This window comes from Delftia sp. CH05 (assembly GCF_009827015.1).
Lineage (GTDB): Bacteria > Pseudomonadota > Gammaproteobacteria > Burkholderiales > Burkholderiaceae_C > Comamonas > Comamonas tsuruhatensis.
Genome location: NZ_WUMG01000031.1, coordinates 1 through 53,206, shown reverse-complemented (window position 1 = coordinate 53,206; position 53,206 = coordinate 1). Strand labels below are relative to the sequence as shown.

Here is a 53,206-nt window from a genome sequence, read left to right as displayed (position 1 = left end):
GGCCACCCGGTTCCAGGGCCTGCTGCCCGGCGTGCACCGCCTCGCCTTCGAGCAGGGGCGCGTGCTGCTGACGCTGTACATCGGCGATGCCCAGGCCATGCTGCGGCGCCAGCAGCTCACGGCCGACAGCATCTACCTGGACGGCTTCACGCCGGAACTCAACCCCGACCTCTGGAGCGCCGATACCCTGCGCGCGCTGGCGCGCCATTGCCGGCGCGGCACGCAGCTGTCCACCTGGTGCGTGGCGCGCACGGTGCGCGATGGCCTGGCACAGCACGGCTTTCAGGTGCGCAAGGTCGATGGCGTCCCACCCAAGCGCCACAACCTGCATGCCGTCTTCGACCCGGCCTGGCAACCGCGCGGGCCGGGAGCACAGCCGCAGGAACCCATCACCCCACGGCGCTGCACGGTGCTGGGTGCAGGCATCGCCGGTGCGGCCGCCGCCGCCAGCCTGTCGCGCCGTGGCTGGCAGGTCACCGTGCTGGATGCTGCCGACGCGCCTGCAGCGGGCGCCTCGGCCCTGCCCGCGGGCCTGTTCTGCCCCCATGTCTCGCCCGATGACAGCCTGCTGTCCCGCCTGAGCCGCGACGGCGCACGCCTGACCCTGGCGCAGCTGCAAGTGCTCTCCGGCCAGGGCCTGCTGCAACCGGGCACGGACTGGTGCGATACCGGCGTGCTGGAGCACGGCGTGGAAGCCGCCCCGCGGCTGCCGCGCGACTGGCAATCCCCCGGCCCGGGCGACCACTGGAGCCGGCCCGCAAGCGCCGATCAACTCTCGGCGGCCGGCCTGCCCGCCGACGCCCCGGCCTGCTGGCATGCGCAAGCTGGCTGGGTACGCCCGGCGCGGCTGGTGCAGGCGCAACTGGCGCTGCCGGGCGTGCGCTGGCAGGGCCGCGCCTGCGTGGCGCGTCTTGCACGCACCGACACAGCCGGTGGCGCGCCCGTCTGGCAGGCCCTGGATGCACAGGGCAATCTGCTGGCCGAGGCTGAACTGGTCGTTCTCGCACTGGGCCCCGCAACCAATGCGCTGCTGGAGCACAGCCTGGGTGCGCAGGCCGCCTGGCCGCTGCAGCCCATTCGCGGCCAGGTCAGCTGGGATGTGCACACCCCGGCCAGCGCACAGGCCATGCCGCCCTTTCCCGTCAACGGCCATGGCAACCTGGTGCCTGCCATGCCGCTGCCCGGCGATGCAGCCGGGCCAGGCTGGGTCATGGGATCGACCTTCGAGCGCGACCAGACCGCGCTGCCGCCCAGCCCCGGAGACCAGGCCGCTGCCCATGCAGCCAATGGCGCCAAGCTGGCGCAGCTGCTGCCACGTGCCTACCAGGGCCTGCAAGGCTTCTTCGACGCGCCACCGCGCGCCACCTGGGGCGCCGTGCGCGTGGCCTCGCCAGACCGGCTGCCCGTGGTCGGACCGGTGTCCGATCAGGCTCCTGGCCTGTGGGCGCTGACGGCCATGGGCTCGCGCGGGCTCACGCTGTCGCTGCTGTGCGGCGAGCTGCTGGCAGCACGCCTGCACGACGAACCGCTGCCCCTGGATGCCAGGCTGGCGGCTGCCCTGGCCAGCGAACGCCTGGGCCGCAGGCGCTGAGCCGCTGAACCGCCCGGCCGCTGAACGGCCCGGCATTCACACAACGGCCTGAAAGAAAACCCGAGTCTTCCCGCAGACGGTTTTTTGTCACTCGTTATGTTTGTTAGTGCATATCGCTAGAATCCGGAACCTGTTTTCAAAAGGAAACAACCAGCCGCTCCGCGTCCACTCACACAACCACCGAAAATCGTGCCCCTCCAGCCCCGCTACAGCGCCCAAGCCTCCTCCCCTGCCTTCCGCCTGCAGTCCACGCTGGCCCACGCCCTGCTGCTTGCGGGCCTGGCCGCCAGCACCCAGGCACAAGCCCAATCGGTCACGTCCGCAGCACAGGCTTCGCAGACCTTCCAGCTGGGCACGGTCGATGTGCACGGTGCGCGTTATGAAGCAGATGCCATATCCGGCGATGAACAGCGACTGGGCGCCGCCGAGATGCGCCGGCGCAATGCAGACACCGTGGCCGACGCCGTGCGCCTGCTGCCGGGCGCCACGCTGTCGCGCAACAATCGCAACGAGGAAATGATCTACCTGCGCGGCTTCGATCCGCGCCAGGTGCCGGTCTTCGTGGACGGCGTGCCCCTGTACGTGCCCTATGACGGCTATGTGGACTTCGGCCGCTTCACCACGTTCGACCTGTCCGAGATCCGCGTGGCCAAGGCCGGCGCCTCGCTGATGTATGGCCCCAATACGCTGGGCGGCGCCATCAACCTGGTCACGCGCAAGCCGGTCAAATCCTTCGAGGGCGATGCACGCATCGGCGCAGGCGCAGGCGGCGAACGCAAGGCCGCCGTGAACCTGGGCGGCAACCTGGGCACCTGGTACTACCAGCTGGGCGCCTCCTACCTGGACGCGGACAGTTTTCCGCTGCCCAAGGGCTTCAAGGACTTCAAGAAGCAGCCCACCGACACGGGCAACTACCGCGACAACGCCTACCGCACGGACAGGCGGCTGTCGTTCAAGCTGGGCCTCACGCCCAATGCCACGGACGAATACGCGCTGGGCTATGTGCGCCAGGAAGGCGAGAAGGGCAACCCCGTGTATACCGGCAGCGCCACGGGCAAGAACGTCATCCGCTACTGGCGCTGGCCCTACTGGGACAAGGACAGCGTGTACTTCCTGAGCACCACGCGCATCAATGCCGACAACCTGCTCAAGACGCGCATCTACCACGACACCTACCAAAACGGCCTGGACATGTACACGGACGCGAGCTACACGCGCCATGACACCACCAGCAGCTACAAGGACGTGAGCCAGGGCGCCAGCATCGAGTGGGCCAACTACAGCTTCAAGGGCCATGCGCTGCGCCTGGGCGCGCACTACAAGATCGACGAGCACACCGATGCCGCCTCGGCCAAGGACCCCAGCAAGCACTACCGCGACGTGACGCGCTCGCTGGTGATCGAGGACACGATCTCCCTGGCCGAGCGCTGGAGCCTGAACCTGGCGCTCAGCCACGACCAGCGCGATGCGCGCGAAGCCTACCAGTGGCCCACGGGCTCCGCCAGCGCCACCAATGGCGTGGCCAAGCTCGGCTATGCGCTGGGCGGTGGCAGCGAGGCGTATTTCATCGCCTCGCACAAGACGCGCTTTCCCACCATCAAGGACCGCTACTCGGCACGCATGGGCACGGCCCTGGCCAACCCCGACCTGCAGCCCGAGACGGCCAACCACCTGGAGCTGGGCGTCAGCGGCTCACCCTGGCAGGGCGGCAAGGGCCAGGCCGCGCTGTTCTACAGCCGCGTGCGCAACCAGGTCCAGACCGTGGTCCTGGCCTCGGCCGAATGCGGCGGCACCACCTGCAACCAGGCGCAGAACGTGGGGCGCACGCGCAACATCGGCATGGAGCTGTCCCTGGCCCAGCAACTGTCGGCGCAATGGGGCGTGAACGCCGGCTACACCTACCTGAACCGCCGCAACACCAGCGACTCCAGCATCACGCTGACCCACACGCCGCGCCACCGCCTGCTGGCCGGTGTCCAGTGGCGTCCGCTGGCGCAGTGGGAATTCAATGCCGAGGTCGAGACCGAGAAGGGCCGCTACGTGCCGCTGTCGGGCAGCGGCCAGCTGCAGACGCTCAAGCTGCCCGGCTACGGCATTGCCAACCTGCGTGCACGCTACAAGCCGCGCAGCGACATCACCGTGGACTTTGGCGTGGCCAATATCGGCGACAAGTGGTACCAGCTCGATGACGGCCTGCCCATGCCGGGCCGCAGCTGGTATGTCAACCTGGGCTATCGCTTCTGAGGAGCGGACCTGGCGCGAAGCGCCCGCCCACGTCTGCCTGCGCTCCGGGTCCAGCCAAGCTGCCCATGGTCAACGACACCGGGGTCGGGCAGGAGTACAACAGCCCCATTGATACGCATCAACCTGCATGCCATGAACCCGCCCTTCACCACCCTGCCCCTGGCCGCCCTGGTCCATCCCGACGACGAGCATGCAATGGAGCTGCTGCTCGAACGCGTGGCACGCCGCCTGCAAGGCGCGGGCTGGCGGGTGGGCGGTCTGGTGCATCGCCAGGACCGCTATGCCAACGGCAACAAGCGTATGCAGCTGTTCGACCTGCGCAGTGACCGCCAATTCGAGCTGTCCCAGGACCTGGGCTGCGCCTCGCGCGCCTGCAGTCTCAACCCCCAGGCCCTGGCCCAGGCCAGCGCCGTGCTGCGCCAGGCGCTGGACGATGGCGTGGATCTGGTGGTGATCAACCGCTTCGGCATCGTCGAGGCCTCGGGCCAGGGCTTTGCCGCCGAATTCGCGGCCTTTGTCGAGGCCGGCACGCCCGTGCTCACGGCCGTCGCGGCCCGCCATCTTGAAGACTGGCGCAGGTACACCGGCAGCCTGCATGCCGAGCTGGCAGCCGATGAGGTGCAGATAGAGCAATGGTGCCAGGCACAGCTTGAGCGCCGTGGCTGCGCCAGCCCCATCCCCTGACTTTCATGACCGATCTTCTGTTCACCCGCCGCCGCTGGCTGGGCCAGGCCATGGCGGCGCTGGCCTCATCGGCTCTTGTTCCCGGCCATGCCCAGACCACGACCATTGCCGCGCGCATAGGCCAGATACCGGACGCGACCAAACTGCGCCGGGTGTTTGCCGCCGGCCCGCCTGCAGGCGTGCTGGTGGCCACGCTGGCACCGCACAAGCTGCTGGGCTGGCCCCAGCAGCTGGACGATGTCTCGCGCGCCTATCTGGGGCCCACACTGCAGGCGCTGCCGCATCTGGGCCGCCTGTCCGGGCGCGGCAGCACCATGCCGCTGGAGTCGCTGCTGAAGCTGCAGCCCGACCTGGTGCTGGACGCCGGCACGGCCGATGCCACCTATATCTCGGCCACCGAGCGGCTGGCGCGCCAGACCGGCCTGCCCTGCGTGCTGATCCAGGGCTCGCTGGCCGACCACGCACGCCAGTTGCGCGAGGTCGGCGCCCTGCTGGGCGAGGCCGCACGTGGCGAAACCCTGGCCCGCCATGCCGATGCCGTGGCGGCGCTGGCGCAGCGTTCCACCCAGGGCATGGCACCGGCCGAGCGCCCGCGCGTGTATTTCGCGCGCAGCGCCAACGGCTTGGAGACAGGGCTGGCGGGCTCCATCAATGTGGAAGCCGTCGAATATGCGGGCGGGTGCAATGTGGCCGCCGATGCAGGGCGTGGCGGGCTCACGCGCGTGTCCATGGAGCAGATCCTGGCCTGGGACCCGCAGGTCATCGTCACGCAGGAACCCGGCCTTGCCGAGCGCATGCGCCAGGACCCGCTGTGGCGCGGCGTAGCCGCCGTGCGCTCGGGCCGCGTGCACTGCGCGCCGGTCTGGCCCTTCGGCTGGCTGGATGGTCCGCCCGGCGTCAACCGGCTGATCGGTGTGCGCTGGCTGCTGGAAAAGCTCCACCCGCAGGCGCCGGCCCTGCAGGGACTGCCGCCGTTGGAACGCGAGGTGCGCGACTTCTACCGCCTGTTCTACGGTGCCGACCTGTCGCCCACAGCGCTGGGCAGGCTGATGGAGACTGCGCGTTGATGCCTGCCACAGGCCGCCGCATGGTGTGGGTGCTCGCACTAGCCTTGCTGGCCGCCGTGCTGCTGTGGGCGCTGGCGGCGGGTCAGTTCTCCATCGCGCCGCAGCAGCTGTGGCAGTCGCTGCTGGCGCGCGCAATGGGCACGGCGTCCCCCTTGTCCGCCAGCGCCGAGACCGTGCTCTGGAACATCCGCCTGCCGCGCATCGCCGCAGGCCTGGCCGTGGGCGCCACGCTGGCGGCGGCAGGCGCGGCCTACCAGGGCATGTTCCGCAACCCGCTGGTCTCGCCCGACATCCTGGGCGTCTCGGCCGGTGCCGGCCTGGGCGCGGTGCTGGGCATCTTCCTGGGCTGGTCCATGGCGGCCGTGCAGGCCCTGGCCTTTGGTGGCGGGCTGGCCGCCGTGGCCGTGGTGGTGGCCATCAGCGCCAGCGTGCGCCGCCATGACCCGGTGCTGGTCCTGGTGCTGGCCGGCATTGCGCTGGGCGCGCTGCTGGGCGCGGGCATCGCCCTGGTCAAGACGCTGGCCGACCCCAATACGCAGCTGCCATCCATCACCTTCTGGCTCATGGGCGGCCTGAGCGCCGTGACCCTGCCCGAGCTGGGTGCCACGGCACCCGTGATGCTGTGCGCCCTGCTGCCCCTGATGCTGCTGCGCTGGCGCATCAACCTGCTGGGCCTGCCTGACGAGGAGGCGCTGGCCCTGGGCGTGCCCGTGGCACGCCTGCGCCTGCTGCTGGTGGCCTGTGCCACGCTGGGCACGGCGGCCGCCGTATCGCTGGCCGGCATCGTCGGCTGGGTGGGGCTGGTGGTGCCTCATGTGGCGCGCCTGCTGGTCGGCCCCAATTTCGTGCGCCTGCTGCCGGCCTCGGCGCTGCTGGGCGCGGGCTTCGTGGTGGCGGCCGACACCCTGGCGCGCAGTGCGGCACGCATCGAGCTGCCGCTGGGCATTCTCACGGCCCTGGTCGGCGCGCCTTTCTTCCTCTACCTGCTGTCGCGCACGGGCCGCAATGACTGAAATGCCGACGGCGCCCGTGCTGCAGACGCTGGCCCTGGCCACGGGCCATGGGCGCCGGCGCGTCAGCCAGGGGCTGGACCTGGCCATCACCGCAGGCGAGGTGCTGTGCCTGCTGGGCCCCAACGGCTGCGGCAAGACCACGCTGTTCCGCACCGTGCTGGGCCTGCTGGCGCCGCTGGCCGGAGAGGTGCGCGTGCAGGGCCAGCCCGTGCTCAGCTGGCCGCGTGCCGAGTTTGCGCGGCGCGTGGGCTATGTGCCCCAGGCGCAGGCCGGTGTCTTCGGCTTCGAGGCGCTGGACATGGTGCTCATGGGCCGTGCCGCGCGCCTGCCTGCGCTGGCCCGGCCTTCAAGTGCCGACCGTGCACTGGCGCTGGGCTGCCTGGAGCAGTTGGGCATCGCCCATCTGGCGCTGCGTCCCTATACCGAGCTGAGCGGCGGCGAGCGCCAGTTGGTGCTGATCGCACGCGCCCTGGCCCAGGAGCCCGCGCTGCTGGTCATGGACGAGCCCACGGCCAGCCTGGACTTCGGCAACCAGATCCGCGTGCTGGACCAGATTGCCGCGCTGCGTGCACGCGGCATGGCCGTGCTGCTGTCCACCCACCAGCCCGAGCATGCGCTGCAGGTGGCGGACCGCATCGCGCTGCTGGGCCGCGGTGGCCTGCAGGCCTGCGGTGCGGCGGCGCAAGTGGCGACACCGGCCGCGCTGGCTGCGCTCTATGGGGTGAGCGAGGCGGCGGTGGCGGCGCGGCTGCCGGCAATCCCTAAGGTCTGGGCGGGCGCCACTTCCAGCACGGCGGAGGCGTCAAGGGCTGGCCTGCATCCTTGAGCAAGCGCTGCAGCAATTGCTGCTCGCTGTGGATGGAAGGATCGGCCAGCAGCCGGGCAAACCGGGTTCCTCCGTCCTGCATGCCGAGCGGGGCGGACGCTTGCATCAGCCACTCCAACTGGCGGCGCCGGGCCCGGGCCGCGGCGCGCTCGGTCGGGGTTTTGGCCAGCCGGCGTTGAATCGCCAGCCCAAAGCCCTCATCCAGCACGGTCGATGAGCGCTCTGTCAGCAGGTGGGCTACATGCAGGCAGTCGGCCTCGCGCGCCGGGGTTTTGCCCATCGCTTCGGGTTTGCAGGCATCCAGCAGCGCCTTGTAGCCCGTCAAGGGAAAGGCTGTCCAGATACCTATTGCAGTGATCACCGCGCCTTCCTCGAGCCGGTAGTTCGGACTGCCACCCAGCGCCTGCAGCTCCTGTGCCGTGGGCGGATGGCGCAGCAAAGCGGACTGCATCCAGCGCACGCCGTCATACATGTGCAGGTCCGCGTAGCGGCTTTCGCGCGCTGCAACCAGCAGTTCCTGCGGTCCCAGCGCCTGCTGCATCAGCGCAGAGAAATTGCTGGGCTCCAGCGCCAGCCAGCGGCGAGCAGCCTCGGAGCGCACTTCGCCTTCGTCCTCAGGGGCCTTGGAGGCCAGCAGTTGATAGGCCAGCGCATCCTGCCCTGCCCGCTCCAGCGCGTCCTGGCGCCAGCCCTCGGCCTGGCTGACAGCGCTTTTGTCGCGGGGCGACAGATTGATCAGGATGGCCGCAAAGGCCAGATCGCGCCCGCTGCCGGAACCGGCCAACTGCGCCGCCACGCGGTGCAGATACGCATCCCAGGCTGATTCCTGTGCGGATTTGTCGGGTTCAGGCATGTCAGCTGTGTGCGCTGCTGACAACGGAGACGGCGGCGGTGCCGGCTTCTGGGCCTGCGCCTGAGCAGCAGTTGCCAATGCCAAGGCCAGCCCGATGGCGGCACAACGGTTTCGCATTCTGAAATCCTCCCTCTGACCGGAAAGCATATCGGCCGCTCATGCGTTTGGCATGCCCAGCCCCGCAAAGTCTGCTGCCATTCACTTATATCCATATCCACATACTTGCAGGACAAAACAATCGTTTGCTTCTATAAGGCCATTGCTTACATTCCCCTCCATGCAGGGTTCTGTGCGCGTGTCCCGCAAGTGCCTCGGTGCCACGCGATGAGCCCCTGCACCGCCGCCACTGGCGGCAGTCGAAGACCCCACATCCGAAGCGCCATGTACCAATACACCGAATTCGACAAACAGTTCATCCGCCTGCGCGCCGAGCAGTTCCGTGACCAGCTCGAACGCTGGCAGGCCGGCAAGCTCTCGGAGGATGAGTTCAAGCCCCTGCGCCTGCAAAACGGCTGGTATGTGCAGCGCTACGCGCCCATGCTGCGCGTGGCCGTTCCCTATGGCGAACTGTCCAGCGCCCAGCTGCGCGTGCTGGCCCGCGTGGCCCGCGAGTACGACCAGCCCGACGCCGCCCTGCTGGCCGAGGCCCGCGCCACCCAGGCCAAGCTGGGCGACATTCCCCTGCACGACGGCCGCCGCATCGGCTCCGACCTGAAGTTCGGCTACGGCCACTTCACCACGCGCACCAACGTGCAGTACAACTGGATTCCGCTGTCCAAGGCCGCCGACGTGATGGACCTGCTGGCCAGCGTGAACCTGCACGGCATCCAGACCAGCGGCAACTGCATCCGCAACATCAACAGCGACGCGCTGGCCGGCATTGCCATCGACGAGATCGCCGACCCCCGCCCCTTCACCGAAATCCTGCGCCAGTGGAGCACGCTGCATCCCGAGTTCAGCTTCCTGCCGCGCAAGTTCAAGGTCTCCATCAGCGGCGCCGAGGAAGACCGCGCCGCGCTGGGCTGGTACGACGTGGGCCTGCAGCTGCTCAAGAACGAGGCTGGCGAGCTGGGCTTCAAGGTGCGCGTGGGCGGCGGCATGGGCCGCACGCCCACCATCAGCCCGGTGCTGCGCGAGTTCCTGCCCTGGAACCAGCTGATGAACTACCTGGAAGCCGTGATCCGCGTCTACAACCGCTACGGCCGCCGCGACAACGCCTGGAAGGCGCGCATCAAGATCCTCGTGAAGTCCGAGGGCCAGAACTACATCGACCAGGTTGATGAGGAGTTCCGCCAGATCGTCGAGGTCGAGGGTGGTCCCCACACCATCACGCAAGCCGAGTACGACCGCGTGGCCGCCAATTTCCGCGAGCCCGAGCTGGACCTGTCGCCCGCCAATGCCGAGGCCGAAACCCTGGCCCTGCTGCGCACCGCCGCCGAGGAAGACAAGGACTTCGGCCGCTGGCTGACCAGCAATGTGCGCCCGCACCGCCACCCGCAGTTGCGCGCCGTGCTGCTGTCGTTCAAGCGCCTGGGCTACGCGCCGGGCGACGCCACGGCCGACCAGATGGATGCCGCCGCCGAGCTGGCCGACCAGTTCTCGGCCGGCGAGATGCGCGTCACCCACGAGCAGAACCTGCTGCTGCCCTGGGTGCGCCGCGACCAGTTGCCCCAGCTGTACAAGGCGGCCAAGGCCCTGGGCCTGGCCAAGCCCAATATCGGCCTGCTGACCGACATGATTGCCTGCCCCGGCGGCGACTTCTGCTCGCTGGCCAATGCGCGCTCCCTGCCCATTGCCGAGGCCATCACCGAGCGCTACCAGGACCTGGACGAGCTGTGGGACCTGGGCGAGATCGACCTGCACATCAGCGGCTGCATCAACAGCTGCGGCCACCACCACAGCGGCCACATCGGCATCCTGGGCGTGGACAAGGACGGCAAGGAGTGGTACCAGATCACGCTGGGCGGCGCCGACGGCTCCCACCTGTCCGGCCCGGCCACGCCCGGCAAGATCATCGGCCCCTCGTTCAGCGCCGCCGAAGTGCCCGGCGTGATCGAGGCCCTGCTGGCCACCTACCGCGAACAGCGCCAAAGCGAAGGCGGCCGTTTCGAGACCTTCATCGCCACCGTGCGCCGCGTGGGCATCGAACCGTTCAAGGCCGCCGGCAATGCCGCCCGCCACCCCGCCAAGCACACCGAGGAAGCGGCCGCCTGACCCCAGGTGAGAGCCGCAGGAGATCCCCATGAAAATCATCGCCGCCCACGAGCACCAAAGCCCGGCCGAAGGCCAGCAGACTGTCATCGCCCCGGCCAATGACGCCGACCCCTTCACGCTGGATCTGACCGGCGTGCAGCGCATCGACCTCAACTTTCCCAAGTTCACCGACGGCCGCGCCTTCAGCCAGGCCCGCCTGCTGCGCAAGCGCCTGGGCTTCCAGGGAGAAATCCGCGCCACGGGCGACGTGCTGATCGACCAGCTGGTGCAGATGCAGCGCTGCGGCTTCGACGTGGCCGTGCTGCGCGAAGGCGTGGACATCTCCGATGCCCAGCGCCAGCTGGACCGCTTCCACGGCTTCTACCAGGGTGATGCCGTCCATCCCGAGCCCCACTTCGTCAAGGCAGCCTGACATGGGTGCGCAAAGCTTTCTGTCGCGACAGGCATCGGCCAAGGCCACCGAGGTCAACGGCCGTGCCAGCAGCGGCTTTGCCGACAAGCTGGCCGCCACCGAGGCCTTGCTGCGCGAGGCAGCGGCGCTGGGCGCCGAGGCCGTGACGCAGGCCTCCAGCCTGGGCGCCGAGGATGTGGTGATCACCGACATCATCCACCGCCTGGGCCTGGACATCCCCGTCTTCGTGCTGGACACCGGCGCGCTGCACACCGAGACCCTGGCCCTGCTGGAGCGCACCCAGTCGCTGCCCGGCCTGAGCGTCAAGGTCTACCGGCCGCAGCTCGAATCGGTGATCCACTTCATCCGCGACAACGGCCAGGACGCCATGTACCGCAGCATCGAGCTGCGCAAGGCCTGCTGCGGCGTGCGCAAGATGGAGCCGCTGGCGCGTGCGCTGGCCGGCAAGAGCGCCTGGATCACGGGTTTGCGCCGCGAGCAGTCCAATGCCCGCGCCGACGTGCCCGCCGTGGACCGCAGCGAGGTCGAGACCAAGGGCCTGACCAAGTTCAACCCGCTGACCGACTGGACCCAGGGCGATGTCTGGCACTACATCGCCAGCCATGGCGTGGACTACAACCCGCTGCACGACCAGTTCTATCCCAGCATCGGCTGCGCACCCTGCACGCGCGCCGTCAGCCTTGGCGAAGACTTCCGCGCCGGCCGCTGGTGGTGGGAGGATGAAGCGGCCAAGGAATGCGGGCTGCACGCCAAGAAGTGAAACGACAGCGTTTGACACCGATTTGATTGGAAACCAAGAAATGAACGCCCGTGTGGACACCTCCGTGCTGAGCCATCTCAGCAACCGCCACCTCGACGCCCTTGAAGAGGAAACCATCTTCGTGCTGCGCGAAGTGGCCGCCGCCTTCGAGCGCCCCGCCCTGCTGTTTTCGGGCGGCAAGGACTCGCTGGTCATGCTGCGCTGCGCCGAAAAGGCCTTCGGCAAGGGTCGCATCCCCTACCCGCTGCTGATGATCGACACCGGCCACAACTTCCCGGAAGTGACCGATTTCCGCGACCTGCGCGCCAAGGAGCTCGGCGCCGAACTCATCGTGCGCAGCGTCGAGGACTCCATGGCACGCGGCACCGTGCGCCTGGCCCATCCGGGCGAAAGCCGCAACGTGCACCAGTCGGTGACGCTGCTGGAGGCCATCGATGAATTCCGCTTCGACGCCCTGATCGGCGGCGCGCGCCGCGACGAGGAAAAGGCCCGCGCCAAGGAACGCATCTTCAGCCACCGCGACAGCTTCGGCCAATGGCAGCCCAAGGCACAGCGCCCCGAACTGTGGACGCTGTTCAACACGCGTCTGGCCCCCGGCGAGCACTTCCGCGTGTTCCCCATCAGCAACTGGACCGAACTCGACGTGTGGCAATACATCGAGCGCGAGCAGATCGCCCTGCCCAGCATCTACTACACGCACAAGCGCGAAGTGGTGGAACGCCGCGGCCTGCTGGTGCCCGTGACCGAACTCACACCGCCGCGCGACGGCGAGGAAGTCGTGGTGCGCGACGTGCGCTTTCGCACCGTGGGCGACATCACCTGCACCTGCCCCGTGGAAAGCGATGCCGCCACGGCGGCCGACATCGTGCTCGAAACCCTGGCCGCCGATGTCAGCGAGCGCGGCGCCACACGCATGGACGACAAGACCAGCGAAGCCTCCATGGAAAAGCGCAAGAAGGACGGATATTTCTGATGACCACCGCAAGCATTGCCGCCGGCGCAGCCGTTGCGGATTCCCCCGCCACCGAGGCCTCCAACGCCTCGGCCCTGCGCTTCATCACCTGCGGCTCCGTCGACGACGGCAAGAGCACGCTGATCGGCCGCCTGCTGGTGGACACGCGTGCCGTGCTCCAGGACCAGCTCGCCGGCGTCACCAAGAGCGGCGAGACCGACCTGGCGCTGCTGACCGACGGCCTGTCGGCCGAGCGCGAGCAGGGCATCACCATCGACGTGGCCTACCGCTACTTCGCCACCGAAAGCCGCAAGTTCATCATCGGCGACGCGCCGGGCCATGAGCAGTACACGCGCAACATGGTCACCGCCGCCAGCAGCGCCGACGCCGCCGTGGTGCTGGTCGATGCCACCAAGCTCGACTGGAAGAACCCGCAGCTCACCCTGCTGCCGCAGACGCGCCGCCACAGCCTGCTGGCCCACCTGCTGCGCGTGCATTCGCTGGTGTTTGCCGTCAACAAGCTCGACGCCGTCGAAGACCCGCAACTGGCCTTCGTCCACATCCGTGGCGCGCTGCAGCGCTTCACGGCCGAGGCCGGCATCGCCTCCGCGGCCACCGTGCCCGTCTCGGCCCTCAAGGGCTTCAATGTGGTCAACGCCGAGCCCGGCTGGGCCGGCTACGACGGTCCGAGCCTGCTGCAACTGCTGGAGCAGTTGCCCAACACGCCGACCGACACCGGCCTGGCGCTGGCCTTCCCCGTGCAGTGGGTGGAGAAATTCTCGTCCTCGGCCGATACCAGCCAGGGCCGCCGCGTGTTCTGGGGCCGCGTGGCCGCAGGCCGCGCACGCGTGGGCGACGCCGTGCAGATCCTGCCCAGCGGCCAGCAGGCCGTGATTGCCCAGGTGCTGGACCATGCCCGCGTTCCCGGCTCCATCGACGCGGGCCTGTCGGCCGGCATCACGCTGGACCGCGAGGTCGATGTCTCGCGCGGCGACTGGATCGTCGCCGCCCCGGTGGCTGCAGCGGTCACTGCCGATGACGACTTCGACGCCCCGCAAGCGGAGCCCGCATGGCCCAGCCAGCGCGAGCTGACCGCCACCGTGGCCTGGATGGACGAGCAGCCGCTGGTCCCCGGCCGCACCTACCTGGCGCTGCACGGCCACCGCTGGATCAAGGCCAAGGCCCGCCGCGTGGTGCACCGCCTGAACATCCACACGCTGGCCCAGGAAGAGGCCACCCAGCTGGAGCCCAACGCCATCGGCCGCGTGGAGCTGCTGCTGCAGGAAAGCATTCCCGCAGCGCCCTTCACCCAGGCCCGCCAGCTGGGTGCGCTGATCCTCGTAGACACGGCCAGCCACGCTACCGCAGGCGCTGCACTGCTGGATTGAGCAACTGGACAGTCCCGCTTCGCGAGCCGGCACATGCCGGCTCGTGGGCTTTCAGAAAACCGCAGCAGTCCGCGCCAGAATCTCTTGCATGTGCAGGACCGTGTTCCGAAAAATTCTAGAATCCCGGGTTGATACCGACATTCACACCGCAAATAAAAGACTCCCATGACTCACGTCGTCACCGAAAACTGCATCAAGTGCAAATACACAGATTGTGTGGATGTCTGCCCCGTGGACTGCTTCCGCGAAGGCCCCAACTTCCTCGTGATCGATCCTGACGAGTGCATCGATTGCGCCGTGTGCATTCCCGAATGCCCGGCCAATGCCATCTTTGCCGAGGAAGACGTCCCCGCCGACCAGCTCGCCTTCATCAAGCTCAATGCCGAGCTGTCGCTGGAAAAGGGCTGGAAGAGCATCACCAAGCGCAAGGCCTCGCTGCCCGACGCCGACGACTGGAACGGCAAGCCCGGCAAGCTGGACCAGCTCGAACGCTGAAGCCGCGCAGCCCATGCAAGACACCTCCGGCGCGCAACCGATCCAGACCGATGCCCTCGTCATAGGCGCAGGCCCGGCGGGCCTGTTCCAGGTGTTCCAGCTGGGGCTGCAAGGCATCCGCTGCCATGTCGTCGATGCCCTGCCCCATGTGGGCGGGCAGTGCGCGCAGCTGTACGGCGACAAGCCCATCTACGACATTCCCGGCATTCCGGTGTGCACGGGCCATGAACTGGTCCAGTTGCTGCAGCGGCAGGTCGCGCCCATGGACGCGCAACTGCACCTTTCCCAGCAGGTCGCCCAGCTGCAGCGCATGGACGATGGCCGCTGGCTGGCGCAGACCTCGCAAGGCCTTGAACTGCATGCGCGCAGCGTCTTCATTGCGGCTGGCGTGGGCGCCTTTGTGCCCAAGGCGCTGAAGGTGCCCGGCGTGGAGCGGCTGGCTGCAGGCCAGCTCCACTACCATCCCGCCGATCTGGACATGGTGCGCGGCCAGACCGCCATCGTCCACGGTGGCGACGAAGAGGCCGTGGCCGCGGCCATTGCCTGCGCCGACAGGGCCCAGACCACTTGCCTGCTCTACCGCCGCGACGCCTTCCAGGCGTCGGCGCCGTTGCTGGAGCGCCTGCAGGAGCTGCGCGACAGCGGCGCCATCCGCGTGGTGATCGGCCAGATCACGCAACTGCATGCCGACTCAGGCCTGCTGCGTGCCGTGCAGTGGATGGATGGCGAAGGGCAGGAGCATGAACTGGCGGCGCAGCAACTGGTCGTCTGCCTGGGCATCTCCCCCCGCCTGGGCCCGGTCGCCGAATGGGGCCTGGCCATGGAGCGCAAGCAGCTGCTGGTGAACCCTGCAACCCAGGCCACCGATGCGTCAGGCATCTATGCGATCGGCGACATCGTCAGCTACCCGGGCAAGCACAAGCTGATCCTGTGCGGCTTCCACGAAGCCACCATGGCGGCCTTTGCCGCCGCCGAGTACCTGCAGGGCGAGAAACCGCTGCTGCAGTACACGACGACCAGCGCACGGCTGCACGCCATCCTCGGCGTTTCCCATCCGGACGCCTGAGCTTGGTGTTCGCCGCCCGGCGACCCTACAGTTCGGCGCGGCAGTGCCGATAAGGTGGGCAGCGTCCACTCATGCACATCAAGCCTATGGTTGCCACTCTAGAAGCCCCTCCCAGCACTGCCGTCGCGCCACCGGCCGATCCGCGCAGCTTCACCTTCCAGATGCCGCTGTTCCGCCCGGGCACGCAGGTCACACAGAACGGGAAGGCCGAGAAGGTCAGCCACGTCATACTGCGCCGCCGTGAACTGATGGTCTATCTGGTCGGCCATGAAGACCCCGTCAGGCCAGAGCGGCTGAGCATCGCACCCTCGATGTTCACCACACAGCGGCGCCCTGAAGCCCTGAGCTGGATTCTTTGACAGAAAACCGGGCCTGGGCCCGGTTTTTCATCGACGACCCTTCGAGACTCAGGCCTCGCCGCGCCCGGCCATCTTCTGGCCCAGGCGCACGGGCGCGGCATGCGTCCACTGCGCGTTGAAGCGCAGCCCCGCCGATGCGGGAAACAGCATGACGACGGTGGAGCCCAGCTGAAAGCGCCCCATTTCCTCGCCCTGGCCCAGGACGATGGACTGGTCGTCGTAGCGCCAGTCCTGGATGCGACCGGGCCGCGGCGGATTGACGATGCCGTGCCACACCGTTCCCATGCTGCCCACGATGGTGGCCCCCACCAGCACCAGCACCATGGGACCGTGGTCCGTATCGAAGACGCAGACCACGCGCTCGTTGCGCGCAAACAGGCCCGGCACGCCGCGCGCCGTGACCGGGTTGACCGAGAACAGTTCGCCGGGCACATAAATCATCCGACGCAACCGGCCGGCACAGGGCATGTGGATGCGGTGGTAGTCGCGCGGGCTCAGGTAAATGGTCGCGAAATGCCCGTTGTCGAACTGCCGCGCCAGCTGTGCATCGCCGCCGACCAGCGCCGTGGCGCTGTAGCTGTGCCCCTTGGCCTGGAAGATCTGCTCGCCCTCGATGGCGCCGATCTGGCTGATGGCGCCATCCACCGGACAGACCCAGTCAGCCGAAGCCAGCGGCCGCACACCGGGCTTGAGCGCCCGCGTGAAGAACTCGTTGAAGCTGGCATAGGCCGCAGGATCGGAATCGGCCGCCTCCGACATGTCCACGCCATAGCGTGCAATGAAGCGACGGATGACTGCCGTGGTCAGGTCACCCGCACGCGCCTGGGCCAGGCGCCCCATGACGGCAGTCAGCGCCTGCTTGGGCAAAAGATACTGGGAGAGAACGGCAAGTCGATCAGACATCGAGGTTTTGCTATAAAAGTAATAGAAGCTGTGGGCGGATTCTAGCCAACCCGCGACCATCGCCCCTCCTCGGCTACCGCGGCCTTCAACCCTGGCCGGACCGCCCCAAAGCCTCGCACACGTTTTTCGAGGCCATCTCATCACACGCGGATGACAAAAGCCTCGCCGTCCCAGCACGAATCCGACCTGTGTTTTGCGTACGATGGCCGCTTTGAACACCGCCCGCACGGCGACGAATACAACACTGTAGAATCAGGAAGTTTAGGTGTTGCCGGGCTTCGTCTTTGCGACACCGTTGTGACCTGGTCCTCTGTCCGGTCTGCGCCTTTTGCGCAGAACATCCACAGCCTTTTCAGCCTGACCACGTACCCCATGTTCTGTGGGCCAGGCAAGGTTTTCGTGGTTCCGACAAATGAGTGCCGCAACCGACCCAGACCTAAGAGATTGAACACATGGCCAAAGAAGAACTGATTGAAATGCAAGGCTCCGTCACGGAAGTCCTGCCTGACTCTCGCTTTCGTGTGACGCTGGAAAATGGACACCAGCTGATCGCCTACACCGGCGGCAAGATGCGCAAGCACCATATCCGCATCCTGGCTGGCGACAAGGTATCGCTGGAGATGTCGCCCTACGACCTCACCAAGGGCCGCATCACCTTCCGCCACCTGGCCAACCGTGGCCCCGGCCCTGGATCGCGTTGAACAGAAAATTCGCACATTGCGAAAATACCCATTTTTTTGACGCTACAATAGCGTTTTAGTCGGAGCGTAGCGCAGCCTGGTAGCGCATCTGCTTTGGGAGCAGAGGGTCGCGAGTTCGAATCCCGCCGCTCCGACCAAATGATTCAAGCCCCTGGTTCGAAAGAGCCAGGGGCTTTTGTCTACATATCTGCAAGGTGTCTACACTTTGCTGTCTCGCGGGCCTACGCTGGCCCCGCATCAAAGACCTCTACCGGCGCCAGCCGCAACAGCTCAGAGGCCTCTTTCACAGTCCCCGCCAACCACTGATCAACGTCCCCAAGCTCGATCGGGATCACGCTGCGCTTGTCCTGACGGTCGGCCGGCAGCTTGGGGTCGGGCTTGTGCATGCGGCTCATCAGCGGGTGCGCGTCGGCATTGATGGTCAGCATCGTGTAGCTCTCGTGCACCTCGCCCGTCGCCGGGTCAGTCCACACGTTCCACAAGCCCGCCAGGCCCCACGGGTCACCATCCGCGCGGGCGAACCTCCACCACACGTTTTTCCCGGTTTCCCAGTTGGGTTCGTCAAAGGTGCTCGCGGGGATGATGCAGCGCTGCCCTCTGGCCCAGGGGTGCTTGTAGCTGGCCTTCTGGCTCAGCTCCTCCGAGCGGGCGTTGTTGGTCGGGAATTTCAAACGCGGCTCTTTCGCAAACCACGGGATCAGGCCCCACTGCCCAGCGACTAGCTCCCGGCTGTACCACGGTAGCGACAAGTACCCGCAGCGCTTCAGGTTGCCGCCTGAGGAGCTTTGGCACCTCGACAACATCATGCACAAGGGCGAGCACCCGGGAATCATGTGGGGCGTGCCGCTCGAAGCTGACCCCACGACCCGGGGCGAGATGGTCGCAATCGATGGCACGGTCGTGTCGATAGCGCCTGCTGACCCAGCGCCTACGGCCTGATCGGCAGCGTGCAAGCCATCAGCGCGGCCTGCAGCCTGATTTCATAGCCTTCGCGGCGGTCGATCTCAGCCAGGGCCGCGCGCAGCAACTGGAATGGATCGGCGTCCTCGGCCAGGGCTTCGGTGGGCATAGCGGGCCGGTCGGGGATCGGCTCGCGGCATTCCACGGGAACGGGCACCTTGACGGTCTGGACCTCGACGCGCGGCACGGAGCCGCAGCCGGCCAGAGCCAGCGCGCCCAGCAGTATGGCGGCGCGCATCATGGCTTGGCCCTCCCCTTGAGCCAGTCCGTGCCCAGCGCCTGCAGGCTCGCGCAGCTGTCGCCAGGCGCAGTCGGCGCCGTGGCCAGGGTGTAGTCGGCGCGGGCGTTGAGCGCCTGGGCCTGGCCAGCAGCAGCAGCACGGGCCGGAGCGGCCTCGGCTGCACGCTGCGCGGCCACGGCGCCCAGCGCCTCGGTGGCATCGCTACATGCCTGTGCACCCTTGAGTGCGCCGTCCCGCTGCTGCTGCATCCCCGCCAGCTCGGTGCGCGCCGTGGCAGCATCGTCCCGGGCGGACAGCCAGGCCCAGCCCAGCAGCAGGTTGCCGGCTGCGAGCGCGGCGATGATGATCTGCTGGGGGCTCATCATCGCGGCCACCAGCCTTTCCGCCGAGCCCAGCCGCGCACGCGCAAGCCAGCCTCCCAGACAACGAAAAGGGCCGTCGCTGCCCACTTCATTAGCGTCGATTTCATGATGCCCCCAGAAGGTTTTTGCCGACGCGCCGAGCCCAGCCCTTGCCGAAACTACCCCAGGTCGGCAGGTCGGCCAGGAAGAGCAGCCGGTGGCCGTTGAAGCGAGCGGACAGCGCCGGGCCTGCGGCTGCAGCAGCCGCCATAGTCTTGGGGCCGAGAATGCCGTCATCAGCCGCGCCGGCCGCGCGCTGCAGCCACTTGATGGACTGCACCGGGCCGCTGTTGACCGCGCCGTCGAACACATCGAAGCGCACGGCCTCGGGCAGCTGACCAGCGCGCACGGCGTCCCAGTACAAGCGCCGATAGATGCTCTTCGCGCGGTCGCGCGGCAGGTCGCGCATCTCGCCTAGGTAGCCGTCGGCGCGCGCGACCCGGGCCGTGACGCCCCACATGGTCTCGCCGCCCGGGTCCGCCGAGTTGTTGGAATAAAGCCCTTCGTGGCCGAGCAGGCGGTCGAATGCCTGGTCAAAGTTCATGGTCCTCTTGCCTCCGCATGGGGTGGCCAGCGCCATGCCAGCGCGCCACGTTGATGAGCAGGCCCGCGAGCACGCAGGCGCTGAAAATGGTGTCGCCCACAGTGGTCCAGGTGCCCCACAGGGCCGGCTGCATGCCCGAGGCCAGCGCGCCGGCCAGGAGCAATGCATACCTGGCCCGGGCCAGCTTGTGCACGCGGGCAACGCGGGAGTTGAGGCGGCAGATGCAGGCCCAGCCGATGGCCAGGCAAATGCCCAGGTTGAGCATCGCGAGCAGCTGATGGGATTGCCATGTCATGGAGTGCCCCCTTCCCCGCCGCCGCCCGCTTTTCGCTCCAGTACGCGGCCGGCGCGCTCGAAGACCCAGCGGCCCAGGCGCGGCCAGTCGTCGCCCACGCCACCCACGACGAGTGCGATGGGAGCGAGCATCCAATTCGTCTCATCCATGCCCATCCAGCGCCCGGCAAGCGTGGCCAGGCCAGCAGTGATGAGCAAGGCCGTGGCGTTGAGCCTGGCGAAGTAGCCCACGGCGCCGAGCCGCGAGCTGGGATCTCGCCGACCCAGTGCCCAGGCAGCTCCCACGGTCGATGCAATGAGGATCACCGCATACGGACCGATGTAGCCGGCCATCGCCGGCCCAAAGAGCACTGACGCGATGGCCACAGCTGCGGCTGTCGGTTCGAGTTGATTCATCGTCGCCCTCCTCCGGGCTGTTTTGGGCATGAAAAAACCCGCCGAAGCGGGTTGGTGTTGGTCGGGGCGGATCAAAGCGTCACAGCGAGCGCGAAGGCCTCATCGAGCGATTGCGGCGTGCCGCCGAGTTGCGCCCAAAGTTGCTGCAGGAAGGGGTTCGCACGCTCCCAGGTATCGGCCTCGTACTCGATCTTGGCCTCGCGCTTTTGCACCGGGTCCGTGATCGCCGCGATGGCGGCTTCGGCATCGTCCAGCACCCCATGGGTGAGCAGTGCGAGCTGCCCTTGGCGCCGCGTGCAGGACTTGGGTATCAGCGCCGCAGCCTCGGCCTCCCGTTGACGCTCGCGCTCAGCGAGCTCAACCGCGTTGAGCGGCACGACGGACCACTGCTGCCGCCATACGCCGTCGATCTCGATGGGCTCGATCTCGATGGGCTTGTGCGTTTCCGCGTCGTAGCTTGGCGTGCCTGTCAGCTCTACGGGCGCGTAGCACTCCAGATGGTGCGCCATCATCGTGAGCGGGTGCAGATCCTGGATTTGAGCGACGCTCAGAGGGTATTGCCCTGTTTCGATATTGATATACATGGTGATCCTTCTTAGGCCACATTCCCAAGCCTGGTGCCATTGGCAAGCCAGGTAACAAGTGAGTTACCCACGATATATCTGCCTGCTGCTGATCCGTTAGTTGGGCCACTCAGCTGCTGCGTTGTATATGTGCCCGATGAGAGGCCAAAACCGCCATTACCTCCCGGCTGCCCCATTGCGCCCCCTGCCCCGCCCGTGCCGCCAGTTGCCGTAGGCGGCGTCTCGCCAAAGGTAGGGCCGGTATAAGTTTCAGATGTTCCAGCTTGCCCTGCCGTCTGATTCAGGAAGGCAAGTGTTCCTGACGTATTAAACCCGGCACCATTTCCAGCATTGCCAGCGTATCCGATGACAGGAACAGAGTCGCTTCGATAGTAGAGAGTTACCCTTTGACCGGTGCCACCCTGACCGCCTCCCCCGAATATCGTGCCATTATTGGTAATCTTTATGCGGGACGTGGTTGTTATCGCGTCACCGCTGTTGATTACGCCTCCGATCCGACCATTGTTTACGATTGTTAGGGTGTCGTGCGGAATATTTGCAACGGCGATGTTTAGGGATGCAACATCGACCCCGGAATTTATCGTCACGGTAAACGCCGACGCTCCATCCCAGCCGGCACCTATAGCCAGCGCACGAATATCTGGTGAGCGAACATTCGCAGATATGACAATATTGACTGCGCTTCGTGCCGAAGCCATAAGCCATCGTGAAATCATCCTTGATGCACTCCCGAATAGAAGCAATCCCAAATATTCTGCCGACCATAAAAAAACACAATCGTGACAATTTGGTTTGCGGCATAGTTTGGTAGAGTCTGGCCAACTGGAGGCTGTGAATTAGAGGGTATCGTAATTGGTCGAACTCCTCCGGCACTGTACACTCTCAAAGTTACTTGGTCTCCAAGCTGCCGCCCCTGAGCCGGTAGGCTGAATGTGACAGGTCCGTTGATCGAGACGTAGTGCACACTGCCTTCCCTCGGATCGATAGCATAAGTTGTCGTGCCCGCTGGAACATTCGCTGTTTTCTCGCGATCCATCATGGTGCGATCCGTAATCATCCGGGACCAAGCACCCCATGCTGCGTCATGCCGCGTGCGAACAAACATTGCCCCAGCGTTCTCTGGAATTCCCGAAAACGCTTGAGACGCAATCTGTGTAACCCGTCCACTCTCGCCGAAAGTAATTACATCCCACGCATTGACGCTCGTGTGTCCAGGCGGCCAGTCAGACCCAACGCCTGTGGCAGAAATGTAGGTAGCCCACTGGTTTAGTGGGGCAGCGCTCATCGCTGCAGTATGGTCAAAACCAGTAGCAGTCCTGGACGTGACTTCATTCGCAGGCGGCGCTTGGAATCCCGTCGCGCCTGGAGGCACGTTGATCGGTCCAGCAAACGTGCCGCCAGATTTAGGCATCAGTGTGCTGATCACAGCCCCGATACCGGGATTCCAGTCTGTGCCGTCCCACCACAGCCACACGCCCTTAAGATCTGGGTCAGTGCCCACGTAGGTGTACCAGGCGCCGAGCTGCAAGGCATTGCCCTGGTTGTCCTTGACCGGGTTGGAGGTCTTCGCACCCAGATACAGGGCCTGCATCTGCGTGTAAGCCCCCACAGCGTTGCTTGCATGGGTGCTGGCCGTTGACGCGCTACTAGCTGCAGCCGTTGCCGCGTTCTGGGCCGCATTGCGATAGCCCATGGCTGCGTCTGCTTGGCTGGTGGCAGTGCTCGCTGCAGCCTGAGCTGTCTGCGCATATTCCTGCGCGGCGATGGCGCAAGTCCGGCACGCCACAGCAATCTCGCGCATCCGCGAGACAGCAGGCGGGACCGACGTGGCGTATGCATAGGCCTCGTTGTTGAAATTGGTGCTGCCGAGCGCCGGATAGGGCGAGATCGGCAGCACGTCCGGGATCGTGACGATATCGGTCATACGTTGCCTTTGATTTGGATTTCTGCGCGGGCGGTTGGGCCGCCCGAGGAGCGCACGGTGCCGGTGACCTTGCCTACGGTTGCGAGGTGCGAAAACTTGGCCAGCTTGGAGACTTCGACGGCCACGACCTTGCCGGCTATCTGGGTCAGCAGCGCATCGATCAGCGGCGCCTGGTCAGCGGCCACCACGACGGACAGGCTGATGTTCTTGGCCTTGCGTCCCTCGATGTCCTCATACGTGCCGTCCGCGTTGTCCTTGGTGTAGCCATAGTCCTTGGTCGTGACCTCGGCGCCATCCTCGACCGCGCTGATGCCGCCTGAGGGAGCCAGCAGAGTCTTGTGGTTGCCCACACTGATGTATCCGACCGCCGCCTCGGCCGTAGCCTCTGAGCGGCGCACCGTGATCTTGATGCGCTGATCAGGGTGCAATGGGATGCCCCTCAGGACGTAGTGATCGCCGCGCTGCAGGTCGCCGAAGAGGTACTCCCATTCGCCGTATGCCTGCTGCCACAGGTCAGCGTTGATGGGCGGAATCAGGTTTGCCCCGCCAGGGCCGGCCGTGATGGTGATGCTGAGCGAGTCGCCCTCCAGCCCATACAGAGCCAGGCCATCGGCGAACACGCCCTTAAGCTCATAGGTCAGCGTCTGGACGGCTCGCGCCTTTGTGAACAGGTATTGATCGAACGGGCACCAGCGATTCGTCGGCTCTTTGAAGAGCCACTCGGCCGGCATTTTGTCCGGCGTTGTCGCGGTGCCCGTGTGATCTTTCACGCACTGATAGATCTTCCTTTCATACACGCGGCGGTCGCCCACCTTGTAGTTTCCGGACCCGACCCATGCCACTTCGCCCCGGGCTGCATCAAGCTCGGGAATCGACGTGGCAGGGCCGAACGAATCCGTAGTTATCGCTTTCGGCAAAAGAATGTTCATGCCTGCACCATCCTCAATGCGCCCGACTCCGCAACGGTGTCGAACTGGTCAGCCATTTGCGGCATGCCTGCGGTGTTGCGCTCCAACGCGGCGATCTGCCCGCGCATCAGCCGGTTTTCGGCGACCAGCTGCTCCACCAGCGACTCCAGGCGCGAATTGCCGCCTGCGCCGCTGAGCAGTGCTTGCGTCTGGGCAGAGGACCAGTAGCGCGCCGGCCCCGTGACCTCAAGCTCTGGGCCGCGCTCGCCGACGAGGCGAACACCTCCGGAATGCAGCCCGCCGCCCGCGAACGCGGGCACGCCGACAGCGGCGCCAGCCTTGCGCCAGTCCGACTCAAAGAACCCAGATAGGGCGGAAAGATCGGCCATCGTGCCGCCCGCCGCTTTCACCGCGAGCAGCAACCCGCGCACATCCTCAGTGCCATCGAAGGAGTGGTAGATCGGCGACAACCGATCCAGCTTGTCAATGAGCTGCTTGTCGATGACGGGCTCGTACCAGACGTCGCTTCCGTAGATGCGCACCTGCTTGTACTTGCTGTCAGCCGGCTTTGAGCCGCTGCTGTCGCCAGGCAGCGAACCGCCGAAATCCGGGCCGCCGCCATTGCCACCGCCAGCCGCTGGCCCAGGCTCGGAACCTGGCACAAGCAGTGCGCGCAGCAGCTGGATCGCACGCTCAACGCTGAGCGTGGCATCGATCTGCGAAGCGTTGCCGCTCAACAGGTCGCGCCAATACTGCAGGGTCTTGTCGAGCTGGGTGATTTGCTCCTGTGCCGCCTTGAGCTGCCGCTCCTCGACGCTCAGCTGCGTCTCACCTCGCTCTGCAAGCTCAGCGAGTTGCCCCGCCAGAACAAGCGTGTCGCGATCCCTCTCGAACTGCGTTGCGTACCCCTTCGACTCGATGCCGCCACGGGCCGCCCCAATGGCGTCAGTGAGGCCCTCGAAGCTGGAAACCTTGGCCCCACTACGCACGCCCGCAAGCGCGCGCTCGATGTAGACCATGCCCTGTGCAGCGAGCATCTGCTGCGTGTCGTCAACCGCGCCATACAGGTCACGCGCATTCGATTTCAGCGACGCCAAAGCACTGGAGAGGCTTTGCACTGCAGCTTGCGACGCAGATGCAATGTCGTTCCAGTAGCTGCGCTCACGGCTGACTGCTGCCTCGAAGTTCGCCAACGCGGCATCTTTGGCTTTCTGAGCCGCCTCAGCCGCAGCGCGCGCCGCCTCCTGGGTTGCAGTGCGCTCGTCTTCAAGAGCCCAAATGCGCTCCTGGATGGCCCGATTGCTCGGGTCCAGGGCGGCCAGCTCGCGGCGGCGTAACTCAGCGGTGTCGCCGTTGAGTTCAAGCCAGCGCTTTTCCAGCGATGCGTACTGGTCCTTTGCGGCAATCTCTGCTCGCAATGCCTCGTTGTAGTCCCACGCGGCGCGCTCAGCCTCGCTCATGCCCTCCGTTGCCAGCTTGCGCAGCGCTGCCTTGTACTCATCGGTCTGCCCCGTCGCGCGCAGCAATTCGGCTTCGAGTTGCACACGATCAGCGGACAGGCTTGCAAGTACGGCTCCAGCTGCATCAGCGACAGTTCCAAACACGCCGGCCAGGGCCAGCAGCTTGGCCGCCAGCTCGTTGTTGCCGCTTGCCAGTGCGTCTTCTATAAGCTTCCGGAACTGATCCTTCGCCGCTTTCCCGGCTGCTGGGTCGATCTCGACGCCCAAGCCCTTGAGCTGCTCCATGACCTGCCGCTGCAGAATCGCGGCGCGCTCCTGCTCGCTGTAAAAGCCGGCATAGAACGCATTCACGTTGCCCGCCAGGGCCTCGATACCTCCCGAGGTCTTCAGCAGTTCGGTCTGGGCCTTTGCATTCAGTCCGCTAAAGCCAGTGATGGTTGTGGCCCAGCCCTTGAAGGCCGTGTCGATGACAGCGATTTTCTGGATCGCGGCGTTCAACCCCTCGACTGTCACGTCGTCGCCCAGGGCGTCCAGCTCTTCACGCATCCAGCCGGGGATGTCGCCCTTTTTGATCTCATCGATCAGTGCGCCACCCATCTGCCCAACAAAAGCGGCCCATGCTTTTTGCGGGTCCGTCCCCAGTGCGCCATCGCGCGCCGTGAACTCCTTGAGCACCTCTCCTGTGAGCTTGTCGAGGATCTTGAAATAGCCGTAGCTGTCCTCGTCGCCGTACTTGGGATTGCTCGCGAACCCCGCGACGATATCCACATCCCGCGCAGTGCCGCCACCGATCTGGCCAAGGGACTTGTACAGCTTTGCGAGAGAGTCAACAGTCAACCCGAGTTGCTTACCCAACTCCGGGCTGTTGCGCTTCGTCAGGTCGTCATACCAGTCACCTGCGGCGCGGCCGAACAGCATCTCGGCCGCTTTGTCGTTGCCGACACCTGTGGTGCTGTATGCAGCCCCCACATGGTTGGCACCTCGGCTGCCGAACATGTCCCCCTTGAGCAGTGAGAACACGGCAATGGCTGCGCCCAGGTACGGCAGCGCCGCGCCCAGAGCCTGCATGCCGCCCGCGAACAGCTCGCCGCCCATCATCATCTCGATGCCACCAGAGAAGGCCGGCATGCCGCCCATGAGGCCCGCGCCGAAGTTCGTGCCGGCGAACAGGCCGCTCTCGCCCAGCAAGCCCAGGCCGGGGATGCCCCCGCTGAAGCCGCCGCCTGAGCCCCCCGTGCCGCCTACGCCTCCCAGGCCACCACCGCCACCACCCTGAACCCCGATGAGCGACGCCACAACCTGCACCACGAACGGTCGCAGGAACATCTTGTAGATCTGGTCCGCCACGGTCGTCTTGAACGTGGTGGTCAGGCTCTTCGTGAAGCTGTCCCAGCCGTCGCGCCCGTTGTTGAGCATGTCGGCGAAGCCCTTGCGGAAGATCTCGTCGTACTGCTCAACCTGCTTTGTGACGTACTCCTCTTGGATCCTGAGCAGCGACGTCTGCGTGTTGACCTCGGCCTTCTCGCGGGCCTTCTGGCGCAGCGTCTCGCGCTTCTTTTCGTTCTCGTTCGTGTCGTCGCTGTAGATCGTGCGGTCGATCTCCGCCAGCTCCTTGGCGAGCTCCAACTCGATGCGGCGCTGCGCGATGATCTTCTTGCGCTGCACCTCGTCGGCACCCAGCAGCGACAGGCCCTCTTTCTGGATCTCCAGCTCATCCTTGGCCGTCTGCAGCGACTTCGTGAGGCGGTCGTCCATCTGCTTGTAGTCGGCCTGCTGCAGCGCTGCCGTGTAGCGCTTCTGGGCGGCGATCTTGGCTTCTAGGCTGGCGATGTACTTCGGGTCGAAGCTGTCGCTGCCCTGGGCCTCGGCCATCTGCTGCTCAAGCGTGGCGAGCGTCATGCGCTCGATCTCGGTGCGCCCTTTGCCGAACACGGCGTTGGCAGCCTCCTGCTCGCGCGCACGCTCGTTGACCGAATCGGCGGCCTTGAAGTTGCCGGCGATGAGGGCTTCTTGGGCCTTCATCGACTTCTCCAGGCCGTCATTGCTGCGCAGCTGCACGCCCAGTGCATCGGCCAGGGCCTTCGCTTCCTCCAGCTTGGCGCGGGTCTTCGCGTTCGTGGCTTTCTCGATCTGGGCCGACAGCTTGAGCGACTCGCGCTCACCAGCATTGAGGTCAGCGGCGGCCACGCCCAGCGTCAGGAGCTGTTCGCGGTACTGCTTCGCCGCTGCAAGCTGGCCCTCCAGGCTTGCCAGCTGGTTGTCGGAGATGCTGATGCCGCCCGAGCCCTTCTCCGTGAACTTCTTGTTGATGCCGGCGACCGTCTTGTCGTAGTCCGACTCCAACTTCGCCAGCTTTCCAGCGAGCTCTGGCATGTTGGCATAGGCCTTCTTGGTCTTTTCCACGGCCTCGTTGTAGAGGTTCTCCGCGACCGTCAGCTCTTGTTTGCGCTTCACCTCCTTGCTGGCGAATTGACCCCCGATCTTGTCGAAGCCTTCCATTGCATCGACATACTCTTTGTTGGCGGCTTGAGTCTCCGCAATGGACTTGCCAGCAGCGCCAGCGAAGGCCAGGAAATCGGAGGCCTGTTGAATTCGCCTCTTGAGATCCTCTACGCCCTTGTCGTAGCTCTCCCGCATACCGGGGGCATCGTTCTTCGGGCCGGCAGCGATTTTGGCCGTGAGTTCGCCCTGAAGCCTTTGCAGCTCCTTCGCCGCCTGATCACTGGGCGAGGTCTGGCGACCAACGCCGAGGATGGCATCCCACATCTTCTTCGCGCCGCCCGTCACGATCTGGACCGCGCGCTCGATGTAGCCCAGGTTCTGGGTCAGCTCATCTGCGCCGGTCTTCATCGCGTCTGCGTAGGCTTTCTGAGCCACAGCCGCAGCCTCGGCAGTCTTGCCCTGCTTCTCCAGCGCCTTGATCTGGTCGTAGATGCTCGCCGTCAGGTAGTTCATCTGCTCGTTCAGGGCGAGCGATGCCTGCAGCGGATCCTTGGCCAGGTCCGCAAACTGCTTGGCCGTCTCGCTGACGGCTTGGCCCGTGGTCTTCTCCCATTGCAGGGCGATGGCCGTGAATTCCTTCAGCTGGTCGGATGCGACTTTGCTGTAGCGAGCCATCTCGGCCAGGCCAGCAGCGGCAGCGCCCTGAGTGCCTGATGTGCTGGCGATGGCGCGAGCCATGGCGTTCAGCTCATCAACGGTAGTGCCAGCCTGGTTGCCGCTCAGCACCAGCGCCTTGCGGAACGCATCAGTCTCCTTGCTGCCTTGGTAGTACGCCACGCCGAGCGTGGCGACGGCAGCAGCAGCCACTGTGAACGGGTTCACCAGGCCTGCCACATACGACGCCATGCCGCGGGCGGCTGCGCCAGCACCGCCGAACATGTCCTTGAGCTGGCCACCCTGCTGCAGCAGCACCGTCAGCGGGGCCTGCCCCGACTGGAGCGAGACAACGATGTCGGTGAACTGGGCCGGCACCATGCGCATGGCTGCAGCGGCCTGCGCGGCCGACACGCCCACCTTGCCCATACCGGCCTCGGTCTCGCGCAGCTTTGCGATGTACGGGGCGGCCTGGCTGGCGACACCCAGCTGCGCAGCCTGCAGCTCCAGCAGCTCGGATTTCGTCTTGCCCAGGGCTTGGGTCTGCGAGCGCAGAGACTCCAGGAAAGACGACTGCCCAGCGTCACGGGCCTGCTGAGCCTTGAACGATGCGAGCGCCTCTTCGGCCTCGCGCAGCTTGGCGACCAGCGGGTTCAGCTTGGTCGCGTCGAGGCCACGCATCTCGATCTTCTGCTCGAAGGCGCGGCTCAAGCTCTCACCCGCCTGCGCTGCGATCTTGGCCTTTTCCGTCGCGCGGGTCAGCGCCTGGGCCATCGCGCTTTCGGCCCGGCCCATCTTCTGGGCTGCTTCATCGGCGCCATCGCCGATACCTTTCATACCCTTGCCCGCGCGCTCGCCAGCTTTTGTGACGGAGTCGGCCATGTCGGCGGCGCCCGTCTTGATGCCTTGGAAGACGGGCTTGGTTTCGTCCTCTGCCGAAATGACAAAGCCGAATTTGCGATTCTGTTCTTCCATAGCCGCTCCACAAATGCAAAGGCCCGCCGAAGCGAGCCAAAAATAAAACCGCCAATATGGCGGTTAATTTGTTTTACTATCTAATTTCAATAACTCATAAAGATGAGCAGGCTGGGCCGCCACCTTTCCCCAGTGATTCATTGACTATATTTGCCACCTTGACTGCTTCTTGTATATCTTTTGCAAATACCTCTACAGCGCCTTTCTCAAGCGTAAAATATCCTTTCTCTCCTGAAAGCCGTATTACTTTTTCCTTAGCCAAGGCGAACTGATTTAGCTTCGTGTAATCCTCACGCTCAAGTTTAAAACTCCAGCCCTCCCACACTCTGTCATCGTCAACGTCGCGCTTGACTCCTTGGGGTGGCGCCTCTTGCTCATACACAACGTCGCCTTCAGCCATGAAGCCGATCCTATTCATGAAAATCCATTTCCTTGCATTGAGTGTTGGATTCAACACAACAACAGCTTCACCGCACTGTCGAGCAACAACCCGCAGATCGACGAACGCAGCGGTCCGCCCTTTGTTTGGATATTTCACTTGGAACTCTTGCCACGCAGTCATGACAGGCGTCAAATGATCAACCTTCCGGAAGCCGTCCCTTTTGCCACTCATGGATAAATTACACTTATCCCCAATCGGCTCAAAGCACGCGCTATAAGTTGATACTCCATCCCCATCAGACTTCTGCTTAGAAGCATTAAATGAGGATAGAAAATCACGTCTCCATTCCTTCTCTGTGTACGGCGGCTTTGGTGGCGTTGGTATTTTTGCGTTTATAGAGCCAGAGTTTGCCTCGTCCGTAGGACTCGCCTTTGGAGCCTGCTTTTCACATCCGGCAACAATGGAGAGCACCATCATCGCAACCGGAAAAAATGCTCTATTCATAACCCCTCCATTTGGATAAATGAAGGGCATGCTACCGCATCACCTTTTCTGCGGGATGTTGACCACGGCCATCTCCATCCGCCGCACGTCTGCGAACAGTTCGTCCCAGAGCTCCTGGTCGCCCTGCGCAACGCGGTCCAACAGCGGATAGACCGCCTCGTATCGCAGGCCTATGCGCCCGCCGCCGCCCATTCCAACCACCCAGGCCCATTGCGTCTGCAGGCCGACGAACAGCGCCAGCGACTCGGCGTTCTCGGGCCAGGCCTCCACCGGGTCTTCCCAGTAGTCTTCTGGCTCGCAGCCTTCTGCGACCTCAGGGTCGGGGCTGAAATAGGCGACGGTGGCGCTCAGGAGTTTTTTACGCGGCCGTCCACCAGGGCGCCACGGTAGGCATCCCAGAACGCGGCGGCAGCGTTGGGCTCCTCGTCGAACAGCTGCACCAGGGCGGCCTTGTCGAGGTCGATCTCCACATCCCAGCCCACCAGGTACTTCAGGGTGCGCTCGGCGCTGAATTCCAGACCACGGTCGGCCAGGTTGGCGAAGCTGAATTTCTCGCCGTCGGCCGGCTGGGGGACATTGGCATTGGACACCTCGTCCCACAGCTCGCCGAACTCGCGGCGCGTGCGGTACTTGAACTTGCACTCCAGCTCAACCACCTCGCCGGTCACGCGCACGAACGAGACGGGCGCGGTGATGGTCTCGGGGCGGTCGCCGAAGATGAATGCGGGGGGCTTCTGCTTGCCGGCTTGGTCTGCGGCAGTGGAAACAGCGGTCTTGGTTTGAGCGGCCATGGAGTGATCCTTTCAGCGGATGAAAAACGAAAGCCCGTGCCCGACTGCCCGCCTCCGCTGAAAGAGGCGAAACAGCCGGGCCGGTGCTTGGGGTTGACGCCTTAGCTGGCGTAGCGGGTGGAGCGGCCCTTGCCGCTGAAGTCGGCCTTCACGCGGTTGACCTGGCCGTCCTGCATCAACACTTCATCGTTGAGCGCCACGGTGCATGCCAGATACGACGTGGCGCCGTTCTTCATGGTGAGGCGCTGGATCGTGTCGGCGCCGCTGGCGGACAGGTCTTCCAGAGCCGTGTAGCCCGGGGTCTCGATGGCGTCGGCGTCGATTTCCAGCGAGCGCGAGACCGGGCTGAAACCGTCGTTGATTTCTTGCTCGTTCTCGGATTCGAGGTAGCGGTACGTGACCTTCTTGGGATCGCCGCCGCTGGTGTTGTTGGACAGGATCTGCACCACGTCAACCCAGGTCAGCGCCTTCTGGAACGAGCCAGCGCCGCCGCCAGGCGTGAACAGATTGGTGTTGCTGGTGTTGGCCTTGCGGCCCTCCAGGGTGAACGTGTCGGGCGTCGGGACGGCCTTGACGCGGAACACCAGCCCGTTCAGGCGACCCCAGCCGGACAGGATGATCACGATGTTGCCGACGGCCAGACCGTGGCCAGCCGCCGTGCAGACCGCCTCGGTCGCGTTGGTGATCGCGGTGATGGGCACCTTGGCGCCGATGGAAGTGGCCACGGCGATGCGCGAGCCGGTAGGGAGAGATGCCATGTTGTGGCCCTTTCAAAAGCAGAAAACCCGCCGAAGCGGGTTGATGGAGTGCCCTCGCGGGCGGGAGACCGCCAGGGCGGCGGGACAGGTCGGGCGGCCTATCTGGCGCCCAGAATGGAAAAGGTCTGCAGGTAGCCAGAAACGACTCCTGCATCGTCATAGGCCCCGATGGGGTCCCCGTGCGGTCGCGCCGTGAAGGCCGCAGCGGCACAGAGCCGCTCCTCGATGCGCTGGATCAGCGCGAAGGCCTGCAGCGGCGTGGCGGCCCAGGTGTTGATCTGGATGAGCGGCTTGCGCTTGTCGGCCGGCGCGTTGTCCGTGTAGCGCAGCACGTCGCCCCCGATGTGCTGCCAGGTCACGTAGGGCATGGCCGTGCCGTAAGGAGCCGTGCCCACAACAACGCGCGGGCACTCGGCCAGCAGCTCTGCCATCAGGTCGGTTTCCAGCGCCATCAGCCACCTCCTTTCCCGCGAATGCGCCTCAGCAGCTCTTGCTCCGCAGCCTTCTGCGCTTCGGGCATCGAGCTTTCGGCGCTGCGCATGAACGCCTTGCCGGGGATCTGCTTGGGCACAGGAAGCGTCACGTAGTACGCATCCTTTTCCGCCTGGCTCGCGCGCCGCTTCGGCTTGGGCTTTCCTTCCATGCCGGGGCGCACCATCGGGCCCATACCGTCGGGACGATAGACGTAGCGCTGCAGCCACCCCCATTCCAGCAAGTGACCGTGCGGTGCCTTCTTGTGGTTCCACGAAACGTGGTACTCGGCGCGCTCGCCATCCACCGATTTCTCGGTGCTGTAGTACTGGTAGATGGACCGATCCAGCTTGCCAGTGACACGGCCGAGGGCCGAGACGTTGAGTTTCACGCGGTCATAGATCACCTGGGTGGCCGCCTGGGCCGCTGGGCGCAGAGCCCCCTCCACACTGGCCTCCATCTCATTCAGCATGTCAAACAGGCCGCCCAGGTTCGGGTCGATGCGGAAGGCCTTGCCGGAGGTGTTGTTGCCCTGCAGCTGTCGACTCTTGCCGTCGAATCCCTTGCGGGACAGCGTGCGCCTGGCCATGGCCGTCAGCCCTTGAACGGTACGGCGTCGGCACGCGCGGCGCGGGCCTCGGCAACTCGCTCGGGATCCGCGTTCATCCAGCCCGCGTTTGCCGCAGCCACATCGGCCGGCACGCCATCGATCAGCAGGCCGGCGATGTAGCCGTAGGGGCCGATGGTGCCGGGCCTGGTCGTCAGCACCGTGCGCGGGCCGCCGTCGTCGGCCGGCGCCGGGGCTGCGCGCGGCGCCCGCGGTGGGCGCGGGGTCCGTGGTTTCGTCATTGGGTCGGTCCTTTCGTGAGCTCGCACACCAGGTCGATGTACTCGCGGGTTGGCCCAGGCAGCACGGCCTTGAGCTCGTAGATCTGGCCGTCGAACAGCACGCGCATGCCGGCGTCCACGCCAGCGCGGCGGCGAATCCGGATGCTCGCGCGGACGATGGACACCTCGGCGTCGGCTTTTATCGTGCCCAGGCCAGACTTGTGCAGCACGCTGGCTGCGATGCGGCCCGTGGAGATGTTCTCCCAGCCTTCGGGCAGCGGAGTACCCCAGTCATCCGCGCCGCCTGTCTTGCGCTGGATGTGGATGCGGTCTCGAAGGGTGCCGGCCTGCATCAGAAGCCTCCTGCCGTGTTGATGTAGGGCAGCAGCAGCCAGTCGGCACCCATCGGGATCTCGGCGGCCTGGCCCGGGGCCACGGCCTCGCGGTTGGCGTACAGGTGCCCGATGATGAGCTGCGCGGCCGAGTGGATGGCCTCATCGATGACCACGCCGACGGCCCCCTCCGGGATTTCGGCCTGGTCCTCGTAGAGCTTGGCGAAGATCTTCCCCTCGATGGCCAAGTACGCAGCAGCGATCCAGCCTTCGATGAGGGCGTCCTCCTCATCACCATCGACCCGCAGGTGCAGCTTGGCCCGCGCGAGGTCAATCCTCTGCATGGGCCTGGCCCGGGAAAGGCTTGACGGGCGAGCCCACCGAGCGGGCGTAGGCCACGGCGTCGGGGTGCGGGTCCACGCTGCCGGCATAGGCCTGGGCGATTGCCTCGGGCATGCCCTCGATCACATCGTCAGGCGCGAAGCGCACGGCATCGATGGTCACGGCGGCCAGGACGCGCACGTCGACCAGCGCCACGTCCTGGGACGCGGGATCCTGCTGGGTTCCAGCGCCAGCGCCCTGCCCGTCTGCGGCCCCAGCCGTAGCCGGGGCCTGGGTCTCGCCGGCCTGCGCGGTGTCCTCTGCGCCCTGCTGCTGGGCCTGCGGGCCTGTAGCCTGGTCAGCGGCCGGCGCATCGGCTGCCGTGGGTGTGGGTTTCGGTTTCGTTGCCATGTCGGCTCCTTGAGATGCGGCCCCAGCCGTAGCCAGGGCCTGGGTTCATCGGTGGCCGATTAGGTGGCCGAGTTGGCGTAGGCCTTGACGGCGCCGCCCACGTCCAGCAGGTTGCCGCCGCTGCGGCAGAAGGCCACAAAGCCCACCTGGCCCTTGAGCGTGTATGCGCTGTCGGTCATGCGGAACAGGGTGACGTCCATCACGTCGCGGATCAGGTACTTGCTGAAATCGCCGTACAGGATCGACTTGGCATTGGCTGCCATTGCGGCCATGTTCTGGTTGATGTTGATGGCGCGGCCCATCAGGCGGTCAGGGGCGCCGCCAGGGTTGCCCTGCTCGTAGCCCGGCACGAAGATCGGGCGACCCTGGGTGTCCTTGATCTTGCGCAGCACCTTGAGCACATCGTCATGGAACATCCAGGCAGCGCGCGAGCGGTAGATCGGGTCCACCGAGTGCTCCAGGTCCACCAGGTCGTCATAGGTCACGCTGGTGGTTTGTCCCGTGGCGCCGGTCTTGCCCACAGAGGCGCCCGTCACGATGCCGCGAGGCTGGCCGGTGCCAGTGCCCACGGTCTGGTGGCGGTTCTGGATGCGACCCAGGCGCAGCGCCAGCAGCGACTTGATGTAGGCCTCGATGTCGATGAACGAGTCCTGCAGCAGCTCGAAGGGCAGCGCGATGCTCTTGGAGCTGTACTTGTAGACGTCCATGGACGCCTGACCGAAGGCGGTCTCGCCGTTTGTGACCGCAGCGTTCTGGCCAACGATTTCGCCCTCCTCCGCCGTCGCGTCGGCCGTGGGGAACAGCATCTGCGCGCCGGTCGCCGTCTGGAGCGCACTGGCCACGGCGCGGACGCCTCCCATCTGCTTCATGGCCTCGATCAGCGAGCGGCTGAACTCGGTGGCCACGGTGTAGCCACCCTCGGAGCCGGTCGTGGTGGACATGGCGTTGCGGATGTCGGGATTTTGGCGCGCGGCCATGGCGTTGCGCTGCTCAGGAGACAGGTTGGACAGGCCGCCCGTCAGCATGGCGCGCAGGGCCTGGGATTCTTCGGTGCGGCCGCCACCCTGCACCGTGGCCTGGTTGAGCGCGGCCTCGTGCTCGGCGCGCTCATCGCCGGCCACTTGGTTCAGTCGGTTCTCGCGGGCGATCTCGCCGTCGATGGCCTCGATCTCGTTGAGGATCGTGTCCAGGGCCGAGGCGTCGGCGGACGGCATGCGCTGATCGGCAGGGGTCTTGGCGTTCAGTTCGGCGGCGGCCTTGGCCTTCGCGTCACGCTGGGCGCGCAGTTGTGCAAGTTTGCTCATGATGAGCCTTTCTTTCAGGTTGTGACCGCTCGCGCAGGTCGTTCGGACATGAAAAAGCCGCCTCGGTGGGCGGCGGTCTCAGTTGCGCGAGGCGCTTACTGATGGGAGAGGCGCGCCAGCATGCTCAAACGCTGCTGCTGGCGGGCGCGGTGGTCTTCGGTGGCGAACTGCTGGTCGTTAGCGGGTTCGGCCTTGGGCGCGGGTTCGGGCTCGTCGCAGGGATCGCGGGGCGCGTTGGCGTAGGCCGAGAGGTTCCAGGCCTTGGCGTTGGCCCTGGCGCTTGCGCGTGCCTTGGCGTCGCTCGCCGCGATGGAGGTGGCGAAGCCATTCTCCAGAGCCTCGTCGGCGGTGAACCAAGTTTCCTCGGCCATCCATTCGGAGATCTGCGCCAGCTCCTTGCCAGTCTTGGCCGCGTAGGTCTCGGCCAGGGTGCCGTCGATCTTGTCCAGGAGGTCGGCCTCTTTGCGCAGGTCGTTGGCGTTGCCCCACATCCCGGTCCATGCCTTGTGGATCATGAACATGGCGCCCTTGGCCATGATCACCTCCTCCCCCGCCATGGCGATGAAGGTTGCCGCGCTGGCCGCGATGCCATCGATGTGCACGATCACCTTGGCACCGTGCTCGCGCAGCGCCTGCTCCATGGCGCGGGCCGCGAAGACCGAACCGCCTGGGCTATTGATGCGCAGATGGATGGTATCCACGTCCAGATCACGGATGGCCTTCACGAACGGACCCGGGGCGATGCCGCCCCACCATTCGGCCTCCAGCTCGCTGGACACGATATGGTCGTACAGGTAGACCTCGGCCTCGCGGTCGTCGGCCTTGGCCACCACCTCGAACTTGCGGGCACTGGCGCGGCGGTTGTCCGCGTACAGCTTATTGAGTCGGTTTTTCATTGTTTCCCTTCCCGTCGTCTTTGCCTGGATTGCCGGGGTTGCGCAGCAGATTGAGGTTTTCCGGCAGGTTCTCGCGGCGGCGCACCTCGCTGGCATCCATCCATGGCATTTCGCCGGCCCGGCCCATCGCAATGCGGTAGGCCTCGTACCGGGTCTTCAGGTCGGCCCGCTCCAGCGCCTCGACCATGTGCTCCAGGAACAGCTTCTCGCGCACGGGCCAGAACTTGCGGTTCAGCTCCTGCTTGATCGGCGTCAGGTGCCGCTGCAGCGTGTAGCGCACGAAGCCGATGCCCTGCTGCTCAATGCCCGTGCCGAAACTGGTCTGCTTGTCCGTGTGGCCGATCATGTGAGGCGGCACGCCCAGGATCCGGGAGATCTCCTCCACGTTGAACAGGCGGGTGGCGAGGATCTCGGCATCCTTGCTGTTGATGGACAGCTGCGCCGGCTCCAGGCCGCCCGAGAGGATCAGCGGCCCACGGCCACCATTCATGGCCCGCGCCAGCAGCGAGGCCTTCAGGTCGCCCAGCTGCTTGTCGGAGAGCCGGCCCGGCGCCTTGAGCGCATAGTCGATGTTCGCGCCACCGGCAAAGAACCGGCTGGTGTGCTCCTGGGCGGCAATGGCCGCGCCGATGGCTTCGCGCCCTGCAAAGGTGATCGCACTGGGGCTGCGCAGGCCGTCGAAACCCAGGCTCGGGACGTGCAGCATGTCCGCGCTGTCCAGCGTGTATGCCGGCCCGCCGTCCGAGGGGTTGATGCGGTACAGCACCTTGTCACCCTTCTTGAACGGATCCACGCTCAGCGGATGGTGCGGCTTGAGCGCGATGATCTTGGAGCTGCGCACGCTGGAGCGCACCAGCTCGGCGAAGCCGTCCCCCTCAAAGAGCTTGGCGCTCATCAGGTACTCCCAGAACGTGAAGGCGGACCAGACGCCGCCCGCGTTCTCGTTGAGCAAGTACCAGTAGTCGTGATCCACCTTCTCGCGCGTGTCTCGCTCGTAGATCGAGATGGGCAGCGAGGCGATGGCACCCGCCACCAGCGAGACGGCGGCATAGACCACCGAGACGCGCATGGCCGTTTCCTTGGTCACGCGCACGCCGGCCGCCGAGCGGCTCGAAGCGCCCAGCAGGTTTGCCAGTTCGCCCATGGACGTTCCGCTGCTGGTTACCTCGTTTTCGCCCAGCGCTAGCAGGCCGGCGCGCTCTGCCGCACCCTCGCGGCCCGCGATCCAGCCGGACAGCACTCGGCTGCCGTGCTGGTGCGCGGTCATGTTGTACGTCTGTGTCATCCCAGCTCCATTGAGTAGATCGCCGGGCCGGCCTTCGCCTCCGGGTTCAGGGCCATGAGATACACGGCATCGAAAAGGGCCATCAGCAGGTCGATCTTTCCGACGCCGCTGGCCTGCTTGGTGATGGTCACGGCGTTGCCCTGCATCACTGTCTTGGCGTTGCCCACGCACCAGGCCATGAGGGCGCTGCCGCCGTGCACCAGCTTCTTGGCGGCGACGTGCCGCTCAGCTGTCTTGATCGCGCCGTTGAGCTGGTAGCCCTGCGGGATGCCCACCACCTGGGCGGCCTCCACCGGCCCGGGCTCGTCATCAGTGCCCACAAGGGCGTCGTAGATGGCACCGAGGCCAAGCCGGTCCACGCCCACCTTATCGAGCAGGCCCGTGTCCACGATCTGCTCCACAATCTGGACCACCTCCTCCACGTCCTGGCCGACCCGATCCACCAGGATCAGGTCGCCGGCCTTGATGAAGTCGCGGTACTTGGATTCCTCGGACTTGCGGCGCTCCAGCGCGATCTGGTGGATCCAGCCGCGGCCCCAGGAAAGCCACTTCCCGGTATCAGCCTCGCGGCCAACCACAGCCAGGCCGAGCAAGTCATCCAAGCCGCCACCATCGATCCCGACCTCTACCACTTCGCTGCGCTCCAGCAGCTCCTCCAGCGAAAACACGGGGATGGCGGCAGCCTCCCAGAAGTCAGCGCCAGCCCAGCGGTCGGAGCGCAGGTTGAGCCCGATCTCGACGTTGAGGTGCTTGGCCCAGAACTCCTTAAGTCCCTGCTCGCCCTTTTCCTCGGCCTCGCCGTGCAACTGCGTGATCCGCTCGATGTCCACGGACGCGCCCCAATTGGGATTCGTCACATGGGCATTGGCAAGATCCTTGTGCGCGCCCGCTTCCAGCATGTGGCGCGGAAACTCGTAGATGACCGGCAGGAACTTGCGGTCCACCTTCTCGCCGTCGCGGACCTTGCGGGCATAGGCCAGCTTGTCCTTGAACACCCCTGCAGGCGGCTCCTCCGACTGCGTGGTCGCGTAGATCACGAACCCCTCGGGCCGGGATGCCAAGCCGCCCGTGGCCTCCAGCAGCATGTTGGAGGCTCGCCCCTTCTTGCCGAATTCGTGCAACTCATCCACGAACACGAAGCCGGCTTTCTTGCCCGTGACCGTCGCCTCGTCGGCGGCCACCACCTTGAGGAACGCTCCAGTGTCCTTGTGCGTGACCAGGCGGTGATAGTCCTGGACCTTGAGCATGTCCGACAGCTCCTCGTCAGCCTTGATGAAGGCGCTGATGGGCTTGTAGCTGTTGTTGGCCACCTCCAGAGTCGGGCTTAGGATCAGCAGCTCGGCCTCGTCGCGCCAGTTCATCAGCAGCGCCGTCAGCATGATGGCCGCAGCAATAGTGCTCTTGGCGTTCTTCTTGCTGACCATGAGGAAGTACTCATTGATCAGTCGCCGGCCCTCGGGGCTTTCCGCACCGAAGATCGTGCGCACCAGATCGCGCAGCCATGGGCGAGCTACCTCACCAATCGTCACACCACCCAGGTCCACCAGCCTGAACTGGCTGCAAATCGACCACGCCTCATCAGCCACACTGGGAAATAGCGGCGGCGAGACGATCAGGCTTTCGCCCGCAACGATGCGGCGCTCCCAGTCGGGGCACGCAGTGGTCCATTCCATAGATATCTCCGGCGTTGACGCCGGAAACCGGCTATGACTTACCGCCCTGCACTGCCGTCAGCGTGGGCGGCTGGCGGCGGCCGAAGCGCGACGAACGGTTCTTTTGGCGCTCGGCCTCGGCTTCCTGCTTGGCGCTCTTGGGCGCCGGCTTGGGATGGCAGTACTGCGCCGCCAGCGTGGCGGCCTGCATGCGCAGCGGTGCCGGCAGACCTGGGTCGCGCATCACCCCCAGCAGGTAGTCCAGCGGCATGAGGCCAGACAGGTCTGGCTCAGGTTCGGGCGGCGCTGGCCGTTCCTTGCCGAATGGCCAGGTGGGCGGCGCGTCCTCCGGCTTGAAGCCTTCGGCATCCACACTGGGCGCCGCGCGCCGCTTGTACTTCCTGGGCTCCGGCGCCTGGGCGGCTGCTGCCGGCACGGCTGGCGGCGTCTTCTTTGGGCGGCCAGCACCGGGCCGAGAGCCCCCTCTTGGCATGACTCACCTCTTTGATTCTTTGATTTCTTTGATTTCCGCGATCCCCAGAATTCAAAGGTCCGAATTTCCCTGTTACGGCAACGGGTTGCAGCCGAAACCTCATGTGGCCGACTGCCCCGAAACAATCAAACAGGGGGCTTTTTTGTGCGCGTGCGGAACAGGGCGGTATCCAGGGCCGAGGCTCCCAGCCTTTTGCCCCACCCCCTACCCTCGTCCGCTGAGGCGATACCCCTTGCTCGCGTCAGACGGGCTCAGGCGCGGCGATCAGCCCTGGACCGGTCTGCCGCCTCGCGCGCCGTCTTCTCGACGTGACAGCCGCGCTTGTTGCCCTCGGCGTCGTAGCTGACGCATAGGCACTGCCTGTTGTCGTCGGTGTCCTCGCCGCCCTGCCACAGCGGCACGATGTGATCCAGCTCGAAGGGCCGGGACGTGCCTGGCGTGATGTCGATCAGTTCGCCGCAGCAGGCGCAGCGCGGGCCGTCTCGCAGCCAGATCCTCAGCCGGGCCTCCTGCCTGGCTCGCCCTCGGGCTCGGCCAGTGGCGCCAAGACGCGGGGCCTGCTGCAGCTTGCGGGAGTCGGCCTTTTGTATCCGCAGCGGCAGCGCATTGATCCGTGGTCGCTGACCCATGGCCGCGCCTCAGTTCTTCGCCACGCCCTCGGACTTGAGGGCGTTGAACTCATCGCGGCTCACCTTGCGCTCCACGATCTCAGCGGCCACGAAGCTGAGATCCACGACGCCGGCCAGCATCCCGCCCTTGCGCGGTGTTTCGAGCTTCAGCACCTGGCCGATGGGATGGCCGTTCACGAAGATCAGGCGGTGGACGCCATCGTGGAGGATCTCCACCTTCTGGCCCAAGTCGCGCGCCTGCACCCTAGCCTGCGTTGGAATGATTCGCTCCACGTCATCTTCGAGATGGCGGTAAACAACGCCTTGCGCTTCTTCAGTCTGGGACATGTGGATCTCCTGGAGAGTGGAATAGGTGCCGCCACGCAGGCCTCGCACCCCATGCGCAATGCATGCTTTGCCGGGTGCGCCTGGTGGCGGCTGAAATGGTTCCCCATCGGACTTACGGCGCGAAGCCGCTGGGGATGTGCCGTTCGCTTCGCAGCCAGCACCGTGGCAGCTCACGGTGGAGAACCCTGCACGCTCAGTCCACAGCGCGCACCCCGACTGGCTCAGGGCGGAAACAGAAAAGCCCGCGAGCAGCGCTGGCGGGCTTTGGGCGCGTCGATCCATCTGCGGCTAACCGATGGCACTACGGGCGCGCACCGGAACGTCTTGAAGGCGACACCGGCTAACAGGATGTTTCCTTGCGAACCGATATTCGCAATTCTACATGGCAAAGTCGCCGCGTCAATTGAGTCGCTGCGTTTTCCTCTTGATCCCCTGACGCGCGTGGCCTATGCACTCACTCATGTAGATGCGCGCCGAACGCTCCACGTCATCCATCGCCGGCCGCTCCCCAGTCCCGCCGCATCCGCCGCACACCTGGTCGGACAGGTCTGTATCGCTCCACTTCTGGAGCTGCAACTTCCGCCCCTGGCAGAAGGGACAGACATGCGCCAGCCAGCCGAAGATGATCTGGATGACGGCGTCATCGCTCAAGCCATCCAGACACAGCTTGATCGACAGGTGCAGTCGGACCGCACCAAGCGAGCGCAGGGACGCAGACAGCATGGCCACCTCGCCGCGATACACCGCCATCAGTCGCTCGCGCGCCTCGTCGCTGGACTGCTTCGTCACCTTGGTGATCCCATTACCCAGTGCGCGCTGGGCAGCAATTGCAACGTCACGACGAGTCGGCCTCCTTGGGACGCGTTTGGTGGATGAGTCCCACTCGGCCTGCAGGCGGATCAGTGCCTTGCCGAATTCCGCACTCGTCAGGCCTGCCGCGCCCAAATAGTCGGCGTCACCCACCGTGTCAGCGCTGGAACGCAGGTTGCTGGAGTGGGTGGCTGCGGCGTACCGCTCTTGCGTCGTTGGTGCTTCGCTCATCGTGATCTCCTCAGTTTCCAAGCAGGCGCTGCACGGTCACGTTCAGCGCGTCCATTTCGTCCATCTTTCGGATTGCCCAGGAGCGGCGCTGACCATGCAGGCCCAGCAGCGCGCCACGGTGGCAGCTCTCGCACAGGGCGATGCACACGTACTGGCGGTTCTGCTTGACGTGGTGCGCCTCGCTCGGGCCCGGGGCGTCACACACGCTGCATGGCAGCTCCTTCACTGCGGCCAGGTGCTCGCGCTCGCGGTCGTTGAGCTTGTTCAGCATGGAGACACCTCCACCACGACACGGCCGCCAGGCGCCTCGCCTCGGGCGATGCTCAGGCTCCAGTGCTTGTCGTCCACGCCGAGCACGTCCGCCAGCCCGTCCAGGCCTGCTTTCATGCGCGCAAGGGCGTTGTCCAGGTCGTAGGCGCGGCGGGTCGGCGCATGGAACGTCAGCGCCAGGTGCAGCTTCTGGGCCTGGATGCGGCGCACGCCCTGCTGCACAGCGGCATAGGCACAGGCGTGGCGGTAGTTCTTCTTAGCCTTGGCCAGGCTCGCCCAGTGCAGGCGGGCGTTCGGCGACAGCTCTTTCGGGGGCCATGGCAGTTCGATCCTCACGATGCGCGCTCTCCCTTGCCGGCCTGCACCATGTCACCCAGCTCGTCGGCGGGCTTGACTCCGTACTGCAGTTCCAGCGCCAGCTGCGCGTAGTGGATGACCTTCTGCAGATCCTGGGCGCCGCCCTTGGACTTGTGCCGGGTCACGTACTTCACGATGTTCCCCTGGAAGAAGTCGAGGCCGTTCGCGTGGATGTACTGGATCGGCTGGATGGAGCAGCCTTTGTAGTGGTCGCCGCCTGCTTGAGTGTCGAGAGCGCTCATTTCTCTGCCTTTGCTACGATTCCTCGAACAGAGAGGAACCACATGATTGATATCGCTGCCGCCATTTCCAGCACAGCCACGATGCTTGGCATCGCCAAAGGCGCAATTGCGGCCCGTGACGATGCAAAAGCGCAGCAAGCCATCACTGAGGTGCAACTGAAGTTGTTAGAGGTCTCCACGGCCGCCCTCTCCCTTAGTCAAGCCAATATTTCGCTTACAGACGAGATCCGCGCGCTTAAGAACAAAGCAGAGCAGCTGGAGATGAAGGCAAGCGAGCGCGAGGGATACGTGCTTTCCGAGGTTTGTCCCGGTGCGTACGCATACCAACCCCGCCCAGGTCAGCATCGGGCTGATGACGTGCCGCATTACCTGTGCCAGGTTTGCTATGACAAGGGAGTCAAGTCGGTACTTCGCTTCCAGAGGAGTACCGGGAAACAGTGGAACTCCCCTTATGACGCGTGGAATTGTCTTGAGAACAGCTCTCACAATTTCGTGCGTCACCCGGAATAGGCCGTTCATGCTGTCTTCCTTGTGAGTGCTGAAACCATGGTGGATAGGCCGCCAGCGCCAGCCGGCTTGACTGGGTGCGTGCCATTGCGAATGCGGCGGACCAAGTTGCCGCTCACCCCAAAAGCGGCGCCCGTCTTCGCGCAGCTCTGTTCGCTGGCGAGGATCTGGCTCACGATCTCGGGCGTGACCTTGGTTCGAGCCAGCGTGATTGCACGGTTGGCCAGGATGCGGCGAACCTGACCCTTGAAGATCCCTTTGCTGCGCACATAGCGTCCAAATGCGGCATCCGTGGCGCAGCGGATGTGTTCGGGGTTCACGCAGGCCGGGTTGCCACAGGTGTTGAATACCCGATGCCCTGGAGGCACAGCAACGCCCTTGGTGACGTGATAGACAGCGCGGTATCCACACTGCGAGGACATCTTTCCTCCACGAGCCAGATTCGGGGCATAGATGAACGGGACGCGATCATCGCCACGGGTCGCACCGCGCCACAGCCAGTGCCCGTCCTCGTCGATGAAGCAGCGGCCCTTGATTTCTTCGAGCGTGCGCATGGTCAGAAGTCCTCCGCGTACTTCTTCGGGCCACCGGCATCAGCCTTCGAGGGCGCGGCCAACGAGGCAGTGGACTGGTTCCACAGCTGGTACTGGCCCTCGAAGTGCAGCGCCAGCTCGCCCTTGCGGCCTCCACGGGCCTTGCCGAGACTGCAACCCTTCAGGGTGCCCCCGTTGTCGGCGGGCGCGTGGTCCCACAGGAAAATGATCGTGTCTGCGTCTTCTTCGATGGCCCCGCATTCCTTGAGGTCGGACATCTGGGGGCGCGGGTTCGTGCGCTTCTCCACGTCGCGGTTCAGTTGGGAGAGCAGCACGACCGTGATGCGCAGCTGCTTCGCCAGGCGCTTGAGGCCGCGCGTGATGTCTTCGAGCTGGGTGCGGCGCTCCTTGCGCGGGTCGCCCTGCATCAGCTGCAGGTAGTCCACCACCAGTGTCTTGATGCGGTACTTGCGGACCAGCCCGCGCGCCTTGGACGTGACCTCGGCCAGGGTCAGGCCCGGCACGTCGTACAGGTACAGCGGCAAGTCGCGGATGGCCTCGACAGCCTCGGTCACGCGCGCCCACTCGTCGTCCGTGAGCTGGCCCGTCTGGATGCCATCGAGCGGCACGCGGCCCTTGTTCGCGACCGTGCGGTCCACGACCTCATCGTTTTCCATCTCCATGCCGAGGAAGGCTGTGGGGATGCCTTCAGCAGCCTGGCGCTCGGCGATCTGCTGCGCCAGGCTGGACTTGCCGACCGACGGGCGCGCGGCGATAACCACCAGCTTGCCATCGGCGAAAGCGCTGGGAGCCATCCGGTCAAGGGCCGGGAATCCAGACGACCGCCCAGCCTTGGTCTTGCCGTCGGCGCGGCTCATCAGGCGATCGATGAAGCCGCCAGCGAACGCGGCCACGGCCTGCGGCTCAGTGCCCGCCTTGTCCTCCAGCACGCTCTCCAGCGCCAGCACCGAGGAGCCCACGCGCTGCTCGATGGTCTGCGATGCGTCACCAGCGAACTCGGACACCTGGAAGGCGGCAGACCTGAGCACGCGCTCCTTGGCGTAGCGGGCAATGGTCTCCGCATGCGTCGGCACAGCGCGGATGTAGCAGTAGCTCTGGGCAATGGCGTTGACCTCGGCCCACTCCACTTCCTGGCCGCGCAGCTGCTCCATGACCGCCACCGGGTCCACGAACTTGCCAGCCAGCACCAGCTTCTCGGCGGCTTGCCAGATTGCGCGGTGCAGAGGCACGCAGAACGAATCGGCAGTGATGATGCCGGCTGCAGCGTCGTACGCCTCGGGGCCGCTGCCCAGCACAGCGCTCAGCACAGCGCACTCGGCCTCGTTCGAAAACAGCAGCTCCTCGTCGGGCAGGTCAAAGGCGTTCATGCCGCCTCCCGTGCAGCTGCAGCAGCGTCAGCCACGCGCTTCGCCTGCTGGCCTTCGCTGGTCCACTGGGCCGGGCCATCAGCGTGCACCGTCCAGAGCCTGTACCAACGGTCCCGCACCGAGTTCGCGAACACGGCAGGCCAGTCCTTGTATTTTTTGTCCTTGCGCAGGCCCGTCGTGTGCTCCTCGCGAAAGCGCAACCAGGCGATCTGCGCCATGTCGTCGCTGATGCCGGCGTCGGTCATGTCCTGGCGGATGTGGTGGTCCTCAGGAATCGGCTTGACGTTCTGCGCCTTGCACTCGGCAAGGTAGGTCTTCAGCGTGATCGACTTCGAAGCGGGTGAGGGAGAGCGCGAGCCCTCGCGCGTCTCTCTCTCTTTATCTTCTTCTTTATCTTCTTCTAGGCCGTTACCTTGGCGTTGCTGAAACGTTTCATCGCCGTTTCCACCATCGTTACGTGAAACGTTTCCACCACCGTTACCGGATTCGGCCTTCTTTTTCTCGCGGTGCTTGGCCACGCGCGCCGTGCTGTTGTCGCTGCGCATCTGGCGCTTCTCCCAGCCCAGGGGCTGCCAGTCTTCGGAGATCAGGCCACCGGCAACCAGGCGCTTCTTGACCTCGCGGATCACAGCGTGGTCAATCCACATGCGCTGGGCGACGATGCGGTCCATCAAGTCAGGCGCCGCGCCAGAGTCGAGGGTCCCGTCGCACTTCAGCGCCAGCAGGCCGATGAAGTGGCGTTGGTCTTCAAAGGCCAAGGCGATGATCTTGGGGTCGTTGAGGAACTCGGAATACATCCGGAACCAGGGGTAGCTGCCTGCGTTGCTCATGCCGGGCTCCTCGCGTTGTCAGCGGCGTGCTCGGCCTTCAAGGCTGTGGCCACGGCTTGCAGGGCGGCCACGGCTTGGCCAATCTCACGCAGCACGTCGTCACGGTCGTTGTCGCTGATGTTGCCGTCAGCCTTGGAACGGGTGACAGCCAGGAGCACATCTGCGCATTCGTGGACAGCAACAGCCGTGGCCTTGGACAGGCAACGCGGGCCATCCTCGGTCGCAGCGGGCAGCGCCAGCATGCCGGCCTTGAACGAAAACACCGTGCCCAGGGCGTGAGCCTCTGCGCAGCCCGCCTCGCGGCACATGTCGGCAATCTGCTCGGAGTCAGCCAGGCCGATCTTGTGGTGAGCAGAGGAGCCGCTCAGCTCCTTGCGCAGCACTTCGTCGGATTTGCCCAGGCGGGCTGCCAGGGCCGGACGGCCACCAGGGTAGTTCGCGACCATGCGTCGCAGGGCATCAAGGGAGTTCATGTCCGGGCTCCAGAAAAAAGGACGTTGCGGCCGTTACCGCTGGAAACGAAACTCGCTGCATGAAAACCAAAACAACGAGTGAGAGAGGTGCCCGCCACACCCTGGGCTATGCTGGGAGTTCCTACACAACCAGCGCCAAGGAGGGCGGACATGAGCGAAGAGCAAGAAGTGGCACAGGGCCACATACACGCATTGATGAGCACCGTCACAGCCATCATTCGGACTCTTCCACCGGAGCAGGCGGCAGAAATCGCGAGGAACCTGGCTGCATCCGAGATGGAGCAAGTGACGGCAGACGAGGAGTCAGGGGATGTGCCTCCGGCGGAAGCGCGCGCTCGGACGAGTCTGGTGAACGGTTTCCTCGATCTCCTCGCAGCGACCTACAAGCACGGGTAATCGCCGCACGCAGACGGGCTGTTGCGCCAGAAGGTTTATCTGCCGGCGCGAGCCCTGGTTGCGTGAGCCAAGGGAAAGGAACCGCTCCAGGGCGACCCAGAAATGCGGCCTCGAACGCTTCCACCTGCTCGGCCGAGAGCGGGCTAGGCGCACGCTCTGCGCCAGCAGCCGATGGCGGGGCTGGCGCGCAGGGATCCGCAAGCACACGGTCTTTTTCGTCCTCCAGAAATCGGTACGTTACAGACCTCGCTTCGGCTGATTCAGCGGGCAGTGCGCGCCTGATGCCGATGACCCCGCCCCAGTCGTCGCGCTCCTGCTCCCAGCCGGCAGGCGGGTTCGCCCAGAAGTCCTGTCGACGGTTTTTCTTCAGCGTGGCGAAGGATTCGGAGTCTCGGTATCGGCGCTTGCGCTGGAGCGTCTGCACGGACTCAGGAATGGGGCCGCCAAAGCGGTATCGCTGCTCAGCCATGGGTTGCCTCCTGGGTCTGGGGGGTGGGCTGCGCCAGCTCGGGCGCCTTAGCTGAAGCGCGCAGGTACTCCCAATCAACCCCGGGAAGCATCTGCTCGCAGCGGACTTGCCCTGCATTCATCTTCTCCAGCGTGATGCAGTGCTCAGCCGGAAGCGTGCGGCGACCATCGCGCCAGAAGCAGACCGCCTGCACGGACACGCCACACTGACGCGCCACCTTGGCGGGGCCGCCAGCTCCTTGGATAGCTTGGGAGATTGGGTTCATGCATGAGATTCTACAGTTGTAGAAATCTCTTTTCAACATCTGCGTTTGCCTGAATTCAACAAACGTTTAATGATCTGGGCTATGGCACTAGGCTCGCGCATCCGTCACTACCGTGAAAAATCGAAGCTCACGTTGGAGCAACTTTCCGACCGCTCAGGCGTGGACGTTGGAACCATCTCAGCGCTGGAGAATCGCGACAGCAGTCGCTCCAAGTACGCAACGGCCATCGCCCAGGGCCTGGGGATGACCGTGGAAATGCTGGAGGCAGAAGACCAGGACTACGCACCAGCGGCGGTGGCCCCAACGACTCCAGCGCCAGCGGCGCCCCCTATTGGCGTCCCAGCAGAGGGGGACGTCGTTCCTTACGGATACGTTCGACTCCAGCACCTCTCACCAACGCCCTCCATGGGGCCTGGCCGGGGCTTGAGCGAACCCGTCCAGATCATCCGGCACCTCGATGTGCTGGAGAGCTGGGTGCGCCAGAAGGTAGGCAGCACGAACTACGACCGCATCAAGATCCTGACGGGGTGCGGCCAGAGCATGCTGCCCACAATCAACGACCACGACCTGGTTTTCGTAGACATGGGGCAGAAGTCCATCGATGTCCCCGGCATCTATGTGCTGGACGTGTGCGACCGCTTGCTACTCAAGCGCGCCCTTATTCACTCCACCGGGGTCCTGGTGCTCCGCAGTGACAACGCCGAGGAGTTCCCAGACGAAGAGCGCATCGACCTCCGCACAGCGGCCGAAAGCATCAATGTAGCTGGCCGCGTGAAGGCGTGGTGGACTCTTCACCAGGGCTGATCTCACTTCGGATATACCCAATGACCCCTTACGACAAGCAGTACATCCAGGAACGCCTCGCCAGCGTGAAGGAAGACATCAACTCGCTTCTAGCGCTCTGCAGCGGCCGCCAAAAGTTCTCCCCAGGTGATAAGGAGCAAGTTCGCTACGACTACACCAACCTTAAGTCGAAGCTGAGCGGCCTAGCGATCCATGTGTTTGAGAGCGACCATGGCCGAAGCTTCTGTCAATCGGCAGGCTTGGGTGTAGCGGCCGCTTTGTCGGCCAAGCCCAGCGATGCACCCGCTGAATTGACTCGCGCTCTGGAGAGCGCCCAGTCAGAGGTGTCGTACTGGGTGCACACGCTGTCAAAATGAAGAGTGCGCACCCTCCGGAGCCAATAGTCCTCCTGGTCATCGGGGAACAGGCCTGCATCCGCCTCGGATAGCCAGGTCAGCGCAGCAAAAATCCCGTGCCGAACGATATCCCGCTCCGTATCGCGATTGGGCGCCAGATCCCCATCCATCGTCCGCAGAAGGTGGTTGAGCTTCCCTAGCGCCAGCCGCAACTGGAACCTCGGAGACTCGCGAAGAGCCTGGACGGCCCGCTTGAGCGCCTCGACATCGCCCGCATCAGCGGGCTTTTTTTCGTCTGTGTGTTGCGTGGTCATGGCCTTGATTGTCGCGCCTGTCGAAAATTCTTCAACATTTTTTCTACAACCGTTGACGAACTAAATTCTACACACGTAGAATTCAACCCAACGCAGCACAAACAGGTTGCGCTGGGTGAGGTGATCGGGCCGCGCTCTACCGGATCTCTAACAACCTGCCGCCGATGTTGCTGGCCCTACCTGCAGGGCCTTCGTCCGGCACATGCACCAGCGGGCTCGGGCCGCTGCTCTGCTCTGGCAGTCCTGCCAGGCCACAGTCCGCCAAAGCGCGGTAGACGGGCAAAAAGAGATGAGGCCACCCCTGGCGCCAAGACGAGCAAGACAGGGCAACAAACACATGCGGCACGCCGCAAAGGAGAGCACATGCGACACGAATAGGCCGGCAGACCCGGCCACCACCTGGCCGCGCAGTCTCGCGGAATGTTGCCGACAGGCGAGTTACCAGGGCAAAGAAAGCGCCGCGAGCGCACTGGGTACTTGGGAGTGGCGACCCCTCAACGCAATCAGTGAAGCCACAGCATGACCGGGAAACCGGCGCCGCCCCGAGCGTCATCGGGGCAAACCAAGGGGCTCAGCCTCCGCTCTTATTCGGTGGATTTCCACCAAATTGCACCAGCAGAGCCCCTTGGTTTGAAGTCGCGTGCACCACCTCCCCGATGGCCGGAATGCAAGGTTCCGTGCACACCATGCGACTCTGTTCAACCACGGCGAAACCTGAGCCGCCAGAACGCTCAGGGACAACTCATGGAGGCCGCCATGTAACCGCACCTGCACCACAACGCAAAGAGTTGATTTTGGGTTGTCCGCCCTGGCGACATAAAAGGCCAGGACCATCACAGATAGGGAATGCGCGGGCGACGCGCGGGGAATGGAAGCAACCGGAGCGACAGACTTCCTAGGCCGTACCCGCGAGGGCCAGGCGGCTGCCATGAAAAACAGCGCTCGCTTCTGTGCTGGGATCGCATCCAGCCCCTATCTGTGATGGTTTCCAGCCGCGCGCGCACCGGAGATGGATGCAAGCGATTTGCGCGCAACACGCGGCTCCTTTTTTTCGCCGGGCCAGGGGCTTCACCACCACGCCATCTCTCCCTTGCGCGCCGCCATGCGGCACCGGCCTTTGTTCACCTCTCGCCCGCACATCGCGGGCGTTTTCGTTTCCGGCCCCACGGGCCACATCCCTAGGAGATCCGCATGCTGAGCTACGTGAACATCCACGGGCGGCCCGTGAGCGTCGCCCCCCCTCCCGAAGTCAAGAAGAAAGCCCGCGCCCAGCCCGATGCGTTCCACAAAGGGTGGCGCGTCATGGGCATCCCGCCTGGCAGCCTGGGAAAGGCCCAGCAGGAGCACATCAAGAAGGCGCGCGACGCGGAAAAGCGCGGCAAACCGATTGCGGATTTCGACCAGGGCGCCTGGATAGCGAAGACCCGCAAGAAGCCTGTGCGCTCCAAGCCCTACGAAGTCATGACGGCGGCCATGCAGTGCAAGGCTCTGGCCGAGCGCGGCGGATGGCTGGCACTGGAACTGGCCGAGGTAACGAAAGGAGCTGTCGATGATTCGCGTTACTCCTTCTGAGCCCTTCTGCGATGACCCGGATGCCCGCTACCTGCGTGAATCCCCGGAGCCACTCGCCGAGCAGGAGCGCATCCCGGGCCGCTGGCTTGTCGCGGTGCTGCTGGCCATGATCGTCCTGTCCTGCAGCGCCTGCAGTGCGGCAGACGCGGCCCAGGAACCCAGCGCCAGCGCGGCGGACCTCAAGCGCGCCGCAATGTCGGCCTGGGCCTGCCATGGAATGCATGCCGAGTGGTCCGGCGAGGTCGTTGTCTGCCTGCGGGAGCGGCCGTGATGCGCGCGCTGCTCCATATCTTCATCTGGTCCGCCGTCAGCGCGGCCTCCCTCGCCGCTGCAGCGGCCATTGCCACATGAAAGCCACCGACACCCCTCCCCTGCTGTCCCTGCGCGTCACCGAGATCGCAGACATCGGCGACATCTACCTGGTCGTGGAGCCCGGAACCTCCCGCGTGGGCGGCGTGCCCATGCTCATCGTCCACTCCGTCTCCCGGACCTGGACCACTGCACTACCCGAAGCGGATCCCGTCGGCGCCCTGGCCCGTATCGGCCCGGCAAAGCTGGCCGAAGCCCTCAGTTTCAGCGCCCCATACAGCAGCGGCCGCGATGCCGCTCGCACACGCGAACTGCTCAGCGACATCGCCGCAGTCATCCCGCTGGCAGTCCAGCAACACCTCTACATCAACAGATCATGACCAACTCCATCCGCCAGATGCTCGCCGTGAAGGTCGCCAAGCGTGCAGACGCCGTGAAGGTGCTCTACAGCGAGATCCACGTCGAACCAGGCTTCAACCTGCGCCTTGAAGGCCCCGAGCTGAGAGAGAGCGTTGAAGCCCTGGCACAGCACATCATTGATGGCGGCACATATCCACCCCTGGAACTGCGCGTGCGTGATGCGGGCGGCATGTACATCGTGGACGGCCACCGGCGCCATGCAGCCATCGGCCTGGCACTGGAGCGCGGCGCGCCGCTGGAGGATCCGCGCGATGGCAAGGTGTGGATTCCGATGGTGCTCTTTGAGGGCAACGATGCCGACCGCACCGCCCGGATCATTACCAGCGCCGCAAACAAGCCGCTCACGCCACTGGAAATCGCCGAAGGCTATAAGCGGCTGCGGTCGTTTGGCTGGGCGCCAGCTCACATAGCCAAGAAGGTCGGCAAGTCCGCCGAGCACGTCCAGCAGCTGCTGGCCCTTGGCGATGCCCCAGCGCCCGTACGCGAGATGGTCACCAGCGGGAAGACCAGTGCAAGCCACGCAGCCAAGACCGCGCGCCAGCTCGGCGGGGATCAAGCGGCCAAGGTACTTGAGGAGCAATTCACTGAGGCGAAAGCCCAGGGCGAAGACCGCATCACCCCCAAGACCATCGGCGGCGGCAAGACCAGCGCCAGTCAGGCCCGCGCAGATTCAAAGCACCTCGATTTCCTCATCAACGAGGGTGCGCGCGTGTGCCAGGGCAGCCGCTCAGATCTTGCCACCCCTGACGGGCAGCACGGCTACTGGCTCGAATGGCCCAGCGGCGCAACGCAGCCCGGCATCTTCGAGACCGCGCGCCTCGCCATCGACACAGCAATCAAGCAGCAGATCACCACATGACAAGCAAGACACACGACATTGCCGCGCAGCGCGCGGAACGCGACCGCCAAGCAGCGCTCAGCACCAGCCGCCGTGCACGCTCGATCTGGTGGGAGCAGCAGACCCCGGCCCGCTGCGCCAGCTGTGGCGCGCCCGTCGAAGCCCCTCCGAAGCCCGGAGAAGGCCTGCCCTGCGGCCACTGACCGAGGCATGAGCACAGCGCATGGGCGCTGTCCTGATACCCGCTCCCGATTTCTACCCTGGCCGCAACTGTGCGGCCTTTCTCATGGAGTCTCGCTATGAACGTCCACATCGGCACCAACACGGCGCCCATCATCTTCGTCCCTTCGCCCGAAGCCATGGCCAGCATGGAGGCTCTCATGAAGGGCCTGGGCCGCGTCGAGCCGGCTGTGCCGACAGCAGTGCCCAGCGCCGACCATGGTCGCCCCGCCATCGGCGAGTACTGGGAAGGCCAGGGCGGCCACTACGCAGGCGACTTCCGGGGCTCCGATGGCTCGGTCTGCGGCCTGATCGTCGCGCCCGGCGAGGACGTTGGCCGCGCCGCGTGGGGCCCGACCTGCGAGCGTGAGCTGTCCGACTGGGACGGCCTGGCCAACACCGCCCGCCTGCGCAACGAATGCCCCGCCGCAAAGCTGGCGGTCGGCTTCGAGAGCGACGAACACAGCGACTTCTACCTGCCGGCCCGCCGCGAGCTGCAGCTGGCAGCCGCCAACGTGCCCCACCTGTTCGGCAAAGAGTCCTGGTACTGGAGCAGCACGACGCTCAGCGGGGACTACGCCTGGGCTGTCGATTTCGAGTGCGGCCGCGCGGACAACATCCGCCGGCGCTACGAGTTCCGAGTTCGGCCTTTCCGCAGATTCATTTATTGATCCCTTCACCCCTTTCTTCACCCTCAACCACCCAGCAGGAGCATCCATATGAGCAAGTCCATTCCCGCAATCGGCCAGGCATGGCCCGAGCAAGGCGGCATCTACATCGGCGCCCGCCTGATCGATGGCGCCGTCCATCACGTTGTCATCCCTGGCGGTGTCGAGCACGACATCAAAGACGCGGCATTCAAGGGCGTTCAGACCTGCATTCCGACCGAGTTGAACGGCCAGGGAGATTGGCGCGCGCCTGACCAAGAG

The 53,206-nt window shown here is 65.2% G+C and carries 64 protein-coding genes and 1 tRNA gene (1 of these 65 cut by a window edge); 26 read left to right on the top strand and 39 right to left on the bottom strand.

The annotated features are described in order from the left end of the window. The 6 genes from mnmC to GRX31_RS20870 form a co-directional block, all read left to right on the top strand. On the top strand, positions 1-1,591 hold the 3' portion of the coding sequence (mnmC, locus tag GRX31_RS20895) for an FAD-dependent 5-carboxymethylaminomethyl-2-thiouridine(34) oxidoreductase MnmC (RefSeq protein ID WP_160854624.1). 341 nt of this gene lie to the left of the window's left edge; only the last 1,591 of its 1,932 coding nucleotides appear in the window; the start codon falls outside the window, past its left edge; the stop codon is at positions 1,589-1,591. Positions 1,592-1,780: 189 nt separating this feature from the next. Further along, a complete protein-coding gene (locus tag GRX31_RS20890) occupies positions 1,781-3,835 on the top strand; it encodes a TonB-dependent receptor domain-containing protein (RefSeq protein ID WP_160854622.1) in 2,055 nt (684 codons plus the stop codon). A gap of 132 nt (positions 3,836-3,967) precedes the next feature. Continuing rightward, a complete protein-coding gene (locus tag GRX31_RS20885) occupies positions 3,968-4,519 on the top strand; it encodes a DUF2478 domain-containing protein (RefSeq protein WP_016448340.1) in 552 nt (183 codons plus the stop codon). A 5-nt stretch (positions 4,520-4,524) separates the two neighbouring features. Then, positions 4,525-5,586, top strand: coding sequence for an iron ABC transporter substrate-binding protein (locus GRX31_RS20880; RefSeq protein ID WP_160854620.1), 1,062 nt, complete (start codon positions 4,525-4,527; stop codon positions 5,584-5,586). Then, on the top strand, positions 5,586-6,599 hold the full coding sequence (locus GRX31_RS20875; RefSeq protein WP_160854618.1) for a FecCD family ABC transporter permease: 1,014 nt from the start codon (positions 5,586-5,588) through the stop codon (positions 6,597-6,599). The genes GRX31_RS20880 and GRX31_RS20875 overlap by 1 nt, the downstream gene beginning before the upstream one ends. Beyond that, complete coding sequence (locus tag GRX31_RS20870; protein ID WP_160854616.1) at positions 6,592-7,425, top strand: ABC transporter ATP-binding protein; 834 nt, start codon at positions 6,592-6,594, stop codon at positions 7,423-7,425. Before GRX31_RS20875 ends, GRX31_RS20870 begins: the two co-directional genes overlap by 8 nt. On the opposite strand, the gene GRX31_RS20865 is transcribed toward GRX31_RS20870, so the two are convergent. Next, on the bottom strand, positions 7,361-8,278 hold the full coding sequence (locus GRX31_RS20865) for a hypothetical protein (RefSeq protein ID WP_237426738.1): 918 nt from the start codon (positions 8,276-8,278) through the stop codon (positions 7,361-7,363). The genes GRX31_RS20870 and GRX31_RS20865 overlap by 65 nt on opposite strands. 381 nt (positions 8,279-8,659) lie before the next feature. Between GRX31_RS20865 and GRX31_RS20860 the strand changes: the two genes are divergently transcribed. The 8 genes from GRX31_RS20860 to GRX31_RS20825 all read left to right on the top strand — a co-directional run bounded on the left by GRX31_RS20860 (position 8,660) and on the right by GRX31_RS20825 (position 15,924). Then, entirely contained in the window at positions 8,660-10,492 is a 1,833-nt protein-coding gene (locus GRX31_RS20860; protein ID WP_046985785.1) for a nitrite/sulfite reductase, read from the top strand. Positions 10,493-10,520: 28 nt separating this feature from the next. Then, complete coding sequence (locus GRX31_RS20855) at positions 10,521-10,904, top strand: DUF934 domain-containing protein (RefSeq protein ID WP_016453315.1); 384 nt, start codon at positions 10,521-10,523, stop codon at positions 10,902-10,904. Position 10,905: 1 nt separating this feature from the next. Then, on the top strand, positions 10,906-11,664 hold the full coding sequence (locus GRX31_RS20850) for a phosphoadenylyl-sulfate reductase (protein WP_013801647.1): 759 nt from the start codon (positions 10,906-10,908) through the stop codon (positions 11,662-11,664). 40 nt (positions 11,665-11,704) lie between these two features. Further along, on the top strand, positions 11,705-12,637 hold the full coding sequence (gene cysD, locus GRX31_RS20845; RefSeq protein WP_016448348.1) for a sulfate adenylyltransferase subunit CysD: 933 nt from the start codon (positions 11,705-11,707) through the stop codon (positions 12,635-12,637). Next, positions 12,637-14,004 (top strand): sulfate adenylyltransferase subunit 1, encoded by a 1,368-nt coding sequence (locus tag GRX31_RS20840; protein ID WP_160854612.1) that lies wholly within the window; start codon positions 12,637-12,639, stop codon positions 14,002-14,004. Before cysD ends, GRX31_RS20840 begins: the two co-directional genes overlap by 1 nt. A 165-nt stretch (positions 14,005-14,169) precedes the next feature. Beyond that, positions 14,170-14,499: a ferredoxin FdxA gene (gene fdxA / locus GRX31_RS20835; protein ID WP_012206456.1), complete on the top strand. Its 330-nt coding sequence runs from the start codon at positions 14,170-14,172 to the stop codon at positions 14,497-14,499. Positions 14,500-14,512: 13 nt separating this feature from the next. After that, positions 14,513-15,565 (top strand): NAD(P)/FAD-dependent oxidoreductase, encoded by a 1,053-nt coding sequence (locus tag GRX31_RS20830; protein ID WP_160854610.1) that lies wholly within the window; start codon positions 14,513-14,515, stop codon positions 15,563-15,565. Positions 15,566-15,636: 71 nt separating this feature from the next. Continuing rightward, positions 15,637-15,924: a hypothetical protein gene (locus tag GRX31_RS20825; protein WP_016448351.1), complete on the top strand. Its 288-nt coding sequence runs from the start codon at positions 15,637-15,639 to the stop codon at positions 15,922-15,924. Between the two features lie 48 nt (positions 15,925-15,972). On the opposite strand, the gene asd is transcribed toward GRX31_RS20825, so the two are convergent. Next, complete coding sequence (gene asd / locus GRX31_RS20820) at positions 15,973-16,827, bottom strand: archaetidylserine decarboxylase (protein WP_026062786.1); 855 nt, start codon at positions 16,825-16,827, stop codon at positions 15,973-15,975. Between the two features lie 452 nt (positions 16,828-17,279). On the opposite strand from asd, the gene infA reads away from it, so the two are divergent. Both infA and GRX31_RS20810 read left to right on the top strand, forming a co-directional pair. Next, a complete protein-coding gene (gene infA / locus GRX31_RS20815; RefSeq protein WP_012206460.1) occupies positions 17,280-17,528 on the top strand; it encodes a translation initiation factor IF-1 in 249 nt (82 codons plus the stop codon). A gap of 60 nt (positions 17,529-17,588) precedes the next feature. Further along, positions 17,589-17,665: transfer RNA gene (locus GRX31_RS20810), tRNA-Pro, on the top strand. Between the two features lie 84 nt (positions 17,666-17,749). Here the strand turns inward: GRX31_RS20810 and GRX31_RS20805 are convergent. From GRX31_RS20805 to GRX31_RS20655, 31 genes are all read right to left on the bottom strand, one after another. Further along, entirely contained in the window at positions 17,750-18,295 is a 546-nt protein-coding gene (locus GRX31_RS20805; protein WP_442874092.1) for an SOS response-associated peptidase, read from the bottom strand. 161 nt (positions 18,296-18,456) lie between these two features. Continuing rightward, positions 18,457-18,729, bottom strand: a complete 273-nt coding sequence (locus GRX31_RS20800; protein ID WP_160854606.1) for a hypothetical protein — start codon at positions 18,727-18,729, stop codon at positions 18,457-18,459. After that, a complete protein-coding gene (locus GRX31_RS20795) occupies positions 18,726-19,094 on the bottom strand; it encodes a hypothetical protein (RefSeq protein WP_160854640.1) in 369 nt (122 codons plus the stop codon). The genes GRX31_RS20800 and GRX31_RS20795 overlap by 4 nt, the downstream gene beginning before the upstream one ends. A 100-nt stretch (positions 19,095-19,194) precedes the next feature. Then, positions 19,195-19,674, bottom strand: coding sequence for a glycoside hydrolase family 108 protein (locus GRX31_RS20790; protein WP_160854604.1), 480 nt, complete (start codon positions 19,672-19,674; stop codon positions 19,195-19,197). After that, the gene (locus GRX31_RS20785) at positions 19,664-19,969 is read right to left on the bottom strand and encodes a hypothetical protein (protein ID WP_160854602.1); all 306 of its coding nucleotides are present in this window, start codon (positions 19,967-19,969) and stop codon (positions 19,664-19,666) included. The genes GRX31_RS20790 and GRX31_RS20785 overlap by 11 nt, the downstream gene beginning before the upstream one ends. Next, a complete protein-coding gene (locus tag GRX31_RS20780) occupies positions 19,966-20,364 on the bottom strand; it encodes a hypothetical protein (RefSeq protein ID WP_034369244.1) in 399 nt (132 codons plus the stop codon). Before GRX31_RS20780 ends, GRX31_RS20785 begins: the two co-directional genes overlap by 4 nt. A 71-nt stretch (positions 20,365-20,435) precedes the next feature. Then, positions 20,436-20,948, bottom strand: coding sequence for a hypothetical protein (locus GRX31_RS30905; RefSeq protein WP_237426737.1), 513 nt, complete (start codon positions 20,946-20,948; stop codon positions 20,436-20,438). 712 nt (positions 20,949-21,660) lie between these two features. Beyond that, positions 21,661-22,872 carry a hypothetical protein gene (locus tag GRX31_RS20770; RefSeq protein WP_160854600.1) on the bottom strand — a complete coding sequence of 404 codons (1,212 nt, stop codon included), beginning with the start codon at positions 22,870-22,872 and terminating at the stop codon, positions 21,661-21,663. After that, on the bottom strand, positions 22,869-23,801 hold the full coding sequence (locus GRX31_RS20765; RefSeq protein ID WP_160854598.1) for a hypothetical protein: 933 nt from the start codon (positions 23,799-23,801) through the stop codon (positions 22,869-22,871). The genes GRX31_RS20770 and GRX31_RS20765 overlap by 4 nt, the downstream gene beginning before the upstream one ends. Continuing rightward, positions 23,798-29,311 carry a phage tail length tape measure family protein gene (locus GRX31_RS20760; protein ID WP_160854596.1) on the bottom strand — a complete coding sequence of 1,838 codons (5,514 nt, stop codon included), beginning with the start codon at positions 29,309-29,311 and terminating at the stop codon, positions 23,798-23,800. Before GRX31_RS20760 ends, GRX31_RS20765 begins: the two co-directional genes overlap by 4 nt. Positions 29,312-29,405: 94 nt before the next feature. Continuing rightward, positions 29,406-30,227: a hypothetical protein gene (locus GRX31_RS20755; protein ID WP_160854594.1), complete on the bottom strand. Its 822-nt coding sequence runs from the start codon at positions 30,225-30,227 to the stop codon at positions 29,406-29,408. Positions 30,228-30,236: 9 nt separating this feature from the next. Beyond that, on the bottom strand, positions 30,237-30,548 hold the full coding sequence (locus GRX31_RS20750) for a DUF1799 domain-containing protein (protein WP_237426739.1): 312 nt from the start codon (positions 30,546-30,548) through the stop codon (positions 30,237-30,239). Then, positions 30,545-30,988 carry a phage tail assembly chaperone gene (locus tag GRX31_RS20745; protein ID WP_160854592.1) on the bottom strand — a complete coding sequence of 148 codons (444 nt, stop codon included), beginning with the start codon at positions 30,986-30,988 and terminating at the stop codon, positions 30,545-30,547. The genes GRX31_RS20750 and GRX31_RS20745 overlap by 4 nt, the downstream gene beginning before the upstream one ends. 101 nt (positions 30,989-31,089) lie before the next feature. Continuing rightward, on the bottom strand, positions 31,090-31,746 hold the full coding sequence (locus GRX31_RS20740; RefSeq protein WP_160854590.1) for a phage tail tube protein: 657 nt from the start codon (positions 31,744-31,746) through the stop codon (positions 31,090-31,092). A 98-nt stretch (positions 31,747-31,844) separates the two neighbouring features. Next, a complete protein-coding gene (gene gp17 / locus GRX31_RS20735) occupies positions 31,845-32,198 on the bottom strand; it encodes a tail completion protein gp17 (protein ID WP_160854588.1) in 354 nt (117 codons plus the stop codon). After that, a complete protein-coding gene (locus tag GRX31_RS20730; protein ID WP_160854586.1) occupies positions 32,198-32,806 on the bottom strand; it encodes an HK97 gp10 family phage protein in 609 nt (202 codons plus the stop codon). Before GRX31_RS20730 ends, gp17 begins: the two co-directional genes overlap by 1 nt. 5 nt (positions 32,807-32,811) lie before the next feature. Continuing rightward, a complete protein-coding gene (locus tag GRX31_RS20725) occupies positions 32,812-33,066 on the bottom strand; it encodes a hypothetical protein (protein ID WP_160854584.1) in 255 nt (84 codons plus the stop codon). Then, entirely contained in the window at positions 33,063-33,398 is a 336-nt protein-coding gene (locus GRX31_RS20720; RefSeq protein ID WP_160854582.1) for a phage head closure protein, read from the bottom strand. Before GRX31_RS20720 ends, GRX31_RS20725 begins: the two co-directional genes overlap by 4 nt. Next, the gene (locus GRX31_RS20715; protein WP_099750621.1) at positions 33,398-33,721 is read right to left on the bottom strand and encodes a head-tail connector protein; all 324 of its coding nucleotides are present in this window, start codon (positions 33,719-33,721) and stop codon (positions 33,398-33,400) included. The genes GRX31_RS20720 and GRX31_RS20715 overlap by 1 nt, the downstream gene beginning before the upstream one ends. Further along, positions 33,708-34,109, bottom strand: a complete 402-nt coding sequence (locus tag GRX31_RS20710) for a hypothetical protein (protein ID WP_160854580.1) — start codon at positions 34,107-34,109, stop codon at positions 33,708-33,710. The genes GRX31_RS20715 and GRX31_RS20710 overlap by 14 nt, the downstream gene beginning before the upstream one ends. Positions 34,110-34,168: 59 nt before the next feature. Continuing rightward, entirely contained in the window at positions 34,169-35,413 is a 1,245-nt protein-coding gene (locus GRX31_RS20705) for a phage major capsid protein (protein WP_160854578.1), read from the bottom strand. 95 nt (positions 35,414-35,508) lie between these two features. Beyond that, positions 35,509-36,309, bottom strand: a complete 801-nt coding sequence (locus tag GRX31_RS20700) for a head maturation protease, ClpP-related (protein ID WP_160854576.1) — start codon at positions 36,307-36,309, stop codon at positions 35,509-35,511. After that, a complete protein-coding gene (locus tag GRX31_RS20695; RefSeq protein ID WP_160854574.1) occupies positions 36,290-37,594 on the bottom strand; it encodes a phage portal protein in 1,305 nt (434 codons plus the stop codon). Before GRX31_RS20695 ends, GRX31_RS20700 begins: the two co-directional genes overlap by 20 nt. Beyond that, positions 37,591-39,267, bottom strand: a complete 1,677-nt coding sequence (locus tag GRX31_RS20690; protein ID WP_160854572.1) for a terminase large subunit — start codon at positions 39,265-39,267, stop codon at positions 37,591-37,593. Before GRX31_RS20690 ends, GRX31_RS20695 begins: the two co-directional genes overlap by 4 nt. Positions 39,268-39,298: 31 nt before the next feature. Then, positions 39,299-39,682, bottom strand: a complete 384-nt coding sequence (locus tag GRX31_RS20685) for a hypothetical protein (protein WP_160854570.1) — start codon at positions 39,680-39,682, stop codon at positions 39,299-39,301. 308 nt (positions 39,683-39,990) lie between these two features. After that, entirely contained in the window at positions 39,991-40,368 is a 378-nt protein-coding gene (locus GRX31_RS20680; RefSeq protein ID WP_160854568.1) for an HNH endonuclease, read from the bottom strand. A 9-nt stretch (positions 40,369-40,377) separates the two neighbouring features. After that, positions 40,378-40,695 (bottom strand): hypothetical protein, encoded by a 318-nt coding sequence (locus GRX31_RS20675; protein WP_160854566.1) that lies wholly within the window; start codon positions 40,693-40,695, stop codon positions 40,378-40,380. A gap of 399 nt (positions 40,696-41,094) precedes the next feature. Next, positions 41,095-41,736 (bottom strand): hypothetical protein, encoded by a 642-nt coding sequence (locus GRX31_RS20670; RefSeq protein ID WP_158528339.1) that lies wholly within the window; start codon positions 41,734-41,736, stop codon positions 41,095-41,097. 10 nt (positions 41,737-41,746) lie between these two features. Beyond that, complete coding sequence (locus GRX31_RS20665; RefSeq protein ID WP_160854564.1) at positions 41,747-42,007, bottom strand: hypothetical protein; 261 nt, start codon at positions 42,005-42,007, stop codon at positions 41,747-41,749. Further along, on the bottom strand, positions 42,001-42,342 hold the full coding sequence (locus tag GRX31_RS20660) for an endonuclease (RefSeq protein ID WP_202396662.1): 342 nt from the start codon (positions 42,340-42,342) through the stop codon (positions 42,001-42,003). The genes GRX31_RS20665 and GRX31_RS20660 overlap by 7 nt, the downstream gene beginning before the upstream one ends. Further along, the gene (locus GRX31_RS20655) at positions 42,339-42,605 is read right to left on the bottom strand and encodes a DUF3310 domain-containing protein (RefSeq protein ID WP_160854562.1); all 267 of its coding nucleotides are present in this window, start codon (positions 42,603-42,605) and stop codon (positions 42,339-42,341) included. The genes GRX31_RS20660 and GRX31_RS20655 overlap by 4 nt, the downstream gene beginning before the upstream one ends. A gap of 42 nt (positions 42,606-42,647) precedes the next feature. Here GRX31_RS20655 and GRX31_RS20650 point away from each other — a divergent pair, with 42 nt between their 5' ends. Continuing rightward, on the top strand, positions 42,648-43,115 hold the full coding sequence (locus GRX31_RS20650) for a hypothetical protein (protein WP_160854560.1): 468 nt from the start codon (positions 42,648-42,650) through the stop codon (positions 43,113-43,115). Positions 43,116-43,120: 5 nt separating this feature from the next. Here GRX31_RS20650 and GRX31_RS20645 read toward each other — a convergent pair whose 3' ends face one another. The 4 genes from GRX31_RS20645 to GRX31_RS20630 are packed head-to-tail and all read right to left on the bottom strand — an operon-like array spanning position 43,121 to position 46,336. After that, on the bottom strand, positions 43,121-43,666 hold the full coding sequence (locus GRX31_RS20645) for a hypothetical protein (protein ID WP_160854558.1): 546 nt from the start codon (positions 43,664-43,666) through the stop codon (positions 43,121-43,123). Positions 43,667-43,668: 2 nt separating this feature from the next. Then, complete coding sequence (locus GRX31_RS20640; protein WP_160854556.1) at positions 43,669-45,033, bottom strand: replicative DNA helicase; 1,365 nt, start codon at positions 45,031-45,033, stop codon at positions 43,669-43,671. Next, on the bottom strand, positions 45,030-45,863 hold the full coding sequence (locus GRX31_RS20635; RefSeq protein WP_160854554.1) for a hypothetical protein: 834 nt from the start codon (positions 45,861-45,863) through the stop codon (positions 45,030-45,032). The genes GRX31_RS20640 and GRX31_RS20635 overlap by 4 nt, the downstream gene beginning before the upstream one ends. Continuing rightward, positions 45,860-46,336 carry a phage regulatory CII family protein gene (locus tag GRX31_RS20630; RefSeq protein ID WP_141829645.1) on the bottom strand — a complete coding sequence of 159 codons (477 nt, stop codon included), beginning with the start codon at positions 46,334-46,336 and terminating at the stop codon, positions 45,860-45,862. The genes GRX31_RS20635 and GRX31_RS20630 overlap by 4 nt, the downstream gene beginning before the upstream one ends. 150 nt (positions 46,337-46,486) lie before the next feature. On the opposite strand from GRX31_RS20630, the gene GRX31_RS20625 reads away from it, so the two are divergent. Continuing rightward, positions 46,487-46,732 carry a hypothetical protein gene (locus GRX31_RS20625; protein ID WP_160854552.1) on the top strand — a complete coding sequence of 82 codons (246 nt, stop codon included), beginning with the start codon at positions 46,487-46,489 and terminating at the stop codon, positions 46,730-46,732. A 461-nt stretch (positions 46,733-47,193) separates the two neighbouring features. Here GRX31_RS20625 and GRX31_RS20620 read toward each other — a convergent pair whose 3' ends face one another. After that, entirely contained in the window at positions 47,194-47,466 is a 273-nt protein-coding gene (locus GRX31_RS20620) for a helix-turn-helix domain-containing protein (RefSeq protein ID WP_160854550.1), read from the bottom strand. A gap of 45 nt (positions 47,467-47,511) precedes the next feature. On the opposite strand from GRX31_RS20620, the gene GRX31_RS20615 reads away from it, so the two are divergent. Further along, on the top strand, positions 47,512-48,270 hold the full coding sequence (locus tag GRX31_RS20615) for an XRE family transcriptional regulator (protein ID WP_160854548.1): 759 nt from the start codon (positions 47,512-47,514) through the stop codon (positions 48,268-48,270). Between the two features lie 226 nt (positions 48,271-48,496). Here the strand turns inward: GRX31_RS20615 and GRX31_RS20610 are convergent, their stop codons facing one another. Next, positions 48,497-48,919, bottom strand: coding sequence for a hypothetical protein (locus GRX31_RS20610; RefSeq protein ID WP_160854546.1), 423 nt, complete (start codon positions 48,917-48,919; stop codon positions 48,497-48,499). Positions 48,920-50,110: 1,191 nt separating this feature from the next. Between GRX31_RS20610 and GRX31_RS20605 the strand changes: the two genes are divergently transcribed. From GRX31_RS20605 to GRX31_RS20575, 7 genes are all read left to right on the top strand, one after another. Then, positions 50,111-50,491 (top strand): hypothetical protein, encoded by a 381-nt coding sequence (locus GRX31_RS20605; protein ID WP_160854544.1) that lies wholly within the window; start codon positions 50,111-50,113, stop codon positions 50,489-50,491. Then, on the top strand, positions 50,469-50,762 hold the full coding sequence (locus GRX31_RS20600) for a hypothetical protein (protein WP_160854542.1): 294 nt from the start codon (positions 50,469-50,471) through the stop codon (positions 50,760-50,762). The genes GRX31_RS20605 and GRX31_RS20600 overlap by 23 nt, the downstream gene beginning before the upstream one ends. A gap of 76 nt (positions 50,763-50,838) precedes the next feature. Continuing rightward, the gene (locus tag GRX31_RS20595) at positions 50,839-51,180 is read left to right on the top strand and encodes a hypothetical protein (protein WP_160854540.1); all 342 of its coding nucleotides are present in this window, start codon (positions 50,839-50,841) and stop codon (positions 51,178-51,180) included. Beyond that, on the top strand, positions 51,177-52,079 hold the full coding sequence (locus GRX31_RS20590) for a ParB/RepB/Spo0J family partition protein (protein ID WP_160854538.1): 903 nt from the start codon (positions 51,177-51,179) through the stop codon (positions 52,077-52,079). Before GRX31_RS20595 ends, GRX31_RS20590 begins: the two co-directional genes overlap by 4 nt. Beyond that, positions 52,076-52,261 carry a hypothetical protein gene (locus GRX31_RS20585; protein WP_160854536.1) on the top strand — a complete coding sequence of 62 codons (186 nt, stop codon included), beginning with the start codon at positions 52,076-52,078 and terminating at the stop codon, positions 52,259-52,261. The genes GRX31_RS20590 and GRX31_RS20585 overlap by 4 nt, the downstream gene beginning before the upstream one ends. A 96-nt stretch (positions 52,262-52,357) precedes the next feature. Next, a complete protein-coding gene (locus GRX31_RS20580; protein ID WP_160854534.1) occupies positions 52,358-52,948 on the top strand; it encodes a DUF1566 domain-containing protein in 591 nt (196 codons plus the stop codon). 48 nt (positions 52,949-52,996) lie between these two features. Next, positions 52,997-53,206: hypothetical protein (locus tag GRX31_RS20575; RefSeq protein ID WP_160854532.1), on the top strand; the 210-nt coding region annotated here is incomplete at its 3' end.

Bases quoted from the DNA above. Each gene is read 5' to 3' on its own strand.
- GRX31_RS20620 (WP_160854550.1), bottom strand. From the start codon at position 47,466: ATGAACCCAATCTCCCAAGCTATCCAAGGAGCTGGCGGCCCCGCCAAG.
- GRX31_RS20770 (WP_160854600.1), bottom strand. From the start codon at position 22,872: ATGACCGATATCGTCACGATCCCGGACGTGCTGCCGATCTCGCCCTAT.
- GRX31_RS20785 (WP_160854602.1), bottom strand. From the start codon at position 19,969: ATGACATGGCAATCCCATCAGCTGCTCGCGATGCTCAACCTGGGCATT.
- GRX31_RS20865 (WP_237426738.1), bottom strand. From the start codon at position 8,278: ATGCCTGAACCCGACAAATCCGCACAGGAATCAGCCTGGGATGCGTAT.
- GRX31_RS20840 (WP_160854612.1), top strand. From the start codon at position 12,637: ATGACCACCGCAAGCATTGCCGCCGGCGCAGCCGTTGCGGATTCCCCC.
- gp17 (WP_160854588.1), bottom strand. From the start codon at position 32,198: ATGGCGCTGGAAACCGACCTGATGGCAGAGCTGCTGGCCGAGTGCCCG.
- GRX31_RS20695 (WP_160854574.1), bottom strand. From the start codon at position 37,594: ATGACACAGACGTACAACATGACCGCGCACCAGCACGGCAGCCGAGTG.
- GRX31_RS20760 (WP_160854596.1), bottom strand. From the start codon at position 29,311: ATGGAAGAACAGAATCGCAAATTCGGCTTTGTCATTTCGGCAGAGGAC.
- GRX31_RS20720 (WP_160854582.1), bottom strand. From the start codon at position 33,398: ATGCAGGCCGGCACCCTTCGAGACCGCATCCACATCCAGCGCAAGACA.
- GRX31_RS20880 (WP_160854620.1), top strand. From the start codon at position 4,525: ATGACCGATCTTCTGTTCACCCGCCGCCGCTGGCTGGGCCAGGCCATG.
- infA (WP_012206460.1), top strand. From the start codon at position 17,280: ATGGCCAAAGAAGAACTGATTGAAATGCAAGGCTCCGTCACGGAAGTC.
- GRX31_RS20675 (WP_160854566.1), bottom strand. From the start codon at position 40,695: ATGTCCCAGACTGAAGAAGCGCAAGGCGTTGTTTACCGCCATCTCGAA.
- GRX31_RS20635 (WP_160854554.1), bottom strand. From the start codon at position 45,863: ATGAGCAACGCAGGCAGCTACCCCTGGTTCCGGATGTATTCCGAGTTC.
- GRX31_RS20765 (WP_160854598.1), bottom strand. From the start codon at position 23,801: ATGAACATTCTTTTGCCGAAAGCGATAACTACGGATTCGTTCGGCCCT.
- GRX31_RS20710 (WP_160854580.1), bottom strand. From the start codon at position 34,109: ATGGCAACGAAACCGAAACCCACACCCACGGCAGCCGATGCGCCGGCC.
- GRX31_RS20585 (WP_160854536.1), top strand. From the start codon at position 52,076: ATGACAAGCAAGACACACGACATTGCCGCGCAGCGCGCGGAACGCGAC.
- GRX31_RS20870 (WP_160854616.1), top strand. From the start codon at position 6,592: ATGACTGAAATGCCGACGGCGCCCGTGCTGCAGACGCTGGCCCTGGCC.
- GRX31_RS30905 (WP_237426737.1), bottom strand. From the start codon at position 20,948: ATGTATATCAATATCGAAACAGGGCAATACCCTCTGAGCGTCGCTCAA.
- GRX31_RS20745 (WP_160854592.1), bottom strand. From the start codon at position 30,988: ATGGCCGCTCAAACCAAGACCGCTGTTTCCACTGCCGCAGACCAAGCC.
- GRX31_RS20655 (WP_160854562.1), bottom strand. From the start codon at position 42,605: ATGAGCGCTCTCGACACTCAAGCAGGCGGCGACCACTACAAAGGCTGC.
- GRX31_RS20640 (WP_160854556.1), bottom strand. From the start codon at position 45,033: ATGAACGCCTTTGACCTGCCCGACGAGGAGCTGCTGTTTTCGAACGAG.
- GRX31_RS20625 (WP_160854552.1), top strand. From the start codon at position 46,487: ATGAGCGAAGAGCAAGAAGTGGCACAGGGCCACATACACGCATTGATG.
- GRX31_RS20850 (WP_013801647.1), top strand. From the start codon at position 10,906: ATGGGTGCGCAAAGCTTTCTGTCGCGACAGGCATCGGCCAAGGCCACC.
- GRX31_RS20790 (WP_160854604.1), bottom strand. From the start codon at position 19,674: ATGAACTTTGACCAGGCATTCGACCGCCTGCTCGGCCACGAAGGGCTT.
- GRX31_RS20755 (WP_160854594.1), bottom strand. From the start codon at position 30,227: ATGCCCTTCATTTATCCAAATGGAGGGGTTATGAATAGAGCATTTTTT.
- GRX31_RS20600 (WP_160854542.1), top strand. From the start codon at position 50,469: ATGATTCGCGTTACTCCTTCTGAGCCCTTCTGCGATGACCCGGATGCC.
- GRX31_RS20825 (WP_016448351.1), top strand. From the start codon at position 15,637: ATGCACATCAAGCCTATGGTTGCCACTCTAGAAGCCCCTCCCAGCACT.
- GRX31_RS20690 (WP_160854572.1), bottom strand. From the start codon at position 39,267: ATGGAATGGACCACTGCGTGCCCCGACTGGGAGCGCCGCATCGTTGCG.
- fdxA (WP_012206456.1), top strand. From the start codon at position 14,170: ATGACTCACGTCGTCACCGAAAACTGCATCAAGTGCAAATACACAGAT.
- GRX31_RS20715 (WP_099750621.1), bottom strand. From the start codon at position 33,721: ATGCAGAGGATTGACCTCGCGCGGGCCAAGCTGCACCTGCGGGTCGAT.
- GRX31_RS20855 (WP_016453315.1), top strand. From the start codon at position 10,521: ATGAAAATCATCGCCGCCCACGAGCACCAAAGCCCGGCCGAAGGCCAG.
- cysD (WP_016448348.1), top strand. From the start codon at position 11,705: ATGAACGCCCGTGTGGACACCTCCGTGCTGAGCCATCTCAGCAACCGC.
- GRX31_RS20705 (WP_160854578.1), bottom strand. From the start codon at position 35,413: ATGAGCAAACTTGCACAACTGCGCGCCCAGCGTGACGCGAAGGCCAAG.
- GRX31_RS20595 (WP_160854540.1), top strand. From the start codon at position 50,839: ATGAAAGCCACCGACACCCCTCCCCTGCTGTCCCTGCGCGTCACCGAG.
- GRX31_RS20875 (WP_160854618.1), top strand. From the start codon at position 5,586: ATGCCTGCCACAGGCCGCCGCATGGTGTGGGTGCTCGCACTAGCCTTG.
- GRX31_RS20725 (WP_160854584.1), bottom strand. From the start codon at position 33,066: ATGACGAAACCACGGACCCCGCGCCCACCGCGGGCGCCGCGCGCAGCC.
- GRX31_RS20800 (WP_160854606.1), bottom strand. From the start codon at position 18,729: ATGATGCGCGCCGCCATACTGCTGGGCGCGCTGGCTCTGGCCGGCTGC.
- GRX31_RS20795 (WP_160854640.1), bottom strand. From the start codon at position 19,094: ATGATGAGCCCCCAGCAGATCATCATCGCCGCGCTCGCAGCCGGCAAC.
- GRX31_RS20830 (WP_160854610.1), top strand. From the start codon at position 14,513: ATGCAAGACACCTCCGGCGCGCAACCGATCCAGACCGATGCCCTCGTC.
- asd (WP_026062786.1), bottom strand. From the start codon at position 16,827: ATGTCTGATCGACTTGCCGTTCTCTCCCAGTATCTTTTGCCCAAGCAG.
- GRX31_RS20780 (WP_034369244.1), bottom strand. From the start codon at position 20,364: ATGAATCAACTCGAACCGACAGCCGCAGCTGTGGCCATCGCGTCAGTG.
- GRX31_RS20650 (WP_160854560.1), top strand. From the start codon at position 42,648: ATGATTGATATCGCTGCCGCCATTTCCAGCACAGCCACGATGCTTGGC.
- GRX31_RS20630 (WP_141829645.1), bottom strand. From the start codon at position 46,336: ATGAACTCCCTTGATGCCCTGCGACGCATGGTCGCGAACTACCCTGGT.
- GRX31_RS20885 (WP_016448340.1), top strand. From the start codon at position 3,968: ATGAACCCGCCCTTCACCACCCTGCCCCTGGCCGCCCTGGTCCATCCC.
- GRX31_RS20680 (WP_160854568.1), bottom strand. From the start codon at position 40,368: ATGGGTCAGCGACCACGGATCAATGCGCTGCCGCTGCGGATACAAAAG.
- GRX31_RS20645 (WP_160854558.1), bottom strand. From the start codon at position 43,666: ATGCGCACGCTCGAAGAAATCAAGGGCCGCTGCTTCATCGACGAGGAC.
- GRX31_RS20665 (WP_160854564.1), bottom strand. From the start codon at position 42,007: ATGCTGAACAAGCTCAACGACCGCGAGCGCGAGCACCTGGCCGCAGTG.
- GRX31_RS20610 (WP_160854546.1), bottom strand. From the start codon at position 48,919: ATGACCACGCAACACACAGACGAAAAAAAGCCCGCTGATGCGGGCGAT.
- GRX31_RS20860 (WP_046985785.1), top strand. From the start codon at position 8,660: ATGTACCAATACACCGAATTCGACAAACAGTTCATCCGCCTGCGCGCC.
- GRX31_RS20730 (WP_160854586.1), bottom strand. From the start codon at position 32,806: ATGGCCAGGCGCACGCTGTCCCGCAAGGGATTCGACGGCAAGAGTCGA.
- GRX31_RS20700 (WP_160854576.1), bottom strand. From the start codon at position 36,309: ATGAAAAACCGACTCAATAAGCTGTACGCGGACAACCGCCGCGCCAGT.
- GRX31_RS20580 (WP_160854534.1), top strand. From the start codon at position 52,358: ATGAACGTCCACATCGGCACCAACACGGCGCCCATCATCTTCGTCCCT.
- GRX31_RS20740 (WP_160854590.1), bottom strand. From the start codon at position 31,746: ATGGCATCTCTCCCTACCGGCTCGCGCATCGCCGTGGCCACTTCCATC.
- GRX31_RS20590 (WP_160854538.1), top strand. From the start codon at position 51,177: ATGACCAACTCCATCCGCCAGATGCTCGCCGTGAAGGTCGCCAAGCGT.
- GRX31_RS20605 (WP_160854544.1), top strand. From the start codon at position 50,111: ATGCTGAGCTACGTGAACATCCACGGGCGGCCCGTGAGCGTCGCCCCC.
- GRX31_RS20670 (WP_158528339.1), bottom strand. From the start codon at position 41,736: ATGAGCGAAGCACCAACGACGCAAGAGCGGTACGCCGCAGCCACCCAC.